The sequence below is a fragment of the Nonomuraea pusilla genome (genome assembly GCF_900109355.1).
Classification (GTDB): Bacteria; Actinomycetota; Actinomycetes; order Streptosporangiales; family Streptosporangiaceae; genus Nonomuraea; species Nonomuraea pusilla.
Genome location: NZ_FOBF01000012.1, coordinates 56,104 through 112,159 on the forward strand (window position 1 = coordinate 56,104; position 56,056 = coordinate 112,159).

At 73.3% G+C, this 56,056-nt stretch carries 53 protein-coding genes (2 of these 53 running past the window's edge); 30 read left to right on the forward strand and 23 right to left on the reverse strand.

Annotated elements, in window-relative coordinates:
* Window positions 1–63 carry the end of a hypothetical protein gene (locus tag BMX74_RS24225; RefSeq protein ID WP_091103001.1) on the forward strand. 843 nt of this gene lie to the left of the window's left edge, so the window shows 63 of its 906 coding nt (coding positions 844–906); its start codon lies off the left edge, out of view; it ends in the stop codon at window positions 61–63.
* 63 nt (window positions 64–126) lie between these two features.
* Here BMX74_RS24225 and BMX74_RS24230 read toward each other — a convergent pair whose 3' ends face one another.
* Together BMX74_RS24230 and BMX74_RS24235 are read right to left on the reverse strand one after the other, a co-directional pair.
* Window positions 127–390: a TFIIB-type zinc ribbon-containing protein gene (locus BMX74_RS24230; RefSeq protein ID WP_091103002.1), complete on the reverse strand. Its 264-nt coding sequence runs from the start codon at window positions 388–390 to the stop codon at window positions 127–129.
* Between the two features lie 56 nt (window positions 391–446).
* On the reverse strand, window positions 447–1,349 hold the full coding sequence (locus BMX74_RS24235) for a phosphotransferase (protein ID WP_055502855.1): 903 nt from the start codon (window positions 1,347–1,349) through the stop codon (window positions 447–449).
* Between the two features lie 283 nt (window positions 1,350–1,632).
* On the opposite strand from BMX74_RS24235, the gene BMX74_RS24240 reads away from it, so the two are divergent.
* Window positions 1,633–1,812, forward strand: coding sequence for a hypothetical protein (locus tag BMX74_RS24240; protein ID WP_091103005.1), 180 nt, complete (start codon window positions 1,633–1,635; stop codon window positions 1,810–1,812).
* A 66-nt stretch (window positions 1,813–1,878) separates the two neighbouring features.
* Here the strand turns inward: BMX74_RS24240 and BMX74_RS24245 are convergent, their stop codons facing one another.
* Window positions 1,879–2,313, reverse strand: coding sequence for a DUF6294 family protein (locus tag BMX74_RS24245; protein ID WP_091103006.1), 435 nt, complete (start codon window positions 2,311–2,313; stop codon window positions 1,879–1,881).
* A 241-nt stretch (window positions 2,314–2,554) separates the two neighbouring features.
* On the opposite strand from BMX74_RS24245, the gene BMX74_RS24250 reads away from it, so the two are divergent.
* On the forward strand, window positions 2,555–3,448 hold the full coding sequence (locus BMX74_RS24250; RefSeq protein WP_091103009.1) for a TIGR03619 family F420-dependent LLM class oxidoreductase: 894 nt from the start codon (window positions 2,555–2,557) through the stop codon (window positions 3,446–3,448).
* Between the two features lie 10 nt (window positions 3,449–3,458).
* On the opposite strand, the gene BMX74_RS24255 is transcribed toward BMX74_RS24250, so the two are convergent.
* On the reverse strand, window positions 3,459–4,595 hold the full coding sequence (locus BMX74_RS24255; RefSeq protein ID WP_177227490.1) for a serine hydrolase domain-containing protein: 1,137 nt from the start codon (window positions 4,593–4,595) through the stop codon (window positions 3,459–3,461).
* 56 nt (window positions 4,596–4,651) lie between these two features.
* Window positions 4,652–5,551 (reverse strand): N-acetylmuramic acid 6-phosphate etherase, encoded by a 900-nt coding sequence (gene murQ, locus BMX74_RS24260; protein ID WP_091103011.1) that lies wholly within the window; start codon window positions 5,549–5,551, stop codon window positions 4,652–4,654.
* 58 nt (window positions 5,552–5,609) lie between these two features.
* Here murQ and BMX74_RS24265 point away from each other — a divergent pair, with 58 nt between their 5' ends.
* Window positions 5,610–6,722, forward strand: a complete 1,113-nt coding sequence (locus tag BMX74_RS24265) for an exo-beta-N-acetylmuramidase NamZ family protein (RefSeq protein WP_055502850.1) — start codon at window positions 5,610–5,612, stop codon at window positions 6,720–6,722.
* Between the two features lie 2 nt (window positions 6,723–6,724).
* Here the strand turns inward: BMX74_RS24265 and BMX74_RS24270 are convergent, their stop codons facing one another.
* The 7 genes from BMX74_RS24270 to BMX74_RS24300 form a co-directional block, all read right to left on the reverse strand.
* Window positions 6,725–7,627, reverse strand: coding sequence for a GNAT family N-acetyltransferase (locus BMX74_RS24270; RefSeq protein ID WP_091103172.1), 903 nt, complete (start codon window positions 7,625–7,627; stop codon window positions 6,725–6,727).
* Between the two features lie 62 nt (window positions 7,628–7,689).
* On the reverse strand, window positions 7,690–8,700 hold the full coding sequence (locus BMX74_RS24275; RefSeq protein WP_055502849.1) for an ABC transporter ATP-binding protein: 1,011 nt from the start codon (window positions 8,698–8,700) through the stop codon (window positions 7,690–7,692).
* Complete coding sequence (locus BMX74_RS24280; protein ID WP_256257248.1) at window positions 8,697–9,683, reverse strand: ABC transporter ATP-binding protein; 987 nt, start codon at window positions 9,681–9,683, stop codon at window positions 8,697–8,699. The genes BMX74_RS24275 and BMX74_RS24280 overlap by 4 nt, the downstream gene beginning before the upstream one ends.
* 2 nt (window positions 9,684–9,685) lie before the next feature.
* Window positions 9,686–10,591 (reverse strand): ABC transporter permease, encoded by a 906-nt coding sequence (locus tag BMX74_RS24285; RefSeq protein WP_055502847.1) that lies wholly within the window; start codon window positions 10,589–10,591, stop codon window positions 9,686–9,688.
* Window positions 10,588–11,595, reverse strand: coding sequence for an ABC transporter permease (locus tag BMX74_RS24290; protein WP_055502846.1), 1,008 nt, complete (start codon window positions 11,593–11,595; stop codon window positions 10,588–10,590). Before BMX74_RS24290 ends, BMX74_RS24285 begins: the two co-directional genes overlap by 4 nt.
* Window positions 11,596–11,601: 6 nt before the next feature.
* Window positions 11,602–13,431, reverse strand: coding sequence for an ABC transporter substrate-binding protein (locus BMX74_RS24295; protein WP_177227492.1), 1,830 nt, complete (start codon window positions 13,429–13,431; stop codon window positions 11,602–11,604).
* Between the two features lie 158 nt (window positions 13,432–13,589).
* Window positions 13,590–14,567, reverse strand: coding sequence for a zinc-dependent alcohol dehydrogenase family protein (locus BMX74_RS24300; RefSeq protein ID WP_256257249.1), 978 nt, complete (start codon window positions 14,565–14,567; stop codon window positions 13,590–13,592).
* Window positions 14,568–14,691: 124 nt separating this feature from the next.
* Between BMX74_RS24300 and BMX74_RS24305 the strand changes: the two genes are divergently transcribed.
* A complete protein-coding gene (locus BMX74_RS24305; RefSeq protein WP_143078751.1) occupies window positions 14,692–15,219 on the forward strand; it encodes a hypothetical protein in 528 nt (175 codons plus the stop codon).
* A 31-nt stretch (window positions 15,220–15,250) separates the two neighbouring features.
* On the opposite strand, the gene BMX74_RS24310 is transcribed toward BMX74_RS24305, so the two are convergent.
* Complete coding sequence (locus BMX74_RS24310; protein WP_055502843.1) at window positions 15,251–16,438, reverse strand: M20 metallopeptidase family protein; 1,188 nt, start codon at window positions 16,436–16,438, stop codon at window positions 15,251–15,253.
* A gap of 61 nt (window positions 16,439–16,499) precedes the next feature.
* On the opposite strand from BMX74_RS24310, the gene BMX74_RS24315 reads away from it, so the two are divergent.
* Both BMX74_RS24315 and BMX74_RS24320 read left to right on the forward strand, forming a co-directional pair.
* Window positions 16,500–17,279 (forward strand): HAD-IIA family hydrolase, encoded by a 780-nt coding sequence (locus tag BMX74_RS24315; RefSeq protein WP_055502842.1) that lies wholly within the window; start codon window positions 16,500–16,502, stop codon window positions 17,277–17,279.
* A 96-nt stretch (window positions 17,280–17,375) separates the two neighbouring features.
* Window positions 17,376–18,002 (forward strand): hypothetical protein, encoded by a 627-nt coding sequence (locus BMX74_RS24320; RefSeq protein WP_091103019.1) that lies wholly within the window; start codon window positions 17,376–17,378, stop codon window positions 18,000–18,002.
* Here BMX74_RS24320 and BMX74_RS24325 read toward each other — a convergent pair.
* On the reverse strand, window positions 17,999–18,451 hold the full coding sequence (locus BMX74_RS24325; RefSeq protein ID WP_091103021.1) for an NUDIX hydrolase: 453 nt from the start codon (window positions 18,449–18,451) through the stop codon (window positions 17,999–18,001). The two genes, BMX74_RS24320 and BMX74_RS24325, sit on opposite strands and share 4 nt — an antisense overlap.
* Before the next feature lie 83 nt (window positions 18,452–18,534).
* Here BMX74_RS24325 and BMX74_RS24330 point away from each other — a divergent pair, with 83 nt between their 5' ends.
* The 3 genes from BMX74_RS24330 to BMX74_RS24340 all read left to right on the forward strand — a co-directional run bounded on the left by BMX74_RS24330 (window position 18,535) and on the right by BMX74_RS24340 (window position 22,406).
* A complete protein-coding gene (locus BMX74_RS24330; RefSeq protein ID WP_337959861.1) occupies window positions 18,535–19,458 on the forward strand; it encodes an acyl-ACP desaturase in 924 nt (307 codons plus the stop codon).
* Window positions 19,459–19,467: 9 nt separating this feature from the next.
* Window positions 19,468–21,441, forward strand: coding sequence for an ABC1 kinase family protein (locus BMX74_RS24335; protein WP_091103023.1), 1,974 nt, complete (start codon window positions 19,468–19,470; stop codon window positions 21,439–21,441).
* A gap of 212 nt (window positions 21,442–21,653) precedes the next feature.
* Window positions 21,654–22,406, forward strand: a complete 753-nt coding sequence (locus BMX74_RS24340) for an NADPH-dependent FMN reductase (RefSeq protein ID WP_091103024.1) — start codon at window positions 21,654–21,656, stop codon at window positions 22,404–22,406.
* A gap of 11 nt (window positions 22,407–22,417) precedes the next feature.
* Here BMX74_RS24340 and arfB read toward each other — a convergent pair whose 3' ends face one another.
* The gene (gene arfB, locus BMX74_RS24345) at window positions 22,418–22,825 is read right to left on the reverse strand and encodes an alternative ribosome rescue aminoacyl-tRNA hydrolase ArfB (RefSeq protein WP_055502837.1); all 408 of its coding nucleotides are present in this window, start codon (window positions 22,823–22,825) and stop codon (window positions 22,418–22,420) included.
* 134 nt (window positions 22,826–22,959) lie between these two features.
* On the opposite strand from arfB, the gene BMX74_RS24350 reads away from it, so the two are divergent.
* From BMX74_RS24350 to BMX74_RS24370, 5 genes are all read left to right on the forward strand, one after another.
* On the forward strand, window positions 22,960–23,778 hold the full coding sequence (locus BMX74_RS24350; protein WP_091103026.1) for a hypothetical protein: 819 nt from the start codon (window positions 22,960–22,962) through the stop codon (window positions 23,776–23,778).
* Entirely contained in the window at window positions 23,775–24,380 is a 606-nt protein-coding gene (locus tag BMX74_RS24355; RefSeq protein ID WP_055502835.1) for an HAD family hydrolase, read from the forward strand. Before BMX74_RS24350 ends, BMX74_RS24355 begins: the two co-directional genes overlap by 4 nt.
* 46 nt (window positions 24,381–24,426) lie before the next feature.
* Complete coding sequence (locus BMX74_RS24360; RefSeq protein ID WP_091103028.1) at window positions 24,427–26,235, forward strand: HSP90 family protein; 1,809 nt, start codon at window positions 24,427–24,429, stop codon at window positions 26,233–26,235.
* The gene (locus BMX74_RS24365) at window positions 26,228–27,331 is read left to right on the forward strand and encodes a hypothetical protein (RefSeq protein ID WP_091103029.1); all 1,104 of its coding nucleotides are present in this window, start codon (window positions 26,228–26,230) and stop codon (window positions 27,329–27,331) included. The genes BMX74_RS24360 and BMX74_RS24365 overlap by 8 nt, the downstream gene beginning before the upstream one ends.
* Before the next feature lie 268 nt (window positions 27,332–27,599).
* Window positions 27,600–29,150, forward strand: a complete 1,551-nt coding sequence (locus tag BMX74_RS24370) for an alkaline phosphatase D family protein (RefSeq protein ID WP_091103031.1) — start codon at window positions 27,600–27,602, stop codon at window positions 29,148–29,150.
* A gap of 206 nt (window positions 29,151–29,356) precedes the next feature.
* On the opposite strand, the gene BMX74_RS24375 is transcribed toward BMX74_RS24370, so the two are convergent.
* Window positions 29,357–30,988 carry an efflux RND transporter periplasmic adaptor subunit gene (locus tag BMX74_RS24375; protein ID WP_091103033.1) on the reverse strand — a complete coding sequence of 544 codons (1,632 nt, stop codon included), beginning with the start codon at window positions 30,986–30,988 and terminating at the stop codon, window positions 29,357–29,359.
* 178 nt (window positions 30,989–31,166) lie between these two features.
* On the opposite strand from BMX74_RS24375, the gene BMX74_RS24380 reads away from it, so the two are divergent.
* Genes BMX74_RS24380 through BMX74_RS24405 form a run of 6 tightly spaced genes read left to right on the forward strand, consistent with a single transcriptional unit; the run spans window position 31,167 to window position 36,924 of the window.
* Window positions 31,167–32,297 (forward strand): efflux RND transporter periplasmic adaptor subunit, encoded by a 1,131-nt coding sequence (locus BMX74_RS24380; protein WP_091103034.1) that lies wholly within the window; start codon window positions 31,167–31,169, stop codon window positions 32,295–32,297.
* Window positions 32,294–33,025 (forward strand): ABC transporter ATP-binding protein, encoded by a 732-nt coding sequence (locus BMX74_RS24385; RefSeq protein ID WP_091103036.1) that lies wholly within the window; start codon window positions 32,294–32,296, stop codon window positions 33,023–33,025. Before BMX74_RS24380 ends, BMX74_RS24385 begins: the two co-directional genes overlap by 4 nt.
* Complete coding sequence (locus BMX74_RS24390; RefSeq protein ID WP_091103037.1) at window positions 33,022–34,266, forward strand: ABC transporter permease; 1,245 nt, start codon at window positions 33,022–33,024, stop codon at window positions 34,264–34,266. Before BMX74_RS24385 ends, BMX74_RS24390 begins: the two co-directional genes overlap by 4 nt.
* Before the next feature lie 14 nt (window positions 34,267–34,280).
* A complete protein-coding gene (locus BMX74_RS24395) occupies window positions 34,281–34,790 on the forward strand; it encodes a hypothetical protein (RefSeq protein ID WP_091103039.1) in 510 nt (169 codons plus the stop codon).
* Window positions 34,787–35,479 (forward strand): response regulator transcription factor, encoded by a 693-nt coding sequence (locus BMX74_RS24400; protein ID WP_055502827.1) that lies wholly within the window; start codon window positions 34,787–34,789, stop codon window positions 35,477–35,479. Before BMX74_RS24395 ends, BMX74_RS24400 begins: the two co-directional genes overlap by 4 nt.
* A complete protein-coding gene (locus tag BMX74_RS24405) occupies window positions 35,476–36,924 on the forward strand; it encodes a sensor histidine kinase (protein ID WP_091103040.1) in 1,449 nt (482 codons plus the stop codon). Before BMX74_RS24400 ends, BMX74_RS24405 begins: the two co-directional genes overlap by 4 nt.
* A gap of 57 nt (window positions 36,925–36,981) precedes the next feature.
* Here BMX74_RS24405 and BMX74_RS24410 read toward each other — a convergent pair whose 3' ends face one another.
* The gene (locus BMX74_RS24410) at window positions 36,982–38,409 is read right to left on the reverse strand and encodes an FG-GAP and VCBS repeat-containing protein (RefSeq protein WP_091103042.1); all 1,428 of its coding nucleotides are present in this window, start codon (window positions 38,407–38,409) and stop codon (window positions 36,982–36,984) included.
* Between the two features lie 67 nt (window positions 38,410–38,476).
* Between BMX74_RS24410 and BMX74_RS24415 the strand changes: the two genes are divergently transcribed.
* A complete protein-coding gene (locus BMX74_RS24415; protein WP_082534831.1) occupies window positions 38,477–39,706 on the forward strand; it encodes a cytochrome P450 in 1,230 nt (409 codons plus the stop codon).
* 43 nt (window positions 39,707–39,749) lie between these two features.
* Here BMX74_RS24415 and BMX74_RS24420 read toward each other — a convergent pair whose 3' ends face one another.
* Both BMX74_RS24420 and BMX74_RS24425 read right to left on the reverse strand, forming a co-directional pair.
* Window positions 39,750–41,159 (reverse strand): MFS transporter, encoded by a 1,410-nt coding sequence (locus BMX74_RS24420; protein ID WP_091103043.1) that lies wholly within the window; start codon window positions 41,157–41,159, stop codon window positions 39,750–39,752.
* A gap of 26 nt (window positions 41,160–41,185) precedes the next feature.
* Window positions 41,186–42,184, reverse strand: coding sequence for a zinc-dependent alcohol dehydrogenase family protein (locus BMX74_RS24425; RefSeq protein ID WP_091103045.1), 999 nt, complete (start codon window positions 42,182–42,184; stop codon window positions 41,186–41,188).
* A gap of 88 nt (window positions 42,185–42,272) precedes the next feature.
* Between BMX74_RS24425 and BMX74_RS24430 the strand changes: the two genes are divergently transcribed.
* Window positions 42,273–42,611, forward strand: a complete 339-nt coding sequence (locus BMX74_RS24430; protein WP_055502822.1) for an ArsR/SmtB family transcription factor — start codon at window positions 42,273–42,275, stop codon at window positions 42,609–42,611.
* A gap of 49 nt (window positions 42,612–42,660) precedes the next feature.
* On the opposite strand, the gene BMX74_RS24435 is transcribed toward BMX74_RS24430, so the two are convergent.
* The 3 genes from BMX74_RS24435 to BMX74_RS24445 form a co-directional block, all read right to left on the reverse strand.
* Window positions 42,661–43,410: a GntR family transcriptional regulator gene (locus BMX74_RS24435; protein WP_082534830.1), complete on the reverse strand. Its 750-nt coding sequence runs from the start codon at window positions 43,408–43,410 to the stop codon at window positions 42,661–42,663.
* 91 nt (window positions 43,411–43,501) lie between these two features.
* Window positions 43,502–44,488 carry an acetylxylan esterase gene (locus BMX74_RS24440; RefSeq protein ID WP_055502821.1) on the reverse strand — a complete coding sequence of 329 codons (987 nt, stop codon included), beginning with the start codon at window positions 44,486–44,488 and terminating at the stop codon, window positions 43,502–43,504.
* Between the two features lie 69 nt (window positions 44,489–44,557).
* The gene (locus BMX74_RS24445; RefSeq protein ID WP_091103047.1) at window positions 44,558–45,388 is read right to left on the reverse strand and encodes an amidohydrolase family protein; all 831 of its coding nucleotides are present in this window, start codon (window positions 45,386–45,388) and stop codon (window positions 44,558–44,560) included.
* Between the two features lie 218 nt (window positions 45,389–45,606).
* On the opposite strand from BMX74_RS24445, the gene BMX74_RS24450 reads away from it, so the two are divergent.
* Complete coding sequence (locus BMX74_RS24450) at window positions 45,607–47,526, forward strand: DUF8034 domain-containing protein (RefSeq protein WP_055503996.1); 1,920 nt, start codon at window positions 45,607–45,609, stop codon at window positions 47,524–47,526.
* Window positions 47,523–48,482 (forward strand): aldo/keto reductase, encoded by a 960-nt coding sequence (locus BMX74_RS24455; protein ID WP_091103048.1) that lies wholly within the window; start codon window positions 47,523–47,525, stop codon window positions 48,480–48,482. The genes BMX74_RS24450 and BMX74_RS24455 overlap by 4 nt, the downstream gene beginning before the upstream one ends.
* Before the next feature lie 107 nt (window positions 48,483–48,589).
* Here BMX74_RS24455 and BMX74_RS24460 read toward each other — a convergent pair whose 3' ends face one another.
* The gene (locus BMX74_RS24460) at window positions 48,590–49,420 is read right to left on the reverse strand and encodes an RraA family protein (RefSeq protein ID WP_082534829.1); all 831 of its coding nucleotides are present in this window, start codon (window positions 49,418–49,420) and stop codon (window positions 48,590–48,592) included.
* A 64-nt stretch (window positions 49,421–49,484) separates the two neighbouring features.
* Here BMX74_RS24460 and BMX74_RS24465 point away from each other — a divergent pair, with 64 nt between their 5' ends.
* The 5 genes from BMX74_RS24465 to BMX74_RS24485 form a co-directional block, all read left to right on the forward strand.
* Window positions 49,485–50,807, forward strand: a complete 1,323-nt coding sequence (locus tag BMX74_RS24465) for an alpha-L-fucosidase (RefSeq protein WP_091103051.1) — start codon at window positions 49,485–49,487, stop codon at window positions 50,805–50,807.
* Entirely contained in the window at window positions 50,804–52,816 is a 2,013-nt protein-coding gene (locus BMX74_RS24470; RefSeq protein WP_218154029.1) for a heparinase II/III domain-containing protein, read from the forward strand. The genes BMX74_RS24465 and BMX74_RS24470 overlap by 4 nt, the downstream gene beginning before the upstream one ends.
* Before the next feature lie 486 nt (window positions 52,817–53,302).
* Complete coding sequence (locus BMX74_RS24475) at window positions 53,303–54,433, forward strand: ABC transporter substrate-binding protein (protein ID WP_176573328.1); 1,131 nt, start codon at window positions 53,303–53,305, stop codon at window positions 54,431–54,433.
* Window positions 54,415–55,374, forward strand: coding sequence for a carbohydrate ABC transporter permease (locus BMX74_RS24480; protein WP_201784506.1), 960 nt, complete (start codon window positions 54,415–54,417; stop codon window positions 55,372–55,374). The genes BMX74_RS24475 and BMX74_RS24480 overlap by 19 nt, the downstream gene beginning before the upstream one ends.
* 9 nt (window positions 55,375–55,383) lie before the next feature.
* Window positions 55,384–56,056: the 5' portion of a carbohydrate ABC transporter permease gene (locus BMX74_RS24485; RefSeq protein ID WP_082534826.1), read on the forward strand. 212 nt of this gene lie beyond the right edge of the window; only the first 673 of its 885 coding nucleotides appear in the window; the start codon lies at window positions 55,384–55,386; its stop codon lies off the right edge, out of view.

A 56,056-nucleotide genomic window follows, 5' to 3' on the forward strand; every position in this document is an offset into this window, starting at 1 on the left:
CACTCGATCGCGGGCGGCAACGCCAAGACCTCGGACGTGGACCCGGAGGACTTCCCCGCCTGACGCGAGCGGGCCGCGCCTCCCCAGCGGGGAGCGCGGCCCGTCGTGACGTGCGGATCGGGCGGATCAGGTGGAGAAGAGCATGCCCACCCAGCTGCGCTGGCCATGGTGGCCGTGGTGGCCGTAGTGGCCGCCGTGCGGGGCGCCCCAGGCCGGGCCCGCGGCGGGCGGCGGCGGCGGGGGAGCGGCGTGGAAGCGGGACTCCATCTGGGTCAGCGTCTCGAGCTCGCCGTAGTCGAGGAAGATCCCACGGCAGTTGTCACACTGCTCGATGTGGACGCCGTTACGTTCGTACGTCCGCATGTTGCCGCGGCACTTCGGGCACTGCATCTGATCTCCTTGGGCATCGAGGTCTCGTGGGAGAAACCTACCGCGCGCAACGCCCGTCAGACTCTGACGATTCTGTTGCACGCCTCGATTAACGAATGTTCGACCTCGTCGAGTTCCCGGCTCTCCCCGGCGGCGTTCACCACGGCCACCGCGGCGAGCTGGACGGTCAGCGCCCGCGCCGGCACGTCGAGCCGCCGCCACGGGTCGTCGCCGCGCCCGAGCGCGGGGCCGCCCGACGCCAGGTACGCCCCGAGGAAGCGTTCCCACACGGCCGGGTCGAGCAGACCGGCGGCGTACCAGGCGGCGGGCCTGGCGAGGTCCCACGCGGGGTCGCCCACCCCGAGGTCGTCGACGTCGATGAGCAGCCAGCGGCCCCGGCGGACCAGCTGCCCGAGATGCCAGTCGCCGTGCGTGAGCAGCGCGGGGAGCGGGCCCGCCTCCCCGACCGCGCCGAAGGGCTCCGGCGCCGGCCCGTGGAAGAGCTCCTGCGGCAGCCCGTCGAAGGCCCGCCTGACCAGCCGCTCCACGGGCCCGTCGGCGGTCATGCGGCGCACCGCGCGGGCGGCGCGCGCCGGGCCGCCCGCCGCGGGCAGGCCGGGCAGGCCCGTCAGCGGCACGGCGTGCAGCGCGGCCAGCAGCCTGGCGCCCTCCTCCCAGGGGGCGTCGTCGAGCTCGTCCTGCGCCACCGGGCGGCCCGCGGGCCACACCGTCACGGCGCGGCCCGCCACCTGGAGCACCTCGGGGGTCAGCGGGGGCAGCATCACGCCGGTGAGCGCCGCCGACGCGGCGGCTCGCAGCCGGGGGCGCAGCGCCTCGGCGTGGTCGCGCGCGGAATGGGCCTTCACCACGACCTCGCCCCTGCGGACCACGACGACGTCCGTCCTGGTGGGATGCACCACGGGTGCGCCGGTGCCGCCGTACGCGCCGGCGATGCCCGCCAGCTCCTCCTCCAGACCCACTCGTACAGACTAGGGGGCAATATAGGCGGTTCATGCCGCCGGACGCGATCGCCGGATCGGGCCGAACCCCCGACCACACCTGCGCTGACGGCGGCCCGCCCACGTTCGGCGTGTGCCATCGTGTGCCATCGTGTGCCGGTCGATGTCCGCGAGTGCCGCTGGTCGCGGAACACCCGCGGAATGATCTTTCAGCCCCCCGCGGCTCCCTGCGCAGGGGTCCGAGTGACTCTGTGGCCGGCTCGGCCGAAGTCCTGTCGCCTCCGAGCCGCTCATCCGCGCGTCTGTGCCGTGCGGCCGGAGCATCGCGCTGTCCGGCCGGGCGGGGCTGATGGAGGGCGACGAGGAGGCCGCCGGCGCGCCGCGGCGGCGGCAGCCGTGGCCGGGCGAGGAGCTTCACGTGGTGGTGCGCGTCCATCCCGAGCTGGTGACCGGCTTCCTGATCGACGCGCCTGGCGCACCGTGAGCGCCGGCGGGGCTCGCCGCCGGGGCGACGTCCCCGCTCAGCAGTGCCTGCTCGGACAGTGCCTGCTCAGCAGTGCTTGCCCAGCGACATCCGCTCGACCAGGTCGAACAGCTCCGGGTCGAACTGGCCCTTGGCGAGCCACCGGTAGCTCCGCTCCCTGTTGGGCAGGTTCTTGACGAACTTCGTGCTGGAACTGCCGTAGACCTGGATGTCGGCGAGCAGGCTGCCGCTGTCGTCCTTCAGGTGCGCCCACATCAGCCAGGCGTCGTCGCCGTCGAGGCTGGAGACGGTGGCGTCCAGGCGCGCCGTGCCGTTGGAGTACAGCGTCCACGTGGCGCCGGGCTCGATCGTGCAGGAGCCCGACGTCATGTAGGAGCGCCAGACGAACCTCTTCTGCTCCAGTGTGGCCGCGGCGGCCGTCGCCGTGGTCGGCAGCGCCAGGCCGATGGTGACGGCGGCCGCGGTCACGACCGCGACGACCATGCTGCGGATCTTCTTCAAGGTGATGCTCCCCTTCCTCGGTCTCCGGACCCCGTGACCCAGGATGCGCAGGGGCGGCCCCGGCGCGGCAACCCCTCATCTGGGGGGAATCGGCCGGAAGGCGCTGGGGGAAGGATGATCGATAGGGCGCCGCCACGGAATGTGCGCGGAACGGCCGCGTCGGCGGCCGACTGGTCTCGTTCGTCCTCGCAGGTCACGGGCTGGTGGCTGGGGCGAACTCGTGGCGGTCAGACTAGGGTGCATGAGGATCGGTTTCGCCGTGCCCCAGTCGGGGCCGTGGGCCACGCCAGGAAACATGCGCCGCATCGCCGTACGGGCCGAGGAGCTGGGCTACCACGAGCTGTGGACGTTCCACCGGCTGCTCTACCCGGTCGGCCACCCGATGGGGCCGATCTATCGCAGCGTGCACGACCCGGTCGTGACGCTGTCCTACCTGGCGGGCGTGACAGGCAGGATCAGGCTCGGCCTCGCCGTGATCAACGTGTACGTGCAGCCGGTCGTGCTGGCCAAGCAGCTCGCCACCCTGCAGGACGTCTCGTCGGGGCGGCTGAGCGTGGGCGTCGGGCTGGGCTGGCTGCGGGAGGAGTTCGAGGCGGCCGGGGTGGGGTTCGAAGGGCGCGGGCGCAGGGGCGAGGAGTTCGTCCGGGTGCTGCGCGAGGCGTGGGAGGACGAGGTCGTGGAGCACACCGGCGACTTCTACCGGGTGCCGCCGTCGCACATCGACCCCAAGCCGCGGCCGGCGCCGCCGATCCTGCTCGGCGGCACGGCGGACGTCGCGCTGCGGCGGGCGGGGCGGCTGGCCGACGGGTGGATCAGCTCCAGCCGCGAGGACCTGCCGGCGATCGGCGGGCGGATCGAGCTGGTCGGGCAGGCGGCGCGCGACGCCGGCAGGGACGTCTCGGCCCTGCGCTTCGTCTGCAGGGGCGTCACCCGGGTGCGGGAGGCGGGGCGGCCGGACCGGGCGCCGCTGACCGGCTCGTACGAGGAGATCAGGCGGGACGTGGAGGAACTGGGGGCGCGCGGCGTGACCGAGGTGTTCCACGACCTGAACTTCGACCCGGAGGTGGTGACGGCAGCCCCGGAGGAGGCGATGCGCCGCGCTGAGGAGGCGTTGGAGGCGCTGGCCCCGTCCTAGCCGTCCTCGGTCAGGAGGTGAGGCGGAGGGCCTCCTCGGCGACCGCGTGGCGCAGCCCCCGGATGCCGTCGCGCCCGCGCACCGGGTGCACGGCGTTGGTCAGCAGCACGACGGTCAGCCGGCGCGCGGGATCGACGACGAGGGACGTCCCGGTGAAGCCGGAGTGCCCCCACGCGCCGGACAGCGGCCCCACGATGGCGGGGTCGCCGATCCGCACGCCGAGCCCGTGCCTGAACGCCGCCCCCTCGGCGCCCTGGTCGCGCGTCATCTCGGCGACGGTCTGCGGCCGCAGCACCGGCCCGCCGCCGAGCCGCAGCGCCTCGCCGAAGGCCAGCAGGTCGTCGGCGGGGGCGAAGAGCCCCGCGTGCCCGGCCACCCCGCCGAGCGCGTACGCCGTCTCGTCGTGCACCTCGCCGCGCACGCACCCGGGCCCCGGCCGCTCCGGCAGCCACTCGGTGGCGGCCGCCCGCGCCACGTCGCGCGGACGGTAGCCGGTGCCCGCCAGGCCCAGCGGGCCGGTGACGCGCAGCCGTACGAGCTCGTCGAGCGGCGCGCCTCCCGCGACCTCCGCGAGCCGCCCTGCCATGACCATGCCGACGTCGGAGTACAGGTACAGCCCGCCGACGGGCCCGGTGACGGGGGTGCGCAGCATGGCGGCCATGCGCTCCTCCGGGCCCGCGCCGGGCAGCTCCAGGTCGATCCGGCGGGTGGGCGGCAGCCCGGCGGTGTGCGTGAGCAGGCGGCGCGCCGTGACGCGCGGGTCGGCCGCACCGGGCGGCTCGCCCGCGCCGAGTGGCCCGCCCGCACCCGGCGGGTCGCTCGCACCGCGTGGGCCGGTCGCACCGCGTGGGCCGGCCAGGCCGAGTGGGCCGGCCACCGGCGCGTCGAGGTCGAGGCGGCCCTCCTCGGCCAGCGACAGCACCACGGCCGTGGTGAAGAGCTTGCTGACCGAGGCCAGGTCGAAGATCGAGTCGCGGCGCGCGGGAGGCCGCCGCTCCGCGAGTGTCCCCCCGGCGTCCGTGTAGCGGACGAGTTCCCCGGCCGTGGACGCGGCGGCGACGGCGCCGTCCACGGCGATCAACGCGACCGCCGCCGAGCAGACGCGCGGCACCCCGTCCGCCAGGATCGCGTCGAGCCGGTCCGCCATGTCCCCCTCTTCCCCCTGCCTGTGCCCTTGCCCCTTGTTCCCGCCCGGCCCCGCGCTCAGCCGCTCAGCGCGTCGCTGAGCCGCTCACCGTGCGACTCCAGCAGCGCCCGCGCGCCGTCCGCGTCGAGGCCGTGCCTGATCATCAGCACCGCGATCTTGGCCTGGCCGTCGGCGGCGTCGAGGGCCCGCGCGGCGGTGTCGCGGTCGGCCCCGGTGATGTCCACGACCATGCGCAGGGCCCGCCCGGCGAGCTTGCTGTTCATGGCCGACATCTCGATCATCTTGTTCCCGTACGTGCGGCCGAGCCGCACCATCGTGATCGTCGAGATCATGTTGAGGACGAGCTTCTGCGCCGTCCCGGCCTTGAGCCTCGTGGAGCCGGTGACCACCTCGGGGCCGACGACGACCTCGATGGCGTGCTCGGCGGCGGCCGACAGGGGAGCGCCGTCGTTGCAGGACAGCCCGACGGTGAGCGCGCCCCGCTCCGCGGCCTCGGCGAGCGCGCCGAGGACGAAGGGCGCCCGGCCGCTGGCGGACACGCCGACCACGGAGTCGAGCGGGCCCACCTCCAGGTCCTTCATCGCGGCGGCGCCGGCTTCGGCGTCGTCCTCGGCGCCCTCGACGGAGCGGGTGAGCGCGTCGGGGCCGCCCGCGATGACGCCCTGCACGAGCGAGGGGTCGGTGCCGAACGTGGGCGGGCACTCGGAGGCGTCGAGCACGGCGAGCCTGCCGGAGGTGCCCGCGCCGACGTAGAACAGCCTGCCGCCCTCCCGCATCCTGGCGGAGATCGCGTCGATCGCCCCCGAGACGGCGGGGATGGCCACCGCGACGGCGGCAGGCACGGCGGCGTCGGCCTGGTTCATCAATCGGGCGATCTGCTCGGTGGGCAGCCGGTCGATCTGGCTGTACCGGGGATCGCTCTGCTCGGTCGACAACTCGGGTAGCGGATCAGTCATGACGCTAATTTCCACCCTAACCTTCTCTGTTGTAAATATCTTTCAGACAATGGGGTGCATGACGCACGTACGAACCGGAGCCGAACGGCTCGCGACGGACCCGGCGCTCGCCGGAGGTACCCGCCTCGGCCTGATCACGAACCCCACCGGCGTCCTGCCGGACCTGACCCCCACGACCGACGCGCTGCTGGCCGCGGGACTGCCTCTGACCGCGCTGTTCGGGCCCGAGCACGGCCTGCGCGGCACCGCCCAGGCCGACGGCAGCGAGGCCGACTTCACCGACCCGAGGACCGGCCTGCCGGTCTACGACACGCACAAGCTCTCCGGCGCGGCCCTGGACGAGGTGGTGTCCCGCTCCGGCGTGGACACGCTGGTCTTCGACATCGCCGACGTCGGGACCCGCTTCTACACCTACGTCTGGACCATGTACGACCTGCTGGCCTCGGCCTCGCGGCTCGGCCTGCGGTTCGTGGTGCTCGACCGGCCCAACCCCCTCGGCGGCGACGTCGAGGAGGGGCCGCTGCTCGACCCGGCGTTCGCCAGCTTCGTCGGCAGGCACCCCCTGCCGGTCAGGCACGGCAGGACGGCGGGAGAGCTGGCGCTGGCGTTCGGCTTCGACGCCGACCTGCACGTCGTCACCATGGAGGGCTGGCGGCGCGGGATGACCTGGGAGGAGACCGGCCTGCCGTGGGTGATGCCCTCGGTCAACATGCCCACTCCGGACACCGCGCTGGTGTACCCCGGCACGGGACTGTTCGAGGGCACCAACTTCTCGGAGGGCCGCGGCACCACCCGGCCGTTCGAGCTGGTGGGCGCACCGTACGCCGACGACGCCTTCGCGCCCGCGCTGGCCGCGCTCGACCTGCCCGGCGTGCGCTTCAGGGACGTGTGGTTCACCCCGACCTTCCACAAGCACGCCGGGACGCCGGTGCGCGGGGTGCAGCTCCACGTGCACGACCGGCGGGCGTTCCGCCCGGTGCTGACCGGCCTGTCGATGCTGTACGTGGCCCGCACGCTCTACCCGGACGCCCTGGTCTGGCGGGGGCCCGAGCTGTTCCTCGACCACCTGTGGGGCTCGGACAGCCTCGCCAGGCGCCTGGACGCCGGGCAGGACCCGCGTGACCTGTGCCCGCCCCCCTCCCGGCCGGCGGGAGCGCTCCTCTACGCGTGACATCAGGCCAGGTCGCGCCGGTAGAGCCAGAAGACGCGTTCCGCTCGCGCGCCGACCGCGCGCGAGTAGAACCGCAGCGGTCCGACCCAGCCGATCTGGGACTCCGCCTGGCCGGCGGCGCGCTGCTCGGCCAGGCACCTGCGCAGCAGGACCCGCCCGAGGCCCAGGCCACGGGCGGCCTCCGCCGTGCCCATGGGCCCGAACCAGCCGGGCCGCGCCCCCCAGGCGGCGAACGCGATGATGCGACCGTCGCGCTCGGCGTAGTGCGCGCCGCTCGCGTTGGCGGCCTCCCAGGCCCAGCGCTCGTTCCAGTGCTCCTCGACGAACGCCGTCAGCCGCGCGCGGTCACCGGCGCCTGCGGCGCGCAGGGTGACCCCGGCGGCGGCCAGGCGCGCGAGCTCGTCGTCGCCGTCGGACAGGTCCACGCCGAGGTCGGCCGTCATGTTCCAGGCGACGTGGTAACGCTCGTAACCGAGGCTCTCGGCCAGGCAGGCGGCGGGGGTGTAGCGCACGTCCACGCCGGGCCAGGCGTAGCAGGGCGGGTTGCCGGCGAAGCGCGCCTCGCGCGCGCCCTGGCCGCGCAGCCACTCCTCGGCGGCGCGCACCAGCGCCCTCCCGCGCCCCTCGCCCCGGGCCTCGGGGTGGACGGCCAGCAGGTCGACGTGCCCGAGGCCGGGGTCCTTGTGGGACATCGACGTCATGACGACGCCGCCGTCGGTGACGAGCGCCGTCCAGCGGCGGTCCGCGGGCGGCGCGGCGAGCCTGTCGACGAGCGCGGGGGCCTCGGCGGCGTCCAGGGTCAGCGCGGCGGCGGCGACGGCGCGCGCCGCCTCCAGGTCGCCGGGCCCGGCGACCCGGACCCGGTGGGCGGCGGACCGCGAGCCCGCGCCCACGCGCGGCTCCATGCCCCGCTCTGTGCCCGGCCCCATGCCTGCGCCTGGTGCCGTGCCGTCCTGGGGGAGCGCGCTCACGACGCGCTCACCGGCCGGGCGATGACGCTGCGCCGCTCGGGGTGGAAGCAGGCGTGCTCCTGCGGCACGCCGTCGGTGCGGCCCAGCACGGGCAGCTCGCTCTCGCACCGGTCGGTGCGGAACGGGCAGCGGCGGGCGAACAGGCAGCCGGTGTCGGCCTTGCTCTCGTCCAGCGACTCCAGCGGCACGACCGGCTGCTCGCCCGGCTCCTCCAGGCCGTGCAGCACGGGGATGGCCGACAGCAGCGACTGCGTGTACGGGTGCACCGGGTCGGCGATCACGGTGTCGACGGGACCCCGCTCGACCACCTGCCCCCGGTAGATGACGTACAGCTCGCCGTCGTCGCCGATGTAGCGGGAGGTGGCCACGTCGTGGGTGATGAACAGCACCGCCACGCCGAGGCGCTCGCGCAGGTCCTTCAGCAGGGCGAGGATGCCGAGCCGCAGCGACACGTCGATCATCGAGACGGCCTCGTCCGCGACGAGCATCTCCGGGTCGACGGTGAGCGCGCGGGCGATGACGACGCGCTGGCGCATGCCGCCGGAGAGCTGGTGCGGGTAGCGCGCCAGCACCGAGCCCGGGTCCAGCCCGACCAGCGACAGCACCTCGGCCGCCCGCTCGTCGATCCACGCCTTCGACCGGCCGGTCTGCCTGGCCCGCAGGGCGAGCGGCGCGTACAGCGTCTGGTGGATCGTCCGCGTCGGGTTCAGCGCCGAGTACGGGTCCTGGTGGATCATCTGGATCTTGCGGAAGTGCGGCTGGCGCTGCTTGGGCCGCAGCGACGACATGGGCACGCCGTCGATCGCGATCTCGCCCTCGTCGTGCGTCTCCAGGCCGGCGATGATCCGGCCGAGCGTGGTCTTGCCGCAGCCGGACTCGCCGATGAACGACGCCGCGCCGCCCTTGGGGATCGAGAAGTCCACGCCGCGCAGCGCCTTCACCTCGCGGCCGCCGAGCACGTCGCCGCGCTGCTTGAACGTCTTGACGATGCCAGTTCCGGTGATCACGCGTGCTCCTTCACGGTCACGGCGTGGCAGGCCACGACGCGCGGGCCGTCGGCCACGGCCTCGGGGTCGACGGTGTCGCACACGTCGAGCCGGGCGGCGCACCGCTCCCTGAACACGCAGCCCTCCTTGGGCACGGTGGCCAGCGTCGGCGGGCGGCCGGGCAGCGCCCGCGCCTCGTCGATGTCGCCGACCAGCCGCGGGATGGCCTTGATGAGTCCCTTGGTGTACGGGTGCCTGGGGGCGCCGAGGACCTCCCGGGTGGGGCCCTGCTCGACGAGCCGGCCGCCGTACATCACCGCGAGCCTGTCGGCGACCTCGGCGACCACGCCGATGTCGTGCGTGATGACGAGGGTGGTCAGGCCGCGCTCCGCGTGCACCTCGCGGACGATCTTGAGGATGTTCGCCTGGGTGATCATGTCGAGCGCGGTGGTCGGCTCGTCCAGCACCACGACGTGCGCGTTGAGCACCAGCGCCAGCACGATGCCGACGCGCTGGCGCATGCCGCCGGACAGTTCGTGCTGGTGCGAGTCGAGCACCCGGGCGCCGTCCAGGCCCATCCGGCCGAGCAGCTCCTTGGCGTCGCGGACCAGGCCGCGCAGGTCGTCCACGCCGTGCGAACGGCCGAGGTCGAGGAGCTGCTTGCCGACCGTCTTGAGCGGGTTGAGGGAGTTCTGCGCCGCCTGGAACACGTAGCCGATGTGGCGTCCGCGGGCCTTGCGCAGCTCCTCGCCCTGCAGGCCGACGACGTCGCCGAGCCCGTCGATCTCGACGCTGCCCGCGGCGATCCTGCCCGGCGGCTGCACCGCGTTGAGCAGCGACAGCGCCAGCGTGGACTTGCCGGAGCCGGACTCGCCGACGATGCCGGTGATGGACCCGGGTTCCAGGGTCAGGCTGACGTTCCGCACCGCGGGCAGCTCGCCCGCGGACGTCTTGTAGACGACGGTGAGGCCGTCGATGCGCACTCCCGGCGCTTGCTGTGCCACTGCTACTCCTCACGCAGCCGGGGGTTGAAGATCTCGTCCATGGCGTCGACCACGAGCACGATGCCGAGCGTCAGCAGCAGGATCGCCAGCAGCGGGCAGAGCAGGTAGCCCAGCGCGTACGGGGTGATCATGGCGCCGGCCTGGAACACGGCCAGGTTGAGCATGACGCCCCAGTTGTTCGACTCGTACGGCAGCACGCCGAGGAAGAACAGGCCGACCTGCGCGTAGACGGCGCCCGTGACCGCGATGAGCATGTTCATCGCGATGTACGGCGCCATGCTCGGCAGCAGTTCCTTGCCGATGATGTGCGAGGTGGACAGGCCGAGCCCGCGCGCCGCCTCGATGAAGCCGCGCTCGCGCAGCGAGAGCGTCTGCGCCCGCACCGCGCGGGCCACGCCGCCCCAGCCGAGCAGCCCGAGCACGAGGCCCATCTGCACCGGGTTGCCGAACTTCCACACGGTCGCCAGCACCAGCAGCAGCGGCAGGCCGGGGATCGTCAGCTTCATGTCGGTGATCCGCATGAGCACGGTGTCCCAGCGGCCCCGCTTGAAGCCGGAGAACAGGCCGAGGCCGGTGCCGAGCACCACCGTGATGAGCGCGGTGACCGCGGCGCTGAGCAGCACGTACCTGGAGCCGGTGACGACCAGCGCGAGGACGTCCCTGCCCTGCGGGTCGGTGCCGAACCAGTGCTCCCAGCTCGGCGGCTTGGTGATGGCGTTCGTGTCGCCCGGCAGGTGGTCGGGGTAGAACATCGGGCCGAACACCGCCATGAAGGCGAACCCGACGATGATCACCACGCCGACCATGCGGCTGGGCTTGCGCCGCATGACGCGCCAGACGCCGCGCCAGAAGTTCCTGCGCATGCTGGCGGCGGCAGAGCCGGTCTCGGGGATGAGCGTGGCGCTCACGACGCCCCCTCTCCGCTACGCACCCGCGGGTCGATCACCGTGTAGAACAGGTCGGCCACGATGTTGGCGACGACGACCGCGACGGTGATCAGCAGGAAGGCCCCGCCCATCAGCGCGTAGTCGCGGTCGTTGACGCTGTTGATCAGCAGCAGCCCGAGCCCGGGGTAGTTGAAGATCTTCTCGATGAAGACGGCGCCGCCGAGCAGCATCCCGAGCGACAGGGCGAGGATGGTGAACAGCGGCAGGATCGCGTTGCGCGCGATGTAGCGGAAGATGATCGACCGCTTCATGCCGCGCAGTTCGGCGGCGAGGATGAAGTCGTCGCCGAGCACGGTGACGACGCTCGACTTCATCGCGAGGATCCAGCCGCCGTAGGCCGACAGCGCGTACGTGGCGACCGGCAGCACCGCGTGCTCGATGAGCGAGCCGATGTAGGCGGCGTTGAAGCCCGGCTCGAACAGGATGTCCACCGGCCCGTCGGCGGGCAGGATGGGGATGAGCGTCGCGAAGATCACTCCGAGCAGCATCGCCAGCACGTACTGCGGGACGCCGTGCAGCAGCGAGCCGGAGATGGCCAGCGCGTCGCCCAGCTTGCCCTTGCGCTTGATCGCGGCGTACACGCCGAGGATCACGCCGACGAGGAAGCTGAGCAGCGTGCCGGCCAGCACCGGGAGGATCGTCCACTTCGTCGCCTCCATCAGCACGTCGAGCACCGGGGTGCCGGGGCGGGAGACGGAGACGCCGAGGTCGAGGTGGAACAGCCCGCCCATGTAGTCGGTGTACTGCTGCCACAGGGTGCCGTTCGGCTGGAAGCCGTACAGCACCTTGACGTTCTGGGCCGCCGCCTCGGGTGACATGCCCTGCTCGATCAGCTTCTCGTAGCGGGCGGCCATCGGGTCGCCCGGGATGTTGTTGACGATGAAGAAGCTGATCGTGGCGACAACCAGGATCATGACGAACCCGCGGGCCAGGTGGCCCGCGAGTCGCCGTGCGATGATCGTCATGAGCTCCTACTGCTTTGGCTTGATCATGCCGAGCTGGATCCACACGCCCGACGCGAGCACGCCAGAGCCGAGGCGGAGGATCTCGTCGTCGTGCGGCCAGCCGGTGAACCGGCTGTTGTTGACGAACTGGTTGTTGACGTAGTCCCAGAGCTGGATGACCGGGAGGTCCTGGTTGGCGGCCTTGGCGAGCTGAACCATGATCGGCTTGGCCTCCTCGGCCGGGGCCGTGTTCAGCTTGGCCGTGAGCTCACCCGGGTTGATCTTGGTGCCGTCGACCTCGATCTCCTCGGGGCCGCCCATCCAGTTGCCGTTCTTGCCGGGGGCGGCGTGCTGCACCTTGCCCGCGACGTTGGTCCAGCCGTTGGAGGCGCCGTACAGGCGCTGGAAGATGTCGTACGGCGCGGGGCCGAGCGCCATCAGCCAGAAGCCGACGTCGTACTTGCCCGCGGCCAGCTCCTCCAGGTACAGCGGGTAGTCGGCGGTGGTGACCACCTCGGCGTCGACGCCCGCCTTGATGAGCTGGCTCTTGATGTTCTCCTGCGCCGACAGCCAGTCGGAGAAGCCGGCCGGCGCGTGCATGGACACCTTCCACGGCTTGCCGTCGGCGAGGGTCCACTTGCCGTCCTTCTTCTCCAGGCCGGCCTGCTTGAACTCCTCCTCGGCCTTGGCCAGGTCGGGCTTGTACGGCTCCAGCTGGGCGGCGGTGTCGCCGATCCAGGCGGGCGCGGCCTTCTGGTGGATGCCGGACGTGGTGACCGCCGGGGTGCCGCCCTCGGGGGAGGCGACCTTGGTGACCTCGTCGCGGTTGATCAGGTAGGCCAGGCCGCGGCGCACGTGCACGTTGTCGTACGGCTTCTTGGACTGGTTGAAGGCCATGCCGACCGCGACCGGCGAGTAGCCCTTGATGACCTCGTTGCCGGGGGCGGACTTGATCCGGTTCATGACGTCCGTCGGGGCGGCGACGAAGCCGGAGTGGTCGAGCTTGCCCGCGGTGAGGTAGTTCCAGATCTGCTCGTTGCCGGTGTAGTTGAGGAACTTCACCTGGGCGGGGGCCACGTTGGCGGCGTTGAAGAAGTTCTTGTTCTTGACCAGCAGCGCCTCGCCGGGGTTGACCCGCTCCAGCACGAACGGGCCGGCGGAGACGTCCTTGGCGGGGGCGAAGGCGAGCACCTTCTCGCCGAGCGCGGTGACCTCCTCGCGGGCCTTCTCGGCGTCGGCGCCCTCGCCGCGCGCGGCCTTGAGCTTGTCCCAGAAGTCCGCGGGGAGGACGTCCTTCCACACGTGGGCGGGGACGACCGTGGTGTCGAGCACGCCGCGGGCGAACTTGGGGCTCGGGTTGGCCATGTCCTGCGTGATCTTCAGGGTCTTGTCGTCGACGACGGTGACGTCGGCGGCGGCTCCGGCCGCGCCGGGGGTCACCGCGAAGGCGGTGCTGCCCTGGGTGTAGGCGATGCCGATCGACAGCTTGACGTCCTCGGCGGTGACGGGCTGGCCGTCGGACCACTTGGCGTTGGGCTGCAGGTGCAGGGTGATCGAGGAGTTGTCGGGAGCGATCTCCCAGCTCGCCGCGATGCCGGGGAGGGCCTGGTTCGGGTCGGTCAGGTGGTTCTTGACCCACCCGATCTTCATGGCGTTGAACGCCGAGAAGGAGTTGCCCTTGGGGTTGTACGGGTTGGCCGGAGCCGACGCGTCGAGGCCGGGCCGGTTCACGTCGATCGTCGTGAACAGCCCGCCACCGCCGCCCGAACCGCCTCCGGAACCGTTGGAGGAACCACCGCTGCACGCGGTGGCCGTGGCAAGGCCCAGCAACGCCACTACCGCTGCCAGTCGTTTCATGCGCCGCTCCGGGGAGTGTCTGACCTGATGAGGATCTGTAGGGATTGACCGGACCCTACGATCGCGGACGTGCCGCGTCAATAATCTCCAGATGTTGTGAGGTTAATGTAACTTTCCTTCATGGCTGCCTTCAAGACGCCGAGCGTCATCGGGGACCGTCACTCTATGCGCAGTACGGCAGCGCCTTTGACCAGGTCAGAGGCGAGATCGGCGAGAGCCTGGTCCGCGGACCCGAACGGGTAGGGGGTCGTCGCCACCCGCGGCGGGTGCGCCAGCGCGAGCTCCAGGTACGCCCGCCCGTCCTCCCGCGTGTTGGCCGTGACGCTGCGCAGCGTGCGCTCCTGGAACAGGTGCCTGTCGTAGTTCAGCGGCGGGATGTCGGTCAGATGGATGCCCGCCACGGCCAGCGTCCCGCCCCGGTCCAGGGCCTCCAGGGCCGGCGGCACCAGGTCGCCCACGGGCGCGAACAGGATGGCCGCGTCCAGCGGCTCGGGCGGCCGGTCGCCCGCCGACGCCGCGCCCAGCTCCAGCGCGAGCCTCCTGGAGGCGGCCGACCTGGTCACCGCGTGCACCGTCGCGCCCTGCGCGATCGCGGCCTGCGCCGTCAGGTGCGCCGACGCCCCGAACCCGTAGATGCCGAGCCGGCCGCCCGGCGGCAGCTCGCAGCGCGCCAGCGCCCGGTAGCCGATGATGCCCGCGCACAGCAGCGGCGCCAGGCGCTCGGCCGGGACGTCGTCGGGCAGCGCGTAGACGTAGGCGGCGGGCGCGACCACGTACTCGGCGAAGCCGCCGTCGGCGTCCCATCCCGTGTAGGTGGAGGCCGGGCACAGGTTCTCCGCGCCGCGCAGACAGTGACGGCAGTGGCCGCAGGTGGAGCGCAGCCAGGCCACGCCCACCCGCTCGCCGGTGCCCACCACCCGTCCCACCACCTGGTGGCCGGGCGTCGTACGGGGCCGGCGTGGGGCGAGGTCGCCCTCCGCCAGGTGCAGGTCCGTACGGCACACCCCGCAGACCTCCACCTGGACCAGCAGCTCGCCCGGCCCCGGCTCGGGCACCTCCCGCTCCACCATCCGCAGCGGCCCCGTCGCCATCGGCCCCGGCCGATCCACCACCCAGGCGCGCATCTTCCTCTTCATGAGGGCTTCCTGCCTCAGGGGCGGCGGGCGCAACCCTTCCGCGCGGCCGATCTTGTGCTGCCCCGTCCCCGGCTGAATAATGGCCCGTAACTTAGTTATGACCATTAACGTAAGGGGAGTGGCCATGCGACGGTGGGCACCGGCGTTCCTGGTGGCGTGCGGCGTCCTGGCGGGTTGCTCGGGAGAGCCGGACATGACCCGGGCGGAAGCGGCGGACGTCGCCGAGGTCGGGCGCGAGGAAGGGGAGCGAGGGGCGCGTCAGACGCTGGCCGCGTGGCTGAGCGCCGTGACCGCGGGCAACGGCGAGGTGGCGTGCGAGCTGATGACCGGCGAGTACCGCAGGCGGATCGCCGCCCGTCACGAGGCGAGCGACTGCCGGACGGCCGTCGCCGCGTTCGCCCGCGACCTCGACGAGGGCGAGCGGGCCGCGCTCACGTCCTTCGAACCCTCGGAGCTCTGGGTCTCCGACGACGGGCGCACGGCGGCCGCCGGGGCGGCCCAGGAGAAGGGGGCGGCCTGGCCCTCGTCGGTCGGCGTCAGCGCCGAGTACCCGTTCATGTTCGAGCGGCTGCGGGACCGGTGGCTGCTGACCGACCAGGACGTCGGCCCGGGGGAGGACTCGGTGGCCCCGCCCGCGGTGGTCGCCTCGTGAGAGGTGGTGCGAGGGGCGGGGCCGCGGGGGTTCAGGACAGTCGGGAGTGCGCGAGCGCCGCGTAGAGCGCGGCGCCGTCGGGCAGCACCCCGTCGTCGAAGAGCGCCTCGGGCGAATGGTTGTACGGCGCCGTCGCCGGGTCGAGGTCCGGCGGGCAGGCCCCGAGGAAGACGAACGCCCCCGGCACCTCCTCCAGCACGTACGAGAAGTCCTCCGACCCCATGACGGGCTGCGGCGCGACGAAGTACCTGCCGGCGCCGAACAGCTCGTCGGCGGTGCGCCCGGCGAAGTCCGCCTCGCCGGCGTCGTTGACGGTGACCGGGTAGCCCATGCCGAACGACGCCTCCGCGTGCAGCCCGTGCGCGGCGGCGACGCCGTGCACGACCTCGACCAGCCGCCGCTTCACCAGCACGCGGTTCTCCTTGCTGAACGTGCGGACGGTCGCCTCGAAGCGGGCCTCGTCGGGGATGACGTTGTCGGCCGAGCCGCCGTGGAAGCTGCCGACGGTCACCACGACCGGGTCGAAGACGTCGAACGTGCGCGTCACCATCGTCTGCAGGGCCGTCACCATCTCGCAGCCGGCCTGGATCGGGTCGAGCGCCCGGTGCGGGCTGGAACCGTGTCCGCCGCGGCCCTTGACGGTCACCGAGAACACGTCGGCCGCCGCCATGATCGGCCCCGGCCGCGACGCGAACAGGCCGGGCGGCAGCATCGAGGAGACGACGTGCATCCCGTACGCGGCGACGGGCCGGCCGCCGGCCGCCTCCAGCACGCCTTCGGCGATCATGTGCTTGGCGCCCTCGTGCCCCTCCTCGCCCGGCTGGAACATGAAGACGACGTCGCCGGCCAGCTCCTCGCGCCGCGCGCTGAGCAGGTGCGCCGCGCCTGCCAGCATCGTCGTGTGCAGGTCGTGGCCGCAGGCGTGCATCTGCCCGGGGAGCTGGGAGATGTACGGCAGGTCGTTGCGCTCGGCCACCGGCAGCGCGTCCATGTCGCCCCGCAGCAGCACGGCGGGCCCCGGCCTGCCGCCGCGCAGCACCGCGGTGACCGAGCTGAGCGCCGTACCCGTCGTGACCTCCAGCGGCAGCCCGTCCAGGGCCGCCAGGACCTTCTCCTGCGTGCGCGGCAGGTGCAGGCCGACCTCGGGCGTGGTGTGCAGGGAGTGCCGGAGCCGGATGAGTTCGTCCCGCATGTCCTGGGCGGCTTCAGTGAACGACATAGAGCACATTGTTCACGTACCGGGCGGGAAGTCGAGAGCACCGGATCGGTACGATGACGACGTGACTCAGCGTAAGCGGATCGACTCCTGGTTGTCCGACATGGACGGCGTTCTCGTCCACGAGGGACGGCCGATCCCCGGTGCGGACGAATTCATCAAACGGCTCAGCGAGTCGGGCAAGCCCTTCCGCGTCCTGACCAACAACTCGATCTACACCCAGCGCGACCTGTCCGTGCGGCTCGCCGCGGCCGGGCTCGACGTCCCTCCCGCCTCCATCTGGACCTCCGCCCTGGCCACCGCCCAGTTCCTCGACGACCAGCGGCCCGGCGGCTCGGCGTACGTGATCGGCGAGGCCGGGCTCACCACCGCGCTGCACGAGGTCGGCTACGTCCTCACCGACCTCGACCCCGACTACGTGGTGCTCGGCGAGACCCGCACCTACAGCTTCACCCAGATCACCCGCGCCATCCGGCTGATCGAGGGCGGCGCCCGCTTCATCGCCACCAACCCCGACCCCGTCGGCCCGTCCACCGAGGGCTCGCTGCCCGCCTGCGGCGCCGTCGCCGCGCTCATCACCAAGGCCACCGGCGTCGCCCCCTACTTCGTCGGCAAGCCCAACCCCCGCATGATGCGCAGCGCGCTCAACGCCATCGAGGGCCACAGCGAGACCACCGCGATGATCGGCGACCGCATGGACACCGACATCGTCTCCGGCATGGAGGCGGGGCTGTTCACCATCCTGGTCCTGACCGGCGTCACCCAGCGGGAGCAGATCGAGCGTTTCCCCTACCGGCCGTCGCTCGTCGTCGAATCCGTGGCCGACCTGATCGACCTCGTCTGAGCCGCCGGCGGACGGGCCGTCGCGGACGGGGCCTGTAGCGGGGCGGGCCTCCGGAACCTGACAGGGCCCGGCAGGATTCCCTGCGACACTCGTCCCATGACCCGTATCTACCTGGAGGAAGGCCCGAAGAAGGTCTTCGCCTGCTCGATCGACTGGCCCGGCTGGTGCCGCGTCGCCAAGGGCGAGGAGGTCGCCGTCGGCCTGCTCATGGAGTACGCGCCGCGCTACCGGGCCGTCGCCGACCGCGCCGGGCTGCCGTTCGCGCCCGGCGACCCCGTGATCGTGGCGCGGGTGCCGGGCGACGCCACCACCGACTTCGGCGCCCCCGGCGTCGTTCCCGGCCTCGACCTGGAGCCGATCGACGCCGGCGAGGCGGAGCGGCAGGTGCGGCTGCTGCGGGCCGCCTGGGAGCTGTTCGACGAGGTGGCCGCGGTCTCGCCGGAGGAACTGCGCAAGGGGCCGAGGGGCGGCGGTCGCGACCTGTCCAAGGTCGTGGACCACGTGCAGGAGGCCGAGCGGTCGTACGCGCGGAAGTCGGGGGTGCGGCACCGGCCGTACGCGTCGAGGGAGGACCGCGACGCCATGCGCGCCGAGCTGGCCGGCGTGCTGGCCCGCCCGTGGGAGCCGCCGCTGGAGCAGGGCTGGCCGCCCCGCTACGCGCTGCGCCGCGCCGCCTGGCACGTCGTCGACCACCTGTGGGAGATCGAGGACCGCTCCCGCTAACCCGGCACGGGTGCGATCAGGCGGGGGAGTGTCGCGATGTGCGCCGACAGGTACGCCGCCACCGCCTCGGGGACGAGGTGCCGCGAGGTGATCTCGGTCTCCCGCAGCGGCACCCGCTCCACCTCGTACAGGCCCCTGGCCGGGTCCTCGAACTCCGGCCCGTGGCGCAGCCCCGGGTCCATCGTCAGCAAGCGGCAACCGTACACGTGCTGTGTCTTGACGCCCCCCTGCCAGGCGTATGTGACCGTGGTGAGCGGGGTGACCGAGGCGACCGTCGCACCGAGCTCCTCCAGCATCTCCCTGCGCAGGGTCTGCTCCAGGGACCCGTCCTCAGGCTCGACGTGGCCTCCGGGCACCGACCAGTAGACGGCCCGGCCCGGCACCGTGCGCCGGAAGAGGACGAGGCGCTCGTCGTGGTCGAGGAGGACGCCGCGGACGCTGGGTCGCATGCGGACACCCTATTTGACCAGTACGTCCTTCCGGTAGCCTAACCTACGGTACCGTAACCTGAAAGGGAAGATCTTTTATGGCGATGTCTCAGACGGAGCTGCTGCACGAGCTCGAACCCGTCGTCGCAGGCGAGCTCGACCGCCATCACGCCATGGCCAAGGAGTGGTTCCCGCACGAGTACATCCCGTGGAGCGAAGGCCGCGACTTCGACGGCATCTACGGGGGGCAGCCGTGGCAGGACAGCGACTCGAAGATCCCCGAGGCCGCCCGCATCTCCCTCGTCGTCAACCTCCTCACCGAGGACAACCTCCCCAGCTACCACCACGAGATCGCCAGCACCTTCGGCCGCGACGGCGCGTGGGGCACCTGGGTGCACCGCTGGACCGCCGAGGAGGACCGCCACGGCACCGCCATCCGCGACTACCTGACCGTCACCCGCGCGGTCGACCCCGTCGCGCTCGAACGCGCCCGCATGGCCCACATGGAGCAGGGCTTCATCACCGACTACCGCACGATGCTGCAGCAGCTCGCGTACGTCTCCTTCCAGGAGCTGGCCACCCGCATCGCCCACCGCAACACCGGCAAGGCGTCCGGCGACGAGGGCTGCGAGCGCCTGCTCGCCAGGATCGCCGCCGACGAGAACCTGCACATGCTCTTCTACCGCAACCTGCTCAAGGCGGCCTTCGAGCTCGACCCCAACCAGACCATGCGGGCCGTCACCGACGTCGTCACCACCTTCCAGATGCCCGGCCAGGGCATGTCGGGCTTCGCCCGCAAGGCCATGATCATCGCCAATGAGGGCATCTACGACCTGCGCCTCCACCTCGACGACGTGCTCATGCCCGTGCTGCGCCAGTGGTCGGTGTTCGACAAGACCGGGCTCGACGCCGACGGCGAGCGCGCCCGCGAGGAGCTCGCCGCGTTCCTGGCCAAGACCGAGACGACGGCCACGAGGTTCGTCGAGCGCAGGGAGGAGCGCCGGGCCAGGGCAGCCGACATGAGATGATCCGTGCCCGTGGACCTACCCCTCGGGCTGGCGCTCTCCGTCACCGCGCTGCTGATGATCCTCGCACTGGCCGCGGTGACGCGGCGGCTGCTCGGCGTACGGCTCGGCGTGGTCAGGACCTTCCTGGCCGCGCTGCTCGCCTTCGCGCTCGCCCCGCCGATGCTCTCGCCGATACTCGACAGCTTCCGGGGCGTCGGCACGGGCGCCGACCCCGGCATCGGGCCGATGTGGCTGCTGTTCCTCGTCGTCATGTGCGTGGTGCTCATCCCCATGGTGATCCTCGTGCTGGCCGAGGCGCTGGTGCCGCCGGGCTCCGTCCCCGGCCCGCTGGAGGCGTTCCGCTCCTTACGCGGACGGGTGCGGCGAGGGCGGCGCTACTCGCAGATCACGCGGATCGCCATCAGGCACGGCCTCGGGCCGTACCTCAGGGGCAGGGGAGACCGGCCCGAGGACCGCACCGCCACGGTGCGCCTGGCCACCTCGCTGCGCCAGGCGCTCGACGAGGGCGGCGTCACCTTCGTCAAGCTCGGCCAGGTGCTGTCCACCCGGCGCGACCTGCTGCCGCCCGACTTCGCCGACGAGCTCGGGCGCCTGCAGGACCAGGTGGCGCCCGCGCCGTGGGAGCAGGTCGAGCCGGTGCTCGCCGCCGAACTGGGCGGGCCCGTCGAGGAGGTCTTCGCCGCGTTCGACCGCGTGCCGCTGGCCGCCGCCTCGATCGCCCAGGCCTACACCGCCCGCCTGCACTCCGGCGAGGACGTCGTGGTCAAGGTGCAGCGGCCCGGCATCGGGACCGTCGTCGCCAGGGACCTCGACATCGTCAGGAGGCTGGCCGCCACGCTGGAGTCCAGGACCCGCTGGGGCCGCTCGCTCGGCCTGCGCGTCCTGGCCGACGGGTTCGCCGCCGCCATCACGGAGGAACTGGACTTCCGGATCGAGGCGGCCAACATGGCGGCCGTCGCCGCCTCCGCCGGAGACGGCGCGGTCCACCCCGTCACCTACCCCGTCCCGTTCACCGGCCTGTGCACCGGACGCGTGCTCGTCATGCAGCGCCTGTCCGGCAGGCCGGTCACCGCCGCCTCGCCCGAGCAGGGCCCGAGGCTCGCCCGCGACCTGCTCGACTGCCTGCTCAGGCAGATCCTCGTCGAGGGCGTCTTCCACGCCGACCCCCACCCCGGCAACCTCATGATGCTCGACGACGGTACCCTCGGCCTGCTCGACTTCGGCTCCGTCGGACGCCTCGACGCCTCCGTGCGCGCCGCGCTGCAGCGCTTCCTGTTCGCCATGAACAGGCAGGACCCCCTCGGCGTCACCGACGCCCTGCTGGAGGTCGTGCCGAGGCCCGAGGAGATCGACGAGCCCGCGCTCGAACGCGCGCTCGGCCAGTTCATGGCCAGGCACCTCGGGCCCGGCATGAACAGCGTCCAGATGTTCACCGACCTGTTCAGGATCGTCTCCGTCCACGGGCTGTCCGTCCCGCCCGAGGTGGCCGCGGTCTTCCGCGCGCTGGCCACCCTGGAGGGCACCCTGGTCAGGCTGTCGCCCGGGTTCGACCTGATCGGCGAGGCCCGCGCGTTCGCCGACCGGTACCTCGCCGCGCAGGTCGCGCCCGGCACCGTCAAGGAGGCCGTCACGCAGGAGCTCACCGCGCTCCTGCCGACGCTGCGCCGCCTGCCCCGCCGGGTCGAGCGCATCGCCAGCGCCGCCGAGCACGGCCGGCTCGCCCTGAGCGTGCGGCTCCTCGCCGACGAACGCGACCGCCGCTACCTCACCGGGCTGGTCCACCAGGTGCTCCTCACCGTGCTCGGCGCCACCGCCGGGCTGATGGCGGTGCTCCTGCTCGGTGTCGAAGGCGGCCCGCGCGTGACGAGCACGACCACGCTCTTCCAGCTCATCGGCTACAACCTGCTGGTGATCTGCGCGATCCTCGTGCTGCGCGTGCTCATCCTCGTCTTCCGCCGCCCCCGCGACGGCGGCGCCGCCTGACCTCTCACGCTTCCTGAGGTCCCGGAGTTAGACGCGGGACGGCTGGGGCAGCACAAGCCGGTGACTCCCCATGCCAGGCCCGATCACGGACGCCCTTGCTCCCCGTGGCGCGCGAGGTTCATCCCTAGTGCGCCTCTTGACCAGCAGCTGGTCTTGGACATCCACGGCATCGGGCAGTTTTCCGCTAACACCGAGCCCCATGGGAGTAGAGGGTGAAAATCACCGGAATCGCCGCCAGCCTCCACGCGGGATCGTTCATCAACAGACTGCTGGACGCGGCGGGCGGCGAGCTGCCCGTGGGCGTGCGCCTCACCCGCTGGGACGGGCTCCGCGACATCCCGCCGTACGTCCCGCCGCACGCCGCGGGGCGGCCGCCGGAGCCGGTGCGCGACCTCGTCCGGGCCGTCGCCGGGTGCGACGGCGTCCTGCTGACCGCGCCCGAGCACAGCCTGCTGCCCGCCGAGCTGGCCCACGCCCTGGACTGGCTGACCGCCGCCGGCGAGCTGTCCGGCAGGCACGTCGCGGTCATGAGCGCGAGCGCGCGGGCCTGCGGCGCGATGTGGGCGCAGGCGGAGCTGTACAAGCGGCTGCTGGCGGCGGGCGCGGTGGTGATGGGCGGCGAGCTGGTGATCTCGCCCGACTGCCGCCACTTCGAGGACGACGGGCGCCTCGCGCCGTCGTACCTGCGTGACCAGGTGGTCGCGGTGCTCGCCCAGCTCTGCCCGGCCCCCGTCCACGCGCGCCTCCACGTGCCCGAGCCTGCGCCGGGGGCCGTGCCCGCGTCGGTGCGTGAGACTGTGTGCGAGCCGGTGCGTGAGCCGGTGCGTGAGACCGTGTGCGAGCCGGCCGCGATGGCCGTGCCGATCGCTGGGCCGATCGCTGGGCCGCTGGCCGTGCCGCTCGCCGTGCCGCTCGCCGTGCGCGAGCGTGCCCCTCTGGTGCGCGAGCCCGCCCTGTCCCGCTGAGCCCTGGCGGGTCAGAACTCCCTGCGCAGGCGCTTGACGTCGGAGCGGTGCTTCTTGGCGGCGATGCGCCGCTCCACCGCGCCCCTGCTCGGCTTCGTCGGACGCCGCCGCTTCGGCGGCGGCGCGATCGCCTCGCGCAGCCGCTGCGCCAGCCGGTGCTCGGCCGCCTCCCTGTTGCGCAGCTGGGAGCGGTACTCCGACGCGACGACCGTGATGGTCGCCGCGCCCAGCCGCTCCAGCGCGCGGGCCTTGAGCACCGGGGGCAGCGCCGTGCTGGCCGCCACGTCGAACACCAGCTCCACCCGGCTGTCGGTGGTGTTGACGCCCTGCCCGCCCGGGCCGGACGAGCGTGAGAAACGCCAGACGAGCTCGGCGTCGGGGATGACGACGGCGTCGTTGACGACCAGCGGGCCGGGCATGGGAGTGCGCTCCTGTTCGCGTCGCGGATATCGCGTATGTCTTCTGCCACCGTATCCGGGCGGGGTGGGCCCGCCGCAACGGCATTTCCCTGCCAAGATGGTCGATCATCCGGTACGGGAGGGGAAGGGGCGCCGTGGGCGGCATCGTCGGCGTGCACGGGATCGGCAAGTACGGCTACTACCTGGACGCGGGAGGGTCGGCCGGAGGCGCGGCCGAGGCCATGCGGCTCAAGTGGGACCGTTACCTGCGGGCGGGGCTCGGCGGGGAGGCCAGGCCGTACTTCAGCGAGATCGCCTTCTACGCCCACCACCTCCGCGAGGGGCAGCAGACGGGCGGCCCCAGGACGCGGGCGGCGGCGGAGGAGGCCACGCAGCGCGTCCTCGTCGAGTGGGCGAGGAACCTCGGGGTGGGCGAGCACGTCACCGGCGCGCTGAAGTCGTTCACCGGCTGGCTGCTCGGCAGGCTCGACGCGCGCTCGGCGGCGTTCGCCGAGCTGTTCGCGCCCGAGGTGGCGGTGTACCTGACCGACCAGGCGCGGCGCGAGCGGGCCCGCCAGGCGGTGGCCGACACCATCCGCAGGCGCGAGCCCTCGGTGGTGGTCGCGCACTCGCTCGGCAGCGTCGTCACCTACGAGGCCCTGTGGGCCAACCCCGAGCTGCGGGTGGACCTCCTCGTCACCCTCGGCAGCCCGCTCGGCATGCGCAACGTCGTCTTCGAGCGCCTGCTGCCCGCCCCGGTCGACGGGCGGGGCGAGCGGCCGAAGGGGGTCGCCCGCTGGGTGAACATCGCCGACAAGGACGACATCGCGGCCATACCCCCCGATCTGCGTGAAAGTTTCGCCGGCGTGGACGTCGAGGAACTGGTCAACCTCGACTGGATCGACTTCCACACGGTCGAGAAATACCTGGGCTGCCCCGCGCTCGATCCGCATCTGCGACCATTCCTCGTATGACGTGGATTGTCTTCGACTACGGCAGCGTCCTGTCCCTGCACCAGCCCGAGTCCGACGCCGACGCGATGGCGCGGGCGGTGGGCGCGGAGCCTGAGGCGTTCAAGCGCGCCTACTGGGAGCACCGGCTGGAGTTCGACCGGGCCGCGCTCACGCCGGCCGCGTACTGGTCGGCGGTGCTGGGCAGGCCCGCGGCCGCGGCCGAGGTGGCCCGCCTGGTCGCCATGGACATCGCGAGCTGGGCCTACCCCGACGAGGGCACCGTCGCCATCCTCGGCGAGCTGCTCGACGCGGGCGACGACGTGGCGCTGCTGTCCAACGCCCCCGTCTGCATCGCCGACGGCCTGGACGAGCTGCCGTGGGTCAGGTCCATCGCGCGGCGCTTCTACAGCGGCAGGATGGGCCTGGTGAAGCCCGACAGGGAGATCTTCGACGAGCTCGCCCGCGAGCTGGAGACCCACCCGTCCGAGATCGTCTTCATCGACGACCGCGCCGAGAACGTCAAGGGGGCCGAGGAGGCCGGCATGACCGGCATCCACTTCACCGGCGCCCCCGCCCTGCGCGAGTCGCTGCGGTCGGTGCGGCTGGCCGCCCAGGAGCCCTGACGCCGCGACCCGCGGGATGTCAGAGCCGTGATCTAGGGTGGCGCGGATGGACAACGCCTTCCAAGTCGACCTGCGCGGCGTGGTCGACCTGCTCAGCCGCCACCTGTACTCCAGCCCGCGCGTCTACGTGCGCGAGCTGCTCCAGAACGCGACCGACGCGATCACCGCGCGCCGGGCCGCCGAGCCCGGCGCGCCCGCCGCGGTGACCGTCACCGTGACCGACCCCGGCGGCGACGCCCGGGGCGGCGGCCTCGTCAGCGTCAGCGACACCGGCATCGGCCTGACCGAGCACGAGGTCCACGTCCTGCTGGCCACCATCGGCCGCTCGTCCAAGCGCGACGAGCTGGGCTTCTCCCGCCACGAGTTCCTCGGCCAGTTCGGCATCGGCCTGCTGTCGGGCTTCCTCGTCGCCGACGAGATCACCGTCGAGACCAGGTCCGCCCGCGGCGGGCCCACCATCCGGTGGACCGGCACGTCCGACGGCCGCTACCGGGTCGAGCCCGCAGCGACGGAATGGGCCGAGCCCGGCACCACCGTCACCCTGAGGGCCCGCCCCGACGCCGCCGAGTGGGTGACCGGGCGCACCGTCACCGAGCTGGCCCGGCTGTACGGCGCCCTGCTGCCGTTCGAGGTGACCGTCAACGGCCGCGGCGTCACGCTCGACGGGCCGCCGTGGCTGGCCGGGCACGCCTCGCCCGCCGCCAGGCGCTCCGCGCTGCGCGCCTACGGCGAGGAGCAGTTCGGCTTCGTCCCGCTCGACGTCGTCGACCTCGCCGTGCCCGAGGCCGGGCTCACCGGCGTCGCCTGCATCCTGCCCGCCCCCGCCAACCCCGCCGTCCGCGGCGCGCACCGCGTCTACCTCAAGCGCATGCTCCTCAGCGACAGCGCCGACGGCCTGCTGCCCGACTGGGCGTTCTTCGCCCGCTGCGTCGTCGACGCCACCGAGCTGCGCCCCACCGCCGGCCGCGAGGCGCTGTACGACGACGACCTGCTCGCGCACACCCGCGACGAGCTGGGCCGTCAGCTGCGCGACTGGCTCGTCCGCCTCGCCGAGACCGAGCCGGAACGCCTGCGGGCCTTCCTCGCCCTGCACCACCTCGGCGTCAAGGCGCTCGCGCTGCACGACGACGACCTGCTCAGGCTCGTCGACCGGCGGCTCGAGTTCGAGACCAGCGCGGGCCCGATGACCCTGGCCGCGTTCAGGGCCGTCCACCCGCAGGGCCGCTACACCACCAGCGTCGACGAGTTCCGCCAGCTCGCCGCCGTCTCCGCCGCGCAGGGCGTCGGCCTGGTCAACGCCGGCTACGTCCACGACGCCGAGATCCTCGCCGCGCTGCCCAGGATCGACCCCGCCGCCCGGCTCGACCGGCTCGACCCGGGCGAGCTGGCCACCCGCCTCGGGCCCGCCGACCCGGACGCCGAGCTGCGCGCCCGCCCCTTCCTCGCCGCCGCGGCCCGCGCGCTCGACCCGCTCGGCTGCCAGGTGGTGCTGCGCGACTTCGACCCTGCCGCGCTGCCCGCCCTCTACCTGACCAGCCGCGCCGCCCGCCACCACGCCGAGCTGCGCGACGCCCGCGACGCCGGCGACGAGCTGTGGGCCGACGTGCTCGGCGCCCTGGAGCGCTCGGTCGCCGCCGACCGGCCCAGCCTCGTGCTCAACCACCGCAACCCGCTCGTCTGGCGCGTCACCGGCCTGCCCGACCTGTCGCTCGCCGCCACCGCCGTCGAGGCGCTGTACGGCATGGCCCTGCTGCACGGCCACCACCCGCTGCGGCCCGCCGACACGGCCGCGCTCAACCGCTCGTTCCTCGGCCTGCTCGACTGGGCCGTCCAGGGAGGCCACGGCCGTGACTGAGGCGTACCAGGTGTACCGGATGCTCGCCGACGCGTGGGACCTGCCGTACGGCGAGGCCAGGACGGTCCTGCTCGAAGGGGCGCTGCGCGCCGCCGAGGACCTCCGCGACCCGAAGCTCGTCATCCAGGCGCGGCTCGACCTCACCAGGGCCTACCAGCACGGCGGCGAGCCGGTGAAGGCGTTCGCCACGTTCACGCGCAACCTCGCCGCGTACGACGCCGAGCCGGGCTCGTTCGAGGAGCGGCAGGTCAGGGGCCTGCTCTGGCAGTTCAAATGGATCATGGGCAGCATCCGGCGGTTCCCCGAGATCCCGCTGCGGCGCGCCCTCGACGCGCTCGACGACATGGAACGCCGCTACCGCCAGGCCGGTGGCCTCCTGCACGCCGTGTACGCCGCCCGCTGCGGCATGGCCAGGCACCTCGGCGACGACGAGGGCCTCGCCGAGTGGTTCCACCGCTGGCACGTCCAGCCGCGCGACGACCTGTCCGACTGCCAGGCGTGCGACATCGGCGCGCGCGCGTCCGCCCTGGCCTGCCTCGGCCGCGACGAGGAGGCGGTGGCGCTGGCCGCGCCGGTCGTGTCCGGCACGTTCACCTGCTCCTCCCAGCCGCAGGGCATCCTCACCGCCATGCTGCCGATCTACCTCAGGACCTCCCGGCCCGAGGAGGCCGCCGAGGCCCACAGGAAGGCGTACCGGCTGTGCCAGGGCGACCTCGCCTCCCTCGACGACCTCGGCGAGCACCTGGCGTTCTGCGCCCGCACCGGGAACGAGGCGCGCGGCCTGGAGATCCTCCAGCGCGAGCTGCCCCTGCTCGACCGGCCGCCGTCGCCCGGCCACGCCCAGCCGTTCATGGTGGGGGCGGCGCTCGTGCTGCGCCGCCTGGAGGAGACCGGGCACGGCGGCCTGACGGTCCTGCGGGGCGGGCGCGAGGTGCCGGTGCCGGAGCTGCGCGCGGCGATGGAGGCGGGCGCCAGGGAGATCGCGGCCAGGTTCGACGCCCGCAACGGCACCGACGTCCACACCCGCCGCCTGGAGGCCGACCTGGCGGCCCCGCCCATGACGCGGCCCCTGCCCCTGCTGCCCGGCGACGCCTGACCCGGCAGAAGAGGCCGCCCCTCCCTCTCGGGGTCGCGGCGTGACCGGCCGGGAGGGACCGCTTCTCCCTCTGGGGGGCGCGGCGTGACCGGCCGGGAGGGACCGTTTCTCCCTCTCGGGTCGCGGCGTGAGCGGTCGAAAGGGACCTCCCCTCCACTTCGCGTCGCGGCGTGACCAGGGCGGAGGGGGAGAGGAGGACCGACGTTGTTCATCCGTCCTTGACTCGGCTGTCACGGCAGGGTCAGCGCGGCGGGACATACCTGGTGGCGTGGACCGCAGATCCTTCCTCGCGGCTTCGGCCGCCACCCTGCTCACCCCGCGCACCACCAGAACCCTCGCGACCGACCCCTTCACCCTGGGCGTGGCCTCCGGCGACCCGTCCGCCGACGGCTTCGTCCTGTGGACGCGCCTGGCCGCCGACCCGCTGAGCGGCGACGGGCGCGGCGGCATGCCGTCGCGCGACGTGGACGTGGAGTGGCAGGTCGCCGCCGACGAGCGCTTCTCGACCGTCGTCAGGTCCGGCACCGCCGCCGCCCGGCCCGGGGCGGCGCACAGCGTCCACGTCGAGGTCGCCGGGCTCGAACCCGGCCGCGACTACTTCTACCGGTTCAGGAGCGAGGGCAGGGTGTCCCCGGCCGGGCGCACCAGGACGGCGTCCGCGGGCGAGGCGCCGCTGACGTTCGCGGTGGCCGCCTGCGCCCACTACGAGCACGGCTACTACGGCGCCTACCGCCGCCTCGCCGAGCAGGAGCCGGAGCTGGTCGTCTTCCTCGGCGACTACATGTACGAGTACGCCCCCAGCGGCTACACCGCCCTGGCCGGCCGGGTCCGCACCCACAGCCCCGGCAAGTGCGAGACGCTGGCCGACTACCGGCTGCGGCACGCCCAGTACAAGAGCGACCCCGACCTGCAGGCCGCGCACGCGGTCGCGCCGTGGCTGGCGGCGTTCGACGACCACGAGATCGAGAACAACTGGGCGGGCGACGTCTCCAGCACCGGCGCCGCCGGGTTCACCCGCCGCAGGGCCGACGCCTTCCGCGCCTACTACGAGAACATGCCGCTGCGGCGCGGCAGCCTCCAGGGCGCCGTCCTGCGGGTGAACCGGCGCGTCTCCTGGGGGACGCTCGCCCGCTTCCACCTGCTCGACACCCGGCAGTTCCGCGACGACCAGGCGTGCCTCGACGGCGTGCGGGCCGGTTGCGACGAACGGCTGGACGCGCGGCGCACCCTGCTCGGCGCCGGCCAGTGGCGCTGGCTGGAGGAGGGGCTGCGCGGCTCCGGCACCCGGTGGAACCTGCTCGGCCAGCAGATCATGATGGCGCAGCGCGACTACAAGGTCGGCCCGGGTCGTGAGGTGAACCTCGACTCGTGGGACGGCTACGCCGCCGAGCGGACGCGGCTGCTCGGGTCGCTCGCGGGCACGTCCAACCCGGTCGTGCTCACCGGCGACGCGCACATGCACCACCTGGCCGAGCTGAAGACCGACTTCGACGACCCGGACGCGCCGGTGGTGGCCAGGGAACTCGTCACCACGTCCATCGCCAGCGACGGCGACGGCTACCGCGACAGGACGTGGATCGCCGAGGCGCTCCAGGAGAACCCGCACATCTCCTTCATCGACCAGCGGCGCGGCTACCTCATGGCCAGGTTGACCCGCGACGAGCTGTCGGTCGACTTCCGCACTCTCGACTACATCTCCCGCAAGGGCGCCCCGGCGAGGACCGCGCACCGCGTGACCATCCCGGCCTCCGAGCGGCCGCCGTCGCAGGCGGCCCGGGACGCCGCCGCGGCCCACGCGGGCCCGCCCGGCCGCGACTGACCATCTTGCCCTCTCCGGCCGTCCGGCCGCGACTGACCGTCTTGCCCTCTCCGGCCGTCCGGCTGGGCAGGCGCGTCACCGCTTCGGGTGGCCCCGGTACACGCGCCGCCTGTTCAGCCGCGCGGGCACGCCGCCTCCCCGTCCCGTCCGGGGCGCGGGTTCCCCGGTTCGCTGGGAGGAAGCTGAAAGCGGGCTGCGGATTCGCTTCAGGCCCCCGGCCAGCTCGGGTCAGGGAACTCGCCGGAGGCCCCGCCGGAGATCACCACCTGGTCGCGCTCGCCCAGCCCGGACACCACCTCGACGTACTGGTCGCCGCGCACCCCGGTCTTGACGGTCCTCGCCGCGTCCCTCCCGCCCGACCGCACGGTCACGACGGAGGTGCCGTCGGGGCGGCTGCGCACCGCCGACGCCGGGACGTACAGGGCGTCCTCGGAGGTCCCCGTCGTCACGGTGACCGAGGCGGACTGGCCGAGCATGAGCCCGGCGGGCGGGTCGTCGAACGAGACCGTCACCGCGTACCGGACGAGCCTGCCGTCCACGGTCGCGGTCGGCGCGATGTGGGTGACGGCGCCCTCGTACGTCTCGCCAGGACGGGTGGCCAGGGTGACGCGGGCCCGCTGGCCGAGCTTGAGCCGGTTCACGTCCGACTCGGTGACCATGGCCTCGACCTGCAGCTCGTCGAGGTCGCCCAGGCTGATGAACGTGCTGCTCCCCGCCGCGTCGCCGGGGGAGCCGGCGACCGACAGCACGGTCCCGGCGACGGGGGCGACGATCCTGGTCGCCCGGACGGCGTCGGCCGCCTCCTCCAGCGCCGCCTCGGCGCGGTCGACGTCCGCCTCGGCCTGCTCCTTGCTCGTGCCGCCCGCGCCGCAGGCGCCGCCGTTCCCGGACGTGCCCGGCGTGGCGTCCGTGCCCGGCCGGCCGGAGGTTCCGCCGTTCTTCCTGCCGCCGGGCCCGGTGCTCGGCCCGGTGCTCGGCCTGGTGCTCGGCCCGGTGCTCGGCCTGGTGCTCGGGCCGGTGCTCGGGCCGGTGGTGGGCCGTCCGCTCGGCGGGCGCGTCCCCGTGGGGGACGGGGAGGCCGACGGGGCGGGGGACGGCGCCCCGGACTCCCGCGCGCCGCCTCCGGGGACGTCACCGGGCGCGCCGTCGCCGGGCGTGCCCCCCGGCTCCCCACCGCCTGAGGCGCCGCCCCCAGGGGTTGCGCCGCCGCCCGGAGGGGCGGTGACGGTCGAGGTGGCCCTGGCCGTGGCGGTGGCCGTGGTGGTGACGGTCGCGGTGACGGTGGCGGTGGCCGTCGCGGTGACGGTCGCCGTGGCGGTCACCGTGACCGTGGCGGTGGCCTCAGGTGCGGGCTGCGGCTGCGTGGGAGCCGCACCGGCGTCCCGCGTCGCCGGCGGCGACGCTGCTCCCTGCGGCGGGCCGGACGGGCCGAGGGCGCCCCCGGCTCCCGGCGCGGCGGGTGACGACGGCGTGCAGGTGGCCGACGAGGCGTCGGTGAGGGCTTCCTCGGCGGCGGCCAGGTCCGCCTTCGCGGCGGCGTGGCCCTCGCGGGCGGTGCGGCTGTCGATCCTGGCCAGCACCTGCCCCTTGCGTACCCTGGCCCCGGCCTTGACGTACACCTTGGTCACCGTGCCCGGCGCGCCGAAGGCCAGGTCCCTGCGGGAGCCGTCCACGGTGCTGCCCGCCGCCGTCACCGAGGCCGTGACCAGGCCGCGCCGCGCGGCGGCCAGCCGTACCTGGACGGCGGGCGGGGCGTCGTCCCCGAGCGCGAGCGCCAGGCCGCCTCCGGCGGCGAGCACGGCGAGGGCGAGCCCGCCCAGCGCGAAAGTCCGTCTCATGGCGTTCCATCATGGCCGCGCAGGTTCACGCGGGCCTGCGAGCGGGCTCAGAGTTCCCCGGGAGCGCCGGGACGCCCGCCGCCGTTGTCAGCGAACCTTCAGCTCGCTCGCGGCTGCGGCGCAGGCTCGTGTGCAAGGGTCACCGGCTGTGAAGGTGTCGACGAGGCGCAGAGCGCTGATGACCAACGGAGCGCTGACGGTGCTCCTGCTGGGCGGTGCCGTGCTCGCCTACGCCCAGCTCGGCACGGACCCGGCCGCGGGCGACGTGACCGTCAGGACGGTGACCGCGGGACGCGGCACGGTGGTGGCGGCGGTGTCCGCCTCCGGCGCGGTGGAGAGCGCGCGGAGCAGGTCGCTGTCGTTCGGGGTGAGCGGCACGGTCGAGCGCGTGTACGTCAAGGCCGGGGACAAGGTCGCCAAGGGCGACATCCTGGCGACGCTGGACGACGCCGTCGCGCGGGAGAACCTGTCGGCCGCGAAGGCCGCCTACGACGGCGCGGCCGAGGACGGCACGTCCACCGCGAAGCTCTACGCCGCCTACGTCAAGGCACGCAACGCCTACAGGGAGGCCAGGCGGGCCGTCGCGGCGACCGTGCTGAAGGCGCCGTTCGCGGGCACGGTCACGGCCGTGAACGGGGCGGTCGGCGGGTCGGCGTCGGGGACGTCCTCGGGCTCGGCGTCGGCGGGGTCCGGAGGTTCCGGAGGTTCCGGGGGAGCCGGGGGGACGGCGTCAGCGGCGTCGCAGACCTCCGGCCAGGGGTCCGGCTTCGTCGAGCTGGCCGACCCCGCGAAGCTGCGGATCGTCGGCTCGTTCACCGAGTCGGACGTCGCCAGGCTGAAGAAGGGCCAGACGGCCGCGATCACGTTCGACGCCCTGCCCGGCGTGACCGCCGCCGGGAAGGTCACCCAGATCCAGCCGGTCGCGGCCACCAGCGACAACGTCGTGCAGTACCCGGTCACCGTGACGTTCGCGAAGGCGCCCGCGCAGGTGCGGCTGGGCCAGACCGCCACGGTGGAGGTGGAGGTCGGCCGGGCCGAGAACGTGGTCACGGTGCCGTCCACGGCGGTGTCCACGAGCGGCGGCCAGACGACGGTGACGCTGCTGAGGGACGGCCGCCAGGTCAGGACGCCGGTCGAGGTCGGCGTGCGGGGCGGCGCGCTCACCGAGATCACGTCGGGCGTGTCGGAGGGCGACCTGATCGTGCCCCCCGCCACGGCGACGACGGGCACCATGGGCAACGGCCCGCGCCAGGGCGGTTTCGGCGGCGGCGGCTTCCCCGGCGGCGGCATGCCGGGAGGCGGGCGATGACGGCCCCCGTCCTGCAGGTGAAGGACCTCGTCAAGGAGTACGGCGAGGGCGACGCGAAGGTGCGCGCGCTGCGCGGCGTCTCGCTGGAGGTGGAGCGCGGCGACTATGTGGCCGTCATGGGCGCGTCCGGCTCAGGCAAGTCCACGCTCATGAACATCCTGGGCTGCCTGGACGTCCCCACCTCCGGCCGGTACCTGATCGACGGCGCGGACGTCGGCAGCCTGGACGAGCACCGGCTCGCGGTCCTGCGCAACCGCAGGGTGGGGTTCGTCTTCCAGTCGTTCAACCTGATCCCGCGCATGAGCGCGCTGGCCAACGTGGAGCTGCCGCTCGTCTACGGCGGCGTCGGCCAGGCGGAGCGCCGCGCCCGCGCGCTGGAGGCGCTGGAGCGGGTCGGCCTGGCCGAGCGCGTCCACCACGAGCCGAACCAGCTCTCGGGCGGCCAGCAGCAGCGGGTCGCGGTGGCCAGGGCACTGGTGACGGCGCCGGCGCTGCTGCTCGCGGACGAGCCCACCGGCAACCTCGACACCGCCTCCACCAGGGACGTGCTGCGCATCCTGGACGAGCTGAGCGAGTCAGGACGCACGATCGTCCTCATCACGCACGAGGACGACGTCGCCGCGCACGCCAAGCGGGTGATCAGGCTGGTGGACGGCGAGATCGTCGAGGACCGCCGCCAGGCGCCGGTGGGCGGGCCGCCGCCCCGGCGGACGGGGGCGGCCAGGTGAACCAGGTCGAGATCCTCCGCTTCGCCCTGCGCGGCCTGCTCGCCAACAAGATGCGCAGCGCGCTGACCACGCTCGGCATCCTCATCGGCGTGGCGGCGGTGATCCTGCTGGTCGCGGTCGGAGAGGGGTCGTCGCGCAGCATCCAGCAGAACATCCAGCGGCTGGGCGCCAACACGCTGACGATCTCGCCGTCGTTCTCGGGCGGCGGCGGGTTCGGCGGCCCCGGGGGCGGCGGGGGCGGCAACACCGGGCCGCGCACCCAGGCCAGGCCGCTCACCCTGGCCGACGCGAAGGCCCTCACCGACAGGGCGGCGGCGCCGTCCGTCAGGAGCGTGTCGCCGGTCGTCACGGCCGGTTCCGCGACCGCCGCGTACGGCGCCGCCAGCCACTCCGTCGCGCAGCTCGTCGGCACCTACCCGAGCTACTTCGAGGCCACCAACAAGCCCGTCGAGCAGGGCACGTACTTCTTCAACGACGACGTGCTCGCGGCGCGCAAGGTGATCGTGCTGGGCCGCACCGTCGTCGAGGAGCTGTTCGGCACGGTCGATCCCGTCGGCAAGCAGGTCAGCGTGTCGGGCGTGCCGTTCACCGTGGTGGGGGTGCTGAAGGAGGCCGGCTCCAGCGGGACGCAGGACGCCGACGACGTCGCCGTCGCCCCGCTGCCTGCCGTGCAGCAGAGCCTGAGCGGGTTCGGCTCGCTCAGCTCGATCGTCGTGCAGGCCACCGGGGCCGCCGCCACCACGACGGCCCAGGCCGAGGTGACCGCGGTGCTCAACCAGCGGCACGGCGTCACGACCAGCCCCGACTACCGCATACTCAACCAGGCCACCCTGCAGGAGACGGTCAGCGAGGCGACCGGCACGTTCACGGTGCTGCTCGCCGCCGTCGCGGCCATCTCGCTGCTGGTGGGCGGCATCGGCATCACGAACATCATGCTGGTCACGGTGACCGAGCGCACCCGCGAGATCGGCATCCGCAAGGCCGTCGGCGCGCCCAGGGGCGCGATCCTCGGCCAGTTCCTCATGGAGGCCACCCTGCTCAGCCTCGTCGGCGGGCTGCTCGGGGTGCTGGTGGCGTTCGCGGGGACGAGGTTCGCCATCGCCGGCATCCAGCCGGTCCTCGTGCCGTCGTCGGTCGCGCTCGCGCTGGGCGTGTCGGTGGGGATCGGGCTGTTCTTCGGTGGTTACCCCGCCAACCGGGCGGCTGGGCTCAGGCCGATCCAGGCGTTGCGTCACGAGTGAAGGAGACACATCACATGGCGGAGCTCGACTCCTCGCCGTTCCAGGACGACCTGCGGGAGGAGCTGGCGGCGCAGCCGCGCAGGGGCGTGTCCAGGCTGACGGTGGGCCTGGCCGCGGGCGTCGTCCTGGTCGCCGGGATCCTCATCGGCATCCAGGCGGGCCGGCTGTCCGGCTCGCCGTCCGCGGCGTCCGCGCCGTCCGGGCTGTCAGGGACGTTCGCCGGGCAGCGGCAGCCCGGCGCGGGCGGCCTGCCGGGCGGCTACGGCCAGCGCGGCGCGGCGCAGGGCGGGGGCGGCACGATGGGGACGGTGGAGAAGGTCGAGGACGGCAAGGTCTACGTCTTGACGACGGACGGCTCCACGGTCACGGTGACCACCACCGGCGAGACCGCCGTCCGCGTCACCGCCCCCGGCGAGGTGTCGGACCTGAAGCCGGGCAGCACCGTCGTGGTCCGCGGGCAGCGGGGGCAGGACGGCACGGTGGCGGCGTCCTCGATCACCGAAGGGGGAGGCTTCGGCCGATGAGCGAGCCCGAGGCCAGACTGCTGGTCGTCGACGACGAGCCGAACATCAGGGAGCTGTTCTCGGCGAGCCTGCGCATGGCCGGGTTCGAGGTGCTGACGGCCGCCGACGGCAGGCAGGCGCTCAAGGTGGCCGAGGAGAGCAGCCCCGACCTGGTCATGCTCGACATGATGCTGCCCGACATCGACGGCATGGCGGTCGCGGCCCGGCTGCGCTCGCGCGGCCGGCGGGTGCCGGTGCTGTTCGTCACCGCCAAGGACACGCCGGAGGACCGCCTCGCCGGCCTCGGGCTCGGCGAGGACTACGTCACCAAGCCGTTCAGCCTGGAGGAGGTCATCGCCCGCATCAGGGCCGTGCTGCGCAGGACCAGGCGCGGCGCGCCCCCGCCGAACCGGCTGCGGGCCGGCGATCTGGAGCTGGACGAGGAGAGCCACGAGGCGTGGCGCGACGGCACGCCGGTGAGGTTGTCGCCCACCGAGTTCCGGCTGCTACGGTACTTCATGCTCAACGCGGGGCGAGTGCTGTCGAAGACGCAGATCCTGGACAACGTCTGGAACGGTGACTGGCGCACCGACGTCGGCCTGGTCGAGTCGTACGTCTCCTACCTCCGCCGCAAGATCGACACCGGCGACCCCAAGTACCTCCACACCCTGCGCGGCGTCGGCTACATCCTGCGCGCGCCGAAGGAATGAGGAAGCACCTCGCGCGCACCCCGCTGTGGCTGCGCCTGGTCTCCGCCACCCTGTTGCTGGTCACCCTCGCCATCGCGCTGACCGGGCTGTTCGCGGTGCGGCTGCTGCGCGGCTACCTGGTCGAGCGGGTCGACCAGCAGCTCAGGGCCGCCAGCACGCCCATGCGTGAGCCGCCGCCGCAGCGCGAGCCGCCGGCCGCGCCGCGCCCGCAGCGCTTCTTCGGCCTGTTCCACGCCGTCGTCCTCGACGCGAACGGCCTGGTCGTGCGGACCGTCAGCGAGTCCACCGAGACGCACACGCCCGACCTGCCGCGGCTCACCGCCGCGGGCGTCGCCGCGCTCGGGGGACGGCCGTTCACCGTGGAGTCGCGCGGCGGCGAGGGGCCGAGCTGGCGGGTCGTCGCCATCCCGGTGCGCGACGGCGAGAGCCGCGTCATCGCCGTCAGCCTGGGCGACGTCGACGCCACCGTCTCCCAGCTCGGCGTCATCGTGGGCGTCGGCGGCGGCGGCATCCTGCTCGTGCTCGGCTTCGCCTGCTACTGGCTCGTACGCCGCAGCCTGCGCCCCCTCGGGGAGATCGCGCGGACCGCCAAGGGCATCGCGGGCGGCGACCTGTCGCGCCGGGTGCCGCTGTGGGCGGCCACCACGGAGGTCGGCAAGCTGGGCAGGGCGCTCAACACCATGCTGGCCCGCATCGAGGTGGCCGTGCGCGAGCGCGAGGCGGCGGCCGAGTCGGCCCGCAGGTCGGCCGACGCGGCGCGGCGCTCCGAGGAGCTGATGCGCAGGTTCATGGCCGACGCCTCGCACGAGCTGCGCACGCCGCTGACGTCCATCAGGGGGTTCGCGGAGCTGTACCGGCTGGGCGAGGACAAGGACCTCGGAGAGGCGGTGCGGCTGCTCGGCAGGATCGAGGGGCAGGCCGCGCGGATGGGGCTGCTGGTCGAGGACATGCTGCTGCTGGCCAGGCTCGACCAGCGGCGCGCGCTCGACCTGCGACCCGTGGACCTGCTCAGCCTCGCCGCCACCGCCGTCATCGACGCGCAGACGCTGGCCCCCGAGCGCAGGATCGACCTCGTACGGCTCGACGGGGGAGAGGGCCCGGTCATGGTGACGGGCGACGAGCCGCGGCTCGGCCAGGTGGTGGGCAACCTCGTCACGAACGCGCTGACCCACACGCCGCCCGGCACGGCGTTCCAGGTCCGCGTCGGGGTCGAGGACGGCGCCGCGGTGCTGGAGGTGGCCGACGAGGGGCCGGGGTTCCCGCAGGAGGTGGCCGAGCGGGTGTTCGAGCGGTTCTACCGGGCCGACCCGGCCCGCGGCGCCGGAGGGTCCGGCCTCGGGCTGTCGATCGCGGCCACCCTGGTCGAGGCGCACGGCGGGACGATCTCGGCCACGTCGAGCGAGGGCAAGGGCGCCACCTTCCGCGTCACCCTCCGGCCCGCCTGAGCCGGGCGTCGCCTTCCGGCCCGGCTGAGCCGGCCCGGTGCCCGGGCGTCCGCAGGGTCAGCCGAAGGCGTAGCCGTACAGGCCGGTGCCCTCGGTGAGCCGGCGGAGCCTGCCGAGCCGGAGCGAGGAGCCGCGCACCCCCGGCGCGTACAGGACGAGGCCCTGGTCGGGGGCGGCGGCCACGAGCGCGTCGAGCGGGCGGCCCGCCGACAGGGGGCGGAAGCGGCCGCCCCGGGCGGGCACCGCCGCCAGCGCCGCGCCGAAGTCGCGTCCCTCGCCCTTGACGAGCAGGTCGCCCCGGCGGGTCAGCCCGCCCGGCCGCCCGCCGCGCACCACCTGGACGGCCCGCTCGCCCGGCACGCCGATCGCGAGGTCGTCGTTCCCGTCGCCGTTGAAGTCGCCCGCCGCGAGCGCCGCGCCGAACCGGTCGTAGTAGCGCGGAACCCCGGTGAGTGAGCGCTGCGACCACGCCTCGCTGCCCGCCGCGCGCAGGCCGCCGCCCGAGCCGTACAGGACGTCCACGGTGCCGTCGCCGTAGTCCATGGCCCGCTGGTTCGCGCTCAGCCCCTCGCCGGGCACGCCGACGGCCAGGTCGTCGCGGCCGTCGCCGTTGAAGTCGCCGGTGGCCAGCGCCGCGCCGAACCCGTCCCACTTCTCCGCCGCGCCCGCGATGCCGGGCGTCGCCTGCGTGAACCGCCGCGCCGCGTGCGCCTTCACGTCGAGCACGGTGACCGACCCCTGCCCGTCCAGGGGGGCGCTGTCGGCGGGGGCGCCGACGGCCAGCTCGTCGCGGCCGTCGCCGTCGAAGTCGCCCGCGGCGAGCGTGGCGCCCCACTGGTCGGTCACGCCCGCCGCCTGCCGCACCCAGCGCGTGCCCTGCGTGACCTGTTCAGGACCGCGGCCCTTCATCCAGTACACCGTCACCGCCCCGCCCGTACGGTGGCCGGGCGCGCCGACGGCGAGCTCGTCGCGGCCGTCGCCGTCGAAGTCCCCGGCCGCCAGCGACGCTCCGAACCTGTCGCTCGACGGCCGCCGCAGCGCGAGCCCGCTCTTCCAGGCCAGCCCGCCGGGCGAGCCGTGGAAGACCTCGACGACGCCGTTGCCGTCGGCCCCGGGCACCCGGGCCCCCGCGAACTCCTCCGACACCCCGACCGCCAGGTCCGCGCAGCCGTCGCCGTCGAAGTCGCCCACGGCCAGCGCCGAGCCGAACGCGTCGCCGGGCTCCGCGCCGTCCTGGGTGAGCCTGTCCTGACGCCCGGAGCCATACAGGACGGTGACGGACCCGGCGCGCCGGTCGTCGTACGGGGCCGCCACCGCGAGGTCGGGACGCCCGTCGCCGTCGAAGTCGGAGGGGTGGCCGCCGCAGCCGCGCGTGACGGCCTGCGCCGCCACGGAGACGGGCCCCGGGACGGGGCCGGAAGCCGTGCCCGGGAAGGCGCCGATCCCGAGGGGGAGAGCCAGGCAGGCCGTGAGCAGGAGCTTCATACCGCGATTAATGTCCGGCCCACCCGAACCGGGTCTTAACGCCGCGGGAACGTGCCAGGATAGTCCGGTGGACATCGACCTCGCGGATTTGGATTTCTGGCGCAAGCCACTCAAAGAGCGGAACGAAGCGTTCGCCCGGCTCCGGCAGATCGAGCACCCGGTGTTCTTCCCCGAGAAGAAGGTGCCGTTCCTGCGGTCCGGAAAGGGCTTCTACGCCCTGGTCAGGCACGCCGACGTCGTCGAGGCCAGCCGCAACGCCAAGGTCTTCTCCAGCGAGCCGGCCGTCACCAATCCCGAGCCGCCCGGCTGGGTGAAGCAGGTGTTCGGCGAGTCCATGGTGAACATGGACGACCCGCGCCATGCCCGCCTGCGCAGGATCGTCACCCGCTCGTTCAGCCCCCGCATGCTGGCGAACCTGCAGGGCGACATCGAGGCGGCCTGCGCCCGCATCGTCGACGACGTCGTCAGCGACGGCGCCCGCGACTTCGTCGGCCAGGTCGCCGCCCGGCTGCCCATCCACGTCATCTGCGACATGCTGGACATCCCCGAGGAGATGCGGGAGCGGGTCCACAAGCACGTCGACATCTCCACGGCCTACACCGGCATCCGTCCCAGCCTGGCCCGTACGATCCAGATGGCCGGGCAGAACATGCTGGCCCTGCTCGCCCTGCAGCGCATGGTGATCAAGCTCGGCCACGACCGCGCCGCCGACCCCAAGGGCGACCTGATCTCCCTGCTCGTCACCGCCAACCCCGACGGAGAGAAGCTCACCGACCGCGAGCTGGGCTCGTTCTTCGCGCTGCTCCTGGTGGCGGGCAACGAGACGGCCCGCAACACGATGGCCCACGGCATCAAGCTGCTCACCGACAACCCGGCGCAGCGCGAGCTGCTGACGAGCGACTTCGACACCCACATCAACGGCGCCATCGAGGAGATGGTCCGCTACGTCTCGCCCATCATGCAGTTCCGCCGCACCGTCACCCAGGACTACTCGCTGCGCGGGCTGGAGCTGAAGAAGGGCGACAAGGTCGTGCTGTTCTACGGCTCGGCCAACCGCGACGAGTCCGTCTTCCCCGACCCCGACACGTTCGACATCACCCGCGACACCAAGCCGCACGTCGGCTTCGGCGGCCCCGGGCCGCACTTCTGCCTCGGCGCGAACCTCGCCAGGCAGGAACTGCGGACCATGTTCCGCGAGCTGCTGACCAGGCTCCCCGAGGTCCGCACCGTCGGCGAGCCCGAGCTGCTGCTGTCCAACTTCGACAACAGCGTCCGCAGCCAGCCCTTCACCTTCTGACGGCGCGGGCGGGCCCGCCTGGCCCGCCGCTCGGGGCCCGGGGTCAGGGGCGGGTGGGCGGCTGCTCGGTGAGGACGTTGGTCCTGATCGTGAGGAACGTGATCAGCGCGGACGCGAGCATCATCGCGGCGCTGACCAGCATCGCCGTGCGGAACCCCGCGTCGAACACCGGCGGGTTCTCGAAGGCGTCGCCGACGAGGCCCACGAGCGGCGGCACCGCCGCCACCGACAGCAGGCTGCCGGTACGCGCCACCGCGTTGTTGACCCCGCTGGCGGTGCCCGCGTAACGGTCGTCGGCCGTGGCCAGGACGGTGCTGGTCAGCGGCGCGACCGCGGCCGACAGCCCGAGCCCGAACACCGTCACCGACGGCAGCACCTGCAGGGCGTACGACGCGCCGAACCCGATGGTGGACATCCACAGGAACGAGGCCCCGGCCAGCAGGATCCCGGCCGTCATGAGCAGCCGGGGCCCGTACCGCCTGGCGACCTCGCCCGCCCTGGCCGACAGCAGCAGCATGAGCAGCGTGGCCGGCAGCAGCGCCAGCCCCGCCGCGAGCGGCGAGAACCCCGACACCACCTGGAGCTGGACGACGAGCAGGAAGAACACCACGCCCATGGCGGCGTACATGATGAGGGTGACGACGTTGACCGCGGTGAACACGCGGCTCCTGAAGAGCCCGACGGGCACCAGCGCGGCGGGCGACCTGCGGATCTCCGTCACCACGAACGCGACGGCCAGGGCCACGCCCGCGACCAGCGGCGCCGCCGCCTCCTTCCTGATCAGCCCGTACGCGATGAGGGTCAGCGAGAGCGCGGCGAGCGCCGCGCCGAGCACGTCGAAGCGGCCGGAGGCCCGCTCGTCCCTGCTCTCGGGCACGTGCCGCAGCGCCACCGCCACGACGACCACCGCGAGCGGCGGGTTGATCAGGAACACCCAGCGCCAGCCGACGGTCTGCACCAGCCAGCCGCCGAGGAACGGGCCGACGGCGGCGGCCACCCCGCCGAGGCCGGACCACAGGCCCACCGCCCTCGGCCGGTCCTCCCTGGCGAACGACGCCTGGATGATCGCCAGCGAGCCCGGCGTCAGCAGCGCGCCGCCGACGCCCTGCAGCGCCCGCGCGCCGACGAGGAACTCGATCGTGGGGGACAGGCCGCACAGCGCCGACGCGACCGCGAACCAGACGGTGCCGACGAGGAAGATCTTGCGCCTGCCGTACCGGTCGCCGAGCGAGCCGCCCAGCAGGATGAGCCCCGCCAGGGTGACCATGTAGGCGTTGACCGTCCACTGCAGGCCCTCCATGCCCGCGTCGAGCTCCCTGCCGAGGAAGGGCAGGGCGACGTTCACGACGGTGCCGTCGAGCAGCGCGAGGCCGGAGCCCAGCACGGTCGCCGCGAGGATCCACCGCCCTCGCGGCGACCGCAGCGCGGTGGAGGCGTTGTCCATGGGTGTCATCCTGTCATCCCTGCTCGCGCAGGGGTTCAGCGGGCCGGAGTGATGACGATCTTGCCGATCTGCGTGTTCGACTCCAGGTGCCGGTGCGCCTCGACGACCTCCTCCAGCGGGAACACGCGGTCCACGACGGCGCGGAAGACGCCGGTGCGCAGTCCGGAGGCGACGAACGCGGCACCGCGACGCAGCCGCTCGGGATCCCTGGTGATCTCCAGCACGGTGTACGTCCGCAGGTTCAGCGCGGGCATGCCCAGCTCGAACCCGGGGTACGGGGTCGGCTGCCCGCTCTGCGCGCCCCACAGGAACAGGGTGCCGCCGGGCGCCACGGCCCTGGCGAGGCCGGTGACACCGGGCCCGGCGACGGCGTCGAAGACGTACTCGGCGCCCCGGCCGCCGGTGAGCTCCAGCACGCGGGCCGGCACGTCCTCCTCGTCCGAGACGATCACCTCGGCCGCGCCCTCCTCGATCAGCCGCTCCCTCTTGGCCCTGGTGCGGGTGACGGCGACGGGCGTGGCGCCGAGGCGGTTCGCGGTGTGGATCGCGGCCACGCCGACGCTGCTGGAGGCCGCGTTGACCACCGTCACGTCGCCCGGCCGCACGCCGCCCACCTCCACCATCGCGCCGTACGCGGTCAGGTAGGGCATCCACACGGCCGCGCCGGAGACGGCGTCCAGCCCGCCGGGGCGGGGCAGGAGCGCCGACGCGGGGACGAGCGCGCGCTCGGCGTACACGCCGTAGTCGTTGGGGGAGAAGGCCGGCAGGACGCTGACGGGCTGTCCCTCGCCGAACCCGGTGACACCGGGCCCGACCGCCTCGACCACCCCGGCGGCCTCGGTGCCGAGCCTGGCGGGGAACCGTTTGACGGGCTCGATGTACGTGCCGCGGCGGAACAGCGCCTCCGCCCGGTTGACGCCGATCGCGTCCACCCGGATCAGTGCCTCGCCGGGGCCGGGCCGGCCCGGGTCCAGGTCCTCCACCCGCAGCACCTCGGGCCCGCCGGTCTCGTGGAAACGCACTGTCGTGGCCATGTCACGTCCTTCGGTCGTGGGAACGGGCCCACTGTGGCCCAGAAGTACGATGGCTGTCAAACTTCGATGGCCGTCGTACCATTGGGCCATGGGACGTACGCCGCCGCATCCTGACTCCTCGCAGTTCGACCTCCAGCGGGTGCTGGAGGCCCTCGTCGACCCGGTGCGCCGCAGCATCGTCACGCAGCTCGACGCGTCGGGCGAGGACGTCGCCTGCGGCGGCTTCGACCTCCCGGTCAGCAAGTCCACCGCCACCCACCACTTCACGGTGCTGCGCGAGGCGGGCCTGATCAGGCAGTACTACGTCGGCACCTCGCGGATGAACGCCCTGCGCAGGGCGGAGCTGGACGACGTGTTCCCCGGCCTGCTCGACGCCCTCGTCAGAGCGGGACGCGCCAGGCCTGGACATGACGAGGCCCGGACATGACGAGGCCCGCCGGCGACCCGAGGGTCGCCGGCGGGCCGGTGAGGTCTCGCTACTCGCCGCTGGGTGAGGCGGCCCGCCGGGGCTTCTTGCCCGCGCGGCCGTCGGGCACGGGGGCGCGCCCCGCCGCGTGGTCGGCGAACGCCTCGCCCGCCGCGACGGGGTCGCCGTCGCGCAGCAGCGACACCAGACGCCCGTGCTCGTCGGCCATGGCGTGCCAGTCGCCCTCGAACAGCGGGTCGGCGATGGCGCGCAGCGCGCGCAGGCTGGGCTCCAGCACCTCCCACATGCGGAACAGGAACGGGTTGGCCGCGATCTGGCTGACCCGCGTGTGGAACGCTATGTCGGCGTCGCGGAACTGGCTGACGTCGTTGGCCGCCACCGCGCGGTGCATCTGCTCCACCAGCTCGTCGAGCTCGGCGAGGTTGTCCTCGGTCATGTGCTCGGCGGCCAGCTGCGCGGCCAGCCGTTCGAGGGGTTCGCGCACCTGGCGGGCGTACTCGGCGTCCTGCGTGGAGATCTCCACGACGAAGTTGCCGCGCCGGGGCACGTGCATGAGCAGGCCCTCGCGGGCGAGCTGCTTGACCGCCTCGCGCACCGGTGCTTGACTCACCCCGAGACGGCGCGCGATCTCCGACTCCACCACCCGCTCGTTCGGCGCGAGATCGCCCTCGACGATGGCCTGGCGGAGCAGCACGTACACCTGGTCGGAGATCAGGGTGTTGCGAAACCGGTCCTTGTTGGTGGCCAGGGTGGAGGCGAAGCCGCCGGTCGTGCGATTCGCTTGCCGTGTCGATGCCATGAAAGTCCCATCATGCGATACCGCGAGCCGCCGGATCCATGATACTGGCGATCATCGCCTAGCAGGTATCGATGGACAACACCGGGCGGCTTCACGCCGTCGTCTCCAGTTGCCGCGCGAACCACCCGAGCTTGACGACCTCGTGGTCGGGCCCGCCGCCCTCGTGGTCGTTGAACGGGTACACGCTGATCTGCTTGTGCTCCGGCCGCACACCGCGCAGCGCGCCGTAGTGGTTGAACGCGGCGTACACGGTGGACGGCGGGCAGATGCGGTCCATGAGGCCGACCGAGAACAGCGTCGGCGCCGTCGCCCGGCGCGCCAGCGTGGCGGCGTCGAAGTAGGACAGGGTCCGCATCACGGTCGCCGCGTGCTCGCGGTGCAGCTTCACGAACCTGGTGATCTCCACGTACGGCGGCTGGTCGGTGAAGGTGGCCGCGCGCTGGAAGTGGCACAGGAACGGCACGTCGGGCAGCGCGGCGACGAGGCCGGGAACGAGACCGGCCGCGGCGAGCGCGATGCCGCCGCCCTGGCTGGTGCCGGTGACCGCGACCCTCGACGGGTCGACCGCCGGGTGCGAGCGCACCGCCTCGACCGCCCGTGCCGCGTCGGTGTAGAGGCGGCGGTAGTAGTACCGGTGCGGGTCGAGCACGCCGCGGGTCAGGAAGCCGGGCGCGGCGACGTCGCCGGTCGCCGGGTCGGGGTCGGGCGTGTCGGCGCCCTGGCCCCGGGTGTCCATGACGAAGTGCGCGTACCCGGCGCACGCCCACAGCCGCTTCTCGTGCGGCACGCCGCGGCCGCTGCCGTAGCCCAGGTACTCGACGACGGCCGGCAGCGGGCCGCTCCTGGTCACGGGCAGGTGCAGCCAGCCGCGGACGGGGTGGCCGCCGAAGCCGGCGAACGTGACGTCGAAGGTGTCGATCGTCGCCAGCCCGTTGCGCACCGGCTCCACCGTCAGGCCGAGGTCGAGGACGGAGTTCTCGGCGAGCGTCTTCGCCCAGAACTCGTCGAGGTCCTCCGGCTCGGGCAGGGCCGGCAGGTACGTCTCGAGTTGATCGAGGGGCAGGTCGAAATGGGCCATCAACAACTCCGGACACAGTCAGCGATCATCGCTTATCGATGGGAATCACATCAGGGCGCCCGATCGTTGTCAACCGCGGCCGCCCAGGCCGTACACGCGCTCGGCGGTCGTGCGCGTCACCCGCGCGACCTCGTCCGCGGTCAGGCCGGAGAGCCCGCGCAGCGCCAGCTCCAGCGACTGCCGCCGTGAGCCGCGCGGCAGGCAGATCGGCCAGTCGGACCCGAGCAGGCACCGGTCGGGGCCGAACGCCTCGACCGTGTGGCCGACCAGCTCCGCCACCCGCTCGGGCGGCACCCCGTGCTGCTGGGTGAGCAGCCCGGAGATCTTCATGACCACGTTCGGCAGCCGGGCCGCGCTTCTGACCTGCGCGCGCCAGTCCGAGAGGTCGGAATCCAGGAGGTTGCCCGGGTTGCCGAGGTGGTCCACGACCACCGTCAGGCCCGGGTGCCGTCCGGCGACGGCCGCCGCGGCGGGCAGCGCGTCCGCCAGGAGGTTGAGGTCGAGCGCGAGGCCCAGCTCGGCCAGCACGGGCACGAGCGCCCTGGCCCGCTCGGGCGTCTCCTCCCACGAGGGGCCGCCGAGGCGCATCCCGTCCGGGCGGGCCGGGCCCATGCCCTGGAGCAGGTCGCGCAGGCCGGGCGGGTCCAGGTCGGCGTGGACGTGGAGGTTCCCGACGTGGCCGAGGATCAGCCCGGGGTGACGCAGCCGCAGGTCGCGCAGCAGGTATGTCTCGCCGGCGTCCCCGCGCGACGCCTCGACCAGGACGGTGCCCGTCAGCCCCAGCCCGGCCCCCGACGCGGCCAGGTCGTCCACGGTGAACGCCCGGAAGTGCGGAGAGCCCGGACGGATCCAGGGGAACCCCTCGGCGGGGTTCCAGAGATGGGCATGGCAGTCGATCACGCATCCTCCACGCGCTCGGCAAGTATTGACACGTCTGCCCCCAGGTCAGGAGGATCTTAATCATCGGGTATCGATCAGCGATTGTGAAAGCGGGTGTTGTTCTTCATGGCAGCGAGACTCGGCGGCGGCCCGGCGGCGGGGGCGGCGAAGCGGTGACGGCGTCCGATCAGCCGCGCGTACCGGCCCTGGAGACGACCCGCACGGCCCCGGAGCCGGCGGTGACCCGCCCGGCCCCGCAGCCGCGCGTCCCGGCGCTGGAGGCGACCCGCGTCACCGTGGAGCCGCCCGCCTGGGCCGCGCTGGAACGGGAGCTGTTCGCCGTCCAGGACAAGGCGTGGCGCGTCTTCTCCGACCGGTACACCGAGCGCGACGGCCGCCTGGTCTTCCGCGACTCGCTCGGGCACGGCCTCGACGGCCGCGACGGCGTGGACGACTTCTACGAGGCGTTCTTCAACTGGCCGACGCTCTACCTCCTTGGCGGCAGCGACGACCTCCTCGCCGCCACGCGGCGGCACTGGCGCGGCGTGTCCGCCCAGCTCGCCGAGATGGGCATGCTGATCGACGGCATGGAACGCGGCTACGACTGGTTCCACCAAGGCGAGGGCATGCTGCTGTTCTACGGGCTGTGCCTGGCCGAGCCCGGCGACGCCGAGCTGCGCGGGCTCGCCCGCCGCTTCGCCGATCTCTACCTGCCCGGCGGCCCCAACTACGACCCGGAGCACCGCGTCATCCGCGCCCCGCACAACGGCGCGGGCGGCCCGCGCTGGGGCTTCGCCGACGACGAGGCGTACTTCCCCTGGAGCCTCGCGCTGCGTCCGTACGGGATGCCGCTCGACTGGATCGACGGCTTCACCTCCTTCGACGAGCTGGCCGCCGCGCCCGAGCGGGCCCGCGCGTACGGCCGGGTGATGTGGGACCGGATGGGACGCGGCGACGTCATCGTCAACCTGGCCGCGACCAGCCTCGTCACCAACGCCTACCTCCTCACCGGCGAGCGCCGCTACGCCGACTGGGTGGCCGAGTACGCCGGCGCCTGGCGCGAACGCCTCGACGGCCGCGACGTCGTGCCGGACAACGCCGGCCTCACCGGCGTCGTGGGGGAGTACCTGGAGGGCCGCTGGTACGGCGGGCACTACGGCTGGTCCTGGCCGCACGGCCTGCCGCCCGTCGGCACCGGCGCCATCGTCGGCGCCGCCAACGCCACCCTGCTGACCGGCGACGCGTCCTACCTGGAGCTGGCCCGCAACCCGCTGGACACGGTGCTGCGCCACGCCGAGCGCCGCCGCCCCGCCGACGTGACCACCATCACCAGGCGCTGGCGTCCGCACCTGCGGGGGCTGGAGCAGCAGGAGACGCTCATGGCGCCGATGCGGCGCGGCGACCGCGGCTGGTTCGACTGGAACGTCATGCCGACGCAGTTGCCCGTGTCGCTGTGGCACTTCAGCCGGGACGGCGCCGACCGGGAGCGGATCGACCACCTCAGGGAGGGCTCGAGCTGGGACTGGGCGGCCGTCCACACCCAGCGGACCAAGGAGGAGGCGGGCCACGAGGAGCCCTGGTACGAGTTCCTCGCCGGCCGCAACCCCGGCTTCCCCGAGCGGATGCTGCGCAGCGCCATGGACGCCTGCGCCCAGCGGGTCGAGTCGATCGAGGACGACCGGGTCGACCCGGCCGTCGGCCCCGACGCGTTCGGCATCCACCACTGGCAGGACCGCAACCCGGTGGTCACGGAGGCGCTGCTGCAGCTCACCACCGGCTCGCCGCAGGTGCTCTACAACGGCGGCCTGGCCCAGATGCACGTCCGCTACCACGACGCCGCGCTGCGCCGCCCCGGCCTGCCCGCGGACGTCGCCGCGCTCGTGAGCGACATCCGGCCGGACCACACCGTGGTCGAGCTGGTCAACCTCGGCCAGGAGCCGCGCGAGGTCGTCGTGCAGGCCGGCACGTACGCCGAGCACGTCGTCCACACCGTCCGCGCCGACGACGGGCCGGCCCTGCCGGTCGAGGGACCGTACGTGGCGGTGAGCCTGCCCGGCTCGGCGCAGGTGCGGCTCACGCTGACGATGACGCTCAGGGGCGGGCGGCCCGCCTACGGCACCCCCTGGGAGGCCGTGGACCAGGGGCGGGTGACGGCATGACCGGCCCCGGCACGCACAGGGCGCCCTCCAGGCTCGCGGTCGAGCTGCCGCCCCTCGGCATCGGCACCGCGCCGATCGGCAACCTGTTCGCGGAGGTGAGCGAGCAGGACGCCGCCGCCACCGTGACCGCCGCCGTCCGCGAGGGCATGACGTACTTCGACACCGCCCCGCGCTACGGGCACGGGCTGGCCGAGGAGCGGCTCGGCCGCACCCTGGAGGCGTCCGGCGCCGGTCGTCCCGTGATCTCGACGAAGGCGGGCTGGCTCCTGCGGCCCGCCGCGGGCTCCGAGGAGTCGCGCGTGGACGTCGTGACCGACTGGACCGAGCGCGGCATCCGCGAGTCGCTGGAGTCGAGCCTGCGGCGGCTGCGCCGCTCGTCGGTGGACATCCTGTACCTGCACGACCCGGACGACCACCCCGACGAGGTCCGGCGGACGGCCTACCCGGCGGCGCGCAGGCTGCGCGACGAGGGGCTGGTCAAGGCCATCGGCTTCGGGATGAACCACAGCGGCCCGCTCGCCGCGCACGTGGCGGAGTACGAGCCGGACGCCGTCCTCGTCGCGGGGCGGTTCACCCTGCTCGACCACGAGGCGCTGGGGACCCTGCTGCCGCTGTGCCTCAAAACGGGCACGGCGGTGGTCGTCGGCGGCGTGTTCAACACCGGGCTGCTGGCCGACCCCCGCCCGGACGCGATGTTCAACTACCGTCCGGTGCCCGGCGAGGCGCTCGCCCGGGCCCAGAGGTGCAGGGAGATCTGCGCCGGGTTCGGGGTGCCGCTCACGGCGGCGGCGATCCGGTTCCCGTTCCTGCACCCGGCCGTCCGGTCCGTCGTCCTCGGCTGCCGGTCGGAGGCGGAGGTGACGGGGAACGCCGAGTCGTTCCGCGTGAGCGTGCCTGACGAGCTGTGGGAACGGCTGGCCGAGGCCGGGTTCGTCCCGCCGGAGCTGCTGGCCTGACGGTCCTCCAGGACGCGGAAGAACCCCGCCGGGCACGCTCCCGGCGGGGTTCTCGTCCGTTAGGGGTCAGGGCCGGAGCACCGCCGCCCTGACCGTCGGGTCCTGGGTCAGAGCGCGGCGGCCTGCTCGTCGCCGCCCGCGCGGGCGGCCAGGTACTCGTCGAGGCCGGCCCCGGTCAGCGGGTAGTAGTCGGACAGCCGGCCGCCCTCGTCGAGGCGGCGGCGGGCGAACGCCTCGCGGTCCTGGTGCCGCAGGGCGTCCTCGGCCACGGCGACGGCGCTCTTCTGCGGCACGACGACCGCGCCGTCCTCGTCGGCCACGATGATGTCGCCCGGCGTCACCAGCACGCCGCCCACCCCCACGGGGACGTTGAACGCCGACGGCCACAGCTCGGTCTGCGACGCGTAGTGCGGGGTCACCCCCGTGCACCAGATGGGCACGCCGAGCGCGCGCACGCGCGCCGCGTCGCGCACCCGGCCGTCCACGACGATGCCGGCGCCGCCGCGCAGCTTGAAGTAGCGGACGAGCATGTCGCCGAGGCAGCCGGTGAAGTGGCTGGCCTGGGCCGACACGACGAGCACGTCGCCCGGCCTGATCGACTCCAGCACCCCCCACAGCGCCGTCTTGCGCTCGGCGTCCTCCTGTTCGGTGCCGGAGAAGACGTCCTCGCGGCGGGGCAGGAACTGCAGCGTCACGGCGCCGCCGGTGACGTGCACGTCGGGCGTCCTGTGCAGCGGCACGGGACCGTCGATGAAGGTGCGCGTGATGCCCATCTGGTGGAGCTTCGCGCACGCGGTGGCGGCGCTGACCTCGCCGAGAGCCTCGATCATGCCGGCCGTCGGCCGGACGAAGGACGAGGTGTGCACCGGCGCGAGCATCGACTCGTACGTCTCCGTGCCCCCGGTCGCCGGCGCTTCCCCATGTCCAGTCGCGTTCATTCCCCATGCCTCTCAGCGCAACAGCAGTGACATTATCGCCTATCGATGATAGATGTAACTGCCGATCGACGAGGGCTGTCAACCTCGGGAGGAGACTTCAGTGTCAGCGGCATCCAGCGAGTGGTTCGCGGCAGCGCGGTTCGGCATGTTCGTCCACTTCGGCCTCTACAGTCTCGCCGCCAGGCACGAATGGGTGCGCAGCCGCGAGACCATGTCCGACGAGCAGTACGACCGCTACCTGGAGCAGTTCGACCCCGACCTGTTCGACGCGGGGCGGCTGGCCAGGGCCGCCCGCGAGGCCGGCATGCGCTACGCCGTCCTGACCGCCAAGCACCACGACGGGTTCTGCCTCTTCGACTCGAAGCTGACCGGCTACACCTCCGCCCGCGCGACCGGCAGGGACCTCGTGGCGGAGTTCGCCGAGGCCATGCGCGCCGAGGGCCTGCGCGTCGGCCTGTACTACTCGCTGCTCGACTGGCGCCACCCCGACTTCACCGTCGACCGCTTCCACCCGCTGCGCGACAGCGCGCCCCCCGACGTGAACGCCACCAGGGACATGGCCCGCTACCGCGCCTACATGCGGGGCCAGGTGCGCGAGCTGCTCACCGGGTACGGCCCGATCGACCTGCTCTTCTTCGACTTCACCTACCCGCCCGCCCCCGACGGGCGCCCGGGGAAGGGGCCGGAGGAGTGGGGCGCGGACGAGCTCATGAGGACCGTCCGCGAGCTGCGGCCGGGCATCCTCGTCAACGACCGCCTCGGCATCCCGGGCGACTACGTGACACCCGAGCAGTACCAGCCCGACCAGCCGCTCACCCGCGACGGCGCCGAGGTCATGTGGGAGGCGTGCCACACGCTCAACGGCTCGTGGGGCTACGACCGCGACAACCACGACTACAAGGACCCCGCGCTGCTCGTGCGGATGCTCGTCCAGTCGGTCGCCTGCGGCGGCAACCTGCTGCTCAACGTCGGCCCCACCGGGCGCGGCGCGCTCGACCCCCGCGCCCGCGGCACCCTGAGCGCCATCGCCGCCTGGATGGAGCTGCACGAGCGCGCCGTCCACGGCGCCGGGCCGAGCCGGTTCCAGCCGCCGCCCAACGCCCTCTACACCCAGCGCGGCCGGCGCCTCTACCTCCACCTGCTCGCCTGGCCGCTCAAGCACGTCCACCTGCCCGGCCTCGCCGGTCGCGTCCGGTACGCGCAACTCCTCCACGACGGGTCGGAGGTACGCGTCCAGCAGCTCGACGGCGGCCTGCACGAGCACAACAACCTCGCGCCTCCCGGCCGGCCCGCGGGCACGCTCACGCTGACCCTTCCCGTGTCGGCGCCCGACGTGCTGCTTCCCGTCATCGAGCTGGTGTTGGAGGAAGAGGAGGAGCACCGGTGACCGGGCCCGCCCCCGCCCCGCACTCCACCCCCGCGTCGGGGGACACGGGTGCGTCCCTGCGGGTCAGGCTGGGGCCCGTGCTGGAGCGGCGTGGGGCGCTCGCCCGCCTGCTCGCCGACCCCGCCGCCGGGATCGGCGTCCCCGACGTGACCGGCCGGTCCGTGTGGGACGCGGTGCCCGCGGCCGAGCGGGACGCCGTCCTGTCCGCCGCCGCGGACGAGCTGACCCGTCCCGCCCCGCAACCGCTCGCCTCCGACTGGGCGCGCGCCTTCCGCGACGGCGCGCGCACCGTCCACGAGGACAAGGTGCGGCGGCTGCGCGAGCGGGTGAACGTCCTGGCGCTCGCCGCCGTGCTCACCGGCGAGACGGCCCCCGCGACCGCCCCGCCCGGCGCCTGCCCCCACCTCGACGCCGCCGTGGACGGGCTGACGCTGCTCGCCGAGTCGAGCACCTGGTGCTGGGCCCCGCACGACCGCGGGGCGGCGGCCAGGGGCGAGGTCGTGCCCGACCCCCGCGAGCCCTTCCTCGACCTGGGCGCCGCCGAGGTCGCGTCGCTGTTCGCGTGGGCCTGCCACGCCCTGGGGCCGCACCTCGACGTCCGGGCGCCCGGCCTGCGCCGCCGCCTGGAGCGCGAGGTGGACGCCCGCGTGCTCACCCCGTTCGAGCGGGTGCGCGACTGGCAATGGATCGGCCTGACCGGCGACGCCAACAACTGGAACCCGTGGATCCACGGCGCGGTCCTCGCGGCGGCGCTCCTGCTCCGCCACGACCGGCGGCGGCGTGCCCGCCTGGTCCGGCTGGTGATCGAGGGCCTCGACCGCTACCTCGCCTGCCTGCCCGACGACGGCGGCATCGACGAGGGCATCGCCTACTGGTGGCAGGGCGCCTGCAAGCTCCTGGAGGCGCTGGACCTGCTGGCCGGCGCGGGCGGCCCGGCCCTCGACGCCAGGGACCTGCCCGTGCTGCCCGCCGTGCTCGCCTACCCGCAGCGGGTGCACCTCGGCGGCGACTGGTACGTCAACACCGGCGACGCCCCCGCCCGGCTGCCCGGCGAGCGGCCCTGGCAGGTGCCGTTCCGTTGGGGACGGCTCCTCGGGCGGCCGGCCACGGCGGCGTACGCGGTGGCAGGAGCCCGCGCGGCGGGCGGGGCCGCGCATCCCGGGGCCGGGCTGGGGTCCGCGCTGGCGGCCCTGGCGGACCGGCGGTGGTGCCACGAGGTCGCGTCCCCTCCGGAGCCGGAGGAGCAGGGCCCCTGGCTGGCCCGCGAGACCTGGCTGCCGCGCATCCAGCTCCTGGTGGCGCGCGAGCGGGCGGGGAGCCCGCGCGGGCTGGCCGTCGCCGTCAAGGCGGGGCACAACGGCGAGCACCACAACCACCTGGACGTGGGCTCCTACTGGGTGGCGCTGGACGGCAGGCCGATCGTCGTGGACGTCGGCCAGCCCACGTACACGACGGCGACCTTCGGCCCCCGCCGCTACGACGAGTGGCCCTTCCAGAGCGCCTGGCACAACGTGCCGGAGCCGGGGGCCGGGCAGCGGCCCGGCGCGGGCCACGCGGCGCGGGACGTCGCCGTGGAGCTGGGCGAGCGCGTGGCGGGCCTGCGCGCCGACCTCGCCGGCGCCTACCCGCGCGGGCTGCTGGAGCGCTGGGAACGGTCCGTCCGCCTGGTGCGCGACGGCGCGGAGCCCCGCGTCGTCGTGGAGGACGAGTGGGACGGGCGCCCGGAGTCCGTGGCGCTGCGCCACGTGCTCTCCGGCGACGTCGCGTACGGCGACGGCTGGGCGGTCGTCACCGTGGACGGCGGGCGGCGGCTGGCGGCGCGCTGGGAGCCGGGGGCCGCCGTGGCGGCCGTGGACCACAGGGAGCTGGACGACGCCCGGCTGCGGCGGAGCTGGGGCGGGCGGCTGACCCGTCTGACGCTCACGCTCACAGCCCGGACGGTGGCCGGCGGCCGGTTCGCCGTCACCTGGTCGGAGAGCCGCGACGGTTACTCACCGGATGACTCTTGATCCTGTGAGTCGTGCCACATAAAATCACCTATCGATAGACGATGAACGCCAGGGATGGTGGTCGATGCGGACCGGCAGCCGTTCGGCGTACCTCCCTGTCAGAGCGTCAGACGGCGACCCGCCATCATGGTCGCCGGTGAACCCGCGGACCGGCGTCCGGCCCGCACCGGGACACCGCCGGACCCGCGCGTCCGGCCCGGCACCCGCCCCCGCCCACGAGGCGCACCGGGGGGCGGGCGCCGTGACAGGAGCCCGAGGGCGGCCGGCCCGCACGCGGGCGGCTCCGAGCGCGACAGCCCATGCCCGACGACTTCGCGATCACTCACACGTACCGATCACTCACGACAATTCACTGGAGCGTGCAGCACAATGGGAACACTCTGGCGCCGGGCCTGCACTGCCGCCCTCGCGGCGACGACGTTAGTGGCGACGGCCACCGCCTGCGGCGGCGGCTCGGAGGAGTCCTCCGGTAGCACGACCCTGCGGATGATCGTCAACATCACGCCGAACCTGACGGAGCAGTACTGGAAGGGCCTGTTCGCCAAGTACGAGCAGAGCCACCCCGGCGTGAAGGTCAACCTGGAGCTGACCGGCACGATCTCCGCGACCGCGAAGCTCACCCAGGACCTCGCCGCGGGCGACCCGCCGGACGTCGCGCAGCAGATCACGCCGACGAAGGACAACGCCACCCTGTTCGCCGACCTCACCGGCGAGGCGTGGACGGCCGAGACCCCCCTCGCCGACCAGTACGCCATCGACGGCAAGCGCTACCTCGTCGGCGTCGGCTCGCAGATCCAGTCGCTCGTCTTCTACAACAAGGCCGCCTTCGCCAAGGCGGGCCTCGACGCGACCGGCATCAAGACGCTCGACCAGTTCCAGGACGCCATGGCCAAGCTCAAGGCCGCCGGCTACACGCCGCTGCAGACCGCGGGGCAGTGGGTGCCGGGCGCGCAGTTCTCGTTGCTCGCCGACTCCGGCGTCATGACCGAGGACCCCGACTGGATCCTCAAGCGCAAGGACAACCAGGTCACCTTCGCCGGCAGCGGATACGTCAAGTACTTCGAGCGCTACAAGGGCTGGATCGACCAGGGCTACCTCGACAAGAGCTCCCTCGGCGTCACCTACGCCGACGGGCAGACGGCGTTCCTCGACGGCAAGTCCGCGATGTACATCATGGGGTCGTTCTTCGTGCCCGCCGCCGACGCCGCCAAGAAGAGCGACGAGATCGGCGTGTTCACCATGCCGAGCGACGGCGCCCACCCGACCGGCCAGGTCGGCAACATCGCCAACTCGTACGTCGTCGTCAACCAGTCCAAGCACAAGGCCGCCGCGATCGACCTGGTGAAGTGGCTCGTCACCGACCCCGCCGCCATCGAGAGCCAGCTCGCCGCCGACGGCAACCTGCGCAAGGGCTTCACCTACAAGATGTCCAGCCTCGGCACCGAGGTGCAGAAGATCCTGGACGCCGCGCCGTCCCTCATCGTCAGGTCGGGCCCGCGCCAGCCCATCGACGGCTACTCGGGTGAGCTGAACACGCAGGTCCAGTCCCTGTTCACCGGCGCCACGGCCGCGAAGGTCGCCGAGAGTCTGGACAAGTGGTGGAACTCGCAGAGATGACCCAGCGGACCCGGCCGGCTCCCCAGCCGGCCGGACCCCGGCGCGGCGAGGCCCGCGCCCGGCGGCTGGCCAGGTACCGGGAGGGCGCGGTCACGTTCGCGCTCGTCGCGCCGTCCGTGGCGCTCTACACCGTCATGACCGTCGTGCCGGTGGGCGTCGCGATCTACATCAGCCTCACCGACTGGAACGGCTTCTCCGAGGCCATGTTCGTCGGGCTCGACAACTACTGGCACCTGTTCGACGACCCGAACTCGACCAGCGCCTGGTACGTGACCGCCATCGTCGCCGTCACCGGCACCGTCCTCATGATCGGCGGCGGTCTGGCGTACGCGCTGCTGCTCAAGGAGCGCTCGCGGACGAACTCGTTCTTCCGCACCCTCGCGTACTACCCGCACGTCATCAGCGCGCTGATCCTCGGCTACCTGTGGGCGGCCATCCTCGGCACGAACGGCGCCATCAACAGCACGCTCAAGCAGTTCGGCATCGGCCCCGTCGGCTTCCTGTTCGAGGAGAACCTCGCCCTGATCACGCTGATCGGGGTGATCGTGTGGGCCGGCTTCGGGTTCAACGTGGTGCTGTTCGTCGCGGCGCTGCAGACGGTCCCGGCCGAACTCCTCGAAGCCGCCGCGATCGACGGCGCCACCAAGCGCCAGATCAACCTGCGCGTGGTGATCCCCATGATCGCCCCGGTGGTGACCGTCGCGACCGTGCTCAACCTCATCGGGCTGATCAGGACGTACGACCTGGTCGTCAGCCTCACCGGCGGAGGGCCGGCGGGCGCCACCCAGACGTACTCGTTCGTCATCCTCGCCCGGTCCTTCGAGGGGACGAAGGTCGGCTACGCGACCGCGCAGGCCGTGTTCCTCATGGTCGTGTCCGCCGTCCTCGCCCTCCTGGTCACCGCGATGCGCAACCGGCAAGACCGGGCCGCGACGAGTTAGGAGCCGGTGATGGTCGTACACGCGGAAACCGAACGCGGGCGCACGGCGGCGCGCGAGCCGCGCCGCCCCCGGCGGCCGGTGGTGCGCCCGGTCATGCTGGCCCTGCTCTTCCTGGCCATGACCGTGCCCATCTACCTGCTGGTGGTCAACAGCTTCAAGACGCAGGAGGACATCCTCGGCAGCCCGTTCTCGCTGCCCCTGGGCAATCTGACGCTCGAGTACCTCGGCAACGCCGTCAGCAGCCCCCAGTACAACGTGATCGGCGGCTACGGGTTCACCCTGTTCCTCGTCGTCGTCGTGGACATCCTGTGCATCGTCATGGCGGGACCCGCCGCCTACGCGATCGCGCGCAGCCTCAAGCGGCGCACCCAGCTGCTGCTGCTGTACTTCCTCGCCGGCACGTTCATCCCGGGCGCGGCCCTGATCATCCCGGTGATCTACGTGCTGCGCTCCGTCGGCCTGGCCAACACCGTGACCGGCCTGGTGGCGCACGACGTCGCCTCGACGCTCCCGGTGAGCATCTTCCTGTTCGTCGGGTTCATCAGGACGATCCCGCCGGCGATCGACCAGGCGGCGATGATCGACGGCGCCGGGAGGCTGCGTACCTTCTGGACGATCATCTTCCCGCTGATGCGGCCCGCCGTCGTGACCGTGCTGATCCTCAACTCCATCGGCATCTGGA

What these genes read in the sequence shown, in the direction of transcription:
- BMX74_RS24380 (WP_091103034.1), top strand. Translation starts at nt 31,167, where the DNA reads ATGACCAACGGAGCGCTGACGGTGCTCCTGCTGGGCGGTGCCGTGCTC.
- BMX74_RS24385 (WP_091103036.1), top strand. Translation starts at nt 32,294, where the DNA reads ATGACGGCCCCCGTCCTGCAGGTGAAGGACCTCGTCAAGGAGTACGGC.
- BMX74_RS24375 (WP_091103033.1), bottom strand. Translation starts at nt 30,988, where the DNA reads ATGAGACGGACTTTCGCGCTGGGCGGGCTCGCCCTCGCCGTGCTCGCC.
- BMX74_RS24270 (WP_091103172.1), bottom strand. Translation starts at nt 7,627, where the DNA reads ATGGAGCCGCGCGTGGGCGCGGGCTCGCGGTCCGCCGCCCACCGGGTC.
- BMX74_RS24460 (WP_082534829.1), bottom strand. Translation starts at nt 49,420, where the DNA reads ATGAACGCGACTGGACATGGGGAAGCGCCGGCGACCGGGGGCACGGAG.
- BMX74_RS24355 (WP_055502835.1), top strand. Translation starts at nt 23,775, where the DNA reads ATGACGTGGATTGTCTTCGACTACGGCAGCGTCCTGTCCCTGCACCAG.
- BMX74_RS24405 (WP_091103040.1), top strand. Translation starts at nt 35,476, where the DNA reads ATGAGGAAGCACCTCGCGCGCACCCCGCTGTGGCTGCGCCTGGTCTCC.
- BMX74_RS24290 (WP_055502846.1), bottom strand. Translation starts at nt 11,595, where the DNA reads ATGACGATCATCGCACGGCGACTCGCGGGCCACCTGGCCCGCGGGTTC.
- BMX74_RS24430 (WP_055502822.1), top strand. Translation starts at nt 42,273, where the DNA reads ATGGGACGTACGCCGCCGCATCCTGACTCCTCGCAGTTCGACCTCCAG.
- BMX74_RS24250 (WP_091103009.1), top strand. Translation starts at nt 2,555, where the DNA reads ATGAGGATCGGTTTCGCCGTGCCCCAGTCGGGGCCGTGGGCCACGCCA.
- BMX74_RS24325 (WP_091103021.1), bottom strand. Translation starts at nt 18,451, where the DNA reads ATGCGACCCAGCGTCCGCGGCGTCCTCCTCGACCACGACGAGCGCCTC.
- BMX74_RS24295 (WP_177227492.1), bottom strand. Translation starts at nt 13,431, where the DNA reads ATGAAACGACTGGCAGCGGTAGTGGCGTTGCTGGGCCTTGCCACGGCC.
- BMX74_RS24420 (WP_091103043.1), bottom strand. Translation starts at nt 41,159, where the DNA reads ATGACACCCATGGACAACGCCTCCACCGCGCTGCGGTCGCCGCGAGGG.
- BMX74_RS24265 (WP_055502850.1), top strand. Translation starts at nt 5,610, where the DNA reads ATGACGCACGTACGAACCGGAGCCGAACGGCTCGCGACGGACCCGGCG.
- BMX74_RS24440 (WP_055502821.1), bottom strand. Translation starts at nt 44,488, where the DNA reads ATGGCCCATTTCGACCTGCCCCTCGATCAACTCGAGACGTACCTGCCG.
- BMX74_RS24475 (WP_176573328.1), top strand. Translation starts at nt 53,303, where the DNA reads ATGATCGTCAACATCACGCCGAACCTGACGGAGCAGTACTGGAAGGGC.
- BMX74_RS24310 (WP_055502843.1), bottom strand. Translation starts at nt 16,438, where the DNA reads ATGTCGTTCACTGAAGCCGCCCAGGACATGCGGGACGAACTCATCCGG.
- BMX74_RS24330 (WP_337959861.1), top strand. Translation starts at nt 18,535, where the DNA reads ATGTCTCAGACGGAGCTGCTGCACGAGCTCGAACCCGTCGTCGCAGGC.
- BMX74_RS24455 (WP_091103048.1), top strand. Translation starts at nt 47,523, where the DNA reads ATGACCGGCCCCGGCACGCACAGGGCGCCCTCCAGGCTCGCGGTCGAG.
- BMX74_RS24300 (WP_256257249.1), bottom strand. Translation starts at nt 14,567, where the DNA reads ATGAAGAGGAAGATGCGCGCCTGGGTGGTGGATCGGCCGGGGCCGATG.
- BMX74_RS24400 (WP_055502827.1), top strand. Translation starts at nt 34,787, where the DNA reads ATGAGCGAGCCCGAGGCCAGACTGCTGGTCGTCGACGACGAGCCGAAC.
- BMX74_RS24425 (WP_091103045.1), bottom strand. Translation starts at nt 42,184, where the DNA reads ATGGCCACGACAGTGCGTTTCCACGAGACCGGCGGGCCCGAGGTGCTG.
- BMX74_RS24395 (WP_091103039.1), top strand. Translation starts at nt 34,281, where the DNA reads ATGGCGGAGCTCGACTCCTCGCCGTTCCAGGACGACCTGCGGGAGGAG.
- BMX74_RS24360 (WP_091103028.1), top strand. Translation starts at nt 24,427, where the DNA reads ATGGACAACGCCTTCCAAGTCGACCTGCGCGGCGTGGTCGACCTGCTC.
- BMX74_RS24435 (WP_082534830.1), bottom strand. Translation starts at nt 43,410, where the DNA reads ATGGCATCGACACGGCAAGCGAATCGCACGACCGGCGGCTTCGCCTCC.
- BMX74_RS24320 (WP_091103019.1), top strand. Translation starts at nt 17,376, where the DNA reads ATGACCCGTATCTACCTGGAGGAAGGCCCGAAGAAGGTCTTCGCCTGC.
- murQ (WP_091103011.1), bottom strand. Translation starts at nt 5,551, where the DNA reads ATGACTGATCCGCTACCCGAGTTGTCGACCGAGCAGAGCGATCCCCGG.
- BMX74_RS24410 (WP_091103042.1), bottom strand. Translation starts at nt 38,409, where the DNA reads ATGAAGCTCCTGCTCACGGCCTGCCTGGCTCTCCCCCTCGGGATCGGC.
- BMX74_RS24230 (WP_091103002.1), bottom strand. Translation starts at nt 390, where the DNA reads ATGCAGTGCCCGAAGTGCCGCGGCAACATGCGGACGTACGAACGTAAC.
- arfB (WP_055502837.1), bottom strand. Translation starts at nt 22,825, where the DNA reads ATGCCCGGCCCGCTGGTCGTCAACGACGCCGTCGTCATCCCCGACGCC.
- BMX74_RS24255 (WP_177227490.1), bottom strand. Translation starts at nt 4,595, where the DNA reads ATGGCGGACCGGCTCGACGCGATCCTGGCGGACGGGGTGCCGCGCGTC.
- BMX74_RS24305 (WP_143078751.1), top strand. Translation starts at nt 14,692, where the DNA reads ATGCGACGGTGGGCACCGGCGTTCCTGGTGGCGTGCGGCGTCCTGGCG.